This is a genomic window from Blattabacterium punctulatus (assembly GCF_003226695.1).
GTDB lineage: Bacteria > Bacteroidota > Bacteroidia > Flavobacteriales > Blattabacteriaceae > Blattabacterium > Blattabacterium punctulatus.
The window spans coordinates 115,344-173,014 of the sequence record NZ_CP029808.1; the positions used below are offsets into that span (position 1 = coordinate 115,344).

General features: G+C 24.1%; 53 protein-coding genes and 8 tRNA genes (2 of these 61 cut by a window edge). 36 read left to right on the forward strand and 25 right to left on the reverse strand.

All coding sequences use genetic code 11. The features are described from left to right. From asnS to leuS, 5 genes are all read right to left on the reverse strand, one after another. Window positions 1-115, reverse strand: the 5' end (the start) of a protein-coding gene (gene asnS, locus DM780_RS00560; protein ID WP_110548561.1) for an asparagine--tRNA ligase. Its footprint begins 1,301 nt before the window's first position; the window shows 115 of its 1,416 coding nt (coding positions 1-115); it begins with the start codon at window positions 113-115; its stop codon lies off the left edge, out of view. A gap of 15 nt (window positions 116-130) precedes the next feature. Next, window positions 131-685, reverse strand: coding sequence for a ribosome-recycling factor (locus DM780_RS00565; protein ID WP_110548562.1), 555 nt, complete (start codon window positions 683-685; stop codon window positions 131-133). 9 nt (window positions 686-694) lie between these two features. Next, window positions 695-1,405 carry a UMP kinase gene (gene pyrH, locus DM780_RS00570; RefSeq protein ID WP_014246065.1) on the reverse strand — a complete coding sequence of 237 codons (711 nt, stop codon included), beginning with the start codon at window positions 1,403-1,405 and terminating at the stop codon, window positions 695-697. Beyond that, window positions 1,402-2,835, reverse strand: coding sequence for a Glu/Leu/Phe/Val family dehydrogenase (locus DM780_RS00575; RefSeq protein ID WP_110548563.1), 1,434 nt, complete (start codon window positions 2,833-2,835; stop codon window positions 1,402-1,404). The genes pyrH and DM780_RS00575 overlap by 4 nt, the downstream gene beginning before the upstream one ends. Window positions 2,836-3,003: 168 nt before the next feature. Beyond that, window positions 3,004-5,835, reverse strand: coding sequence for a leucine--tRNA ligase (gene leuS / locus DM780_RS00580; protein WP_110548564.1), 2,832 nt, complete (start codon window positions 5,833-5,835; stop codon window positions 3,004-3,006). A 155-nt stretch (window positions 5,836-5,990) separates the two neighbouring features. On the opposite strand from leuS, the gene mgtE reads away from it, so the two are divergent. Next, complete coding sequence (gene mgtE, locus DM780_RS00585) at window positions 5,991-7,349, forward strand: magnesium transporter (RefSeq protein WP_110548565.1); 1,359 nt, start codon at window positions 5,991-5,993, stop codon at window positions 7,347-7,349. On the opposite strand, the gene DM780_RS00590 is transcribed toward mgtE, so the two are convergent. Both DM780_RS00590 and DM780_RS00595 read right to left on the reverse strand, forming a co-directional pair. Next, window positions 7,344-8,336, reverse strand: a complete 993-nt coding sequence (locus DM780_RS00590) for an RluA family pseudouridine synthase (RefSeq protein ID WP_110548566.1) — start codon at window positions 8,334-8,336, stop codon at window positions 7,344-7,346. The two genes, mgtE and DM780_RS00590, sit on opposite strands and share 6 nt — an antisense overlap. 16 nt (window positions 8,337-8,352) lie before the next feature. After that, window positions 8,353-9,240 carry a PASTA domain-containing protein gene (locus DM780_RS00595; protein WP_110548567.1) on the reverse strand — a complete coding sequence of 296 codons (888 nt, stop codon included), beginning with the start codon at window positions 9,238-9,240 and terminating at the stop codon, window positions 8,353-8,355. Window positions 9,241-9,270: 30 nt separating this feature from the next. On the opposite strand from DM780_RS00595, the gene DM780_RS00600 reads away from it, so the two are divergent. Then, window positions 9,271-10,263, forward strand: a complete 993-nt coding sequence (locus tag DM780_RS00600; protein WP_110548568.1) for a D-alanine--D-alanine ligase — start codon at window positions 9,271-9,273, stop codon at window positions 10,261-10,263. A gap of 124 nt (window positions 10,264-10,387) precedes the next feature. Here DM780_RS00600 and feoB read toward each other — a convergent pair whose 3' ends face one another. Together feoB and DM780_RS00610 are read right to left on the reverse strand one after the other, a co-directional pair. Further along, on the reverse strand, window positions 10,388-12,457 hold the full coding sequence (gene feoB, locus DM780_RS00605; protein ID WP_235611995.1) for a ferrous iron transport protein B: 2,070 nt from the start codon (window positions 12,455-12,457) through the stop codon (window positions 10,388-10,390). A gap of 4 nt (window positions 12,458-12,461) precedes the next feature. Then, window positions 12,462-12,683 (reverse strand): FeoA family protein, encoded by a 222-nt coding sequence (locus tag DM780_RS00610; RefSeq protein ID WP_014246073.1) that lies wholly within the window; start codon window positions 12,681-12,683, stop codon window positions 12,462-12,464. A 119-nt stretch (window positions 12,684-12,802) separates the two neighbouring features. Between DM780_RS00610 and rseP the strand changes: the two genes are divergently transcribed. Beyond that, window positions 12,803-14,140, forward strand: coding sequence for an RIP metalloprotease RseP (gene rseP / locus DM780_RS00615; RefSeq protein WP_110548570.1), 1,338 nt, complete (start codon window positions 12,803-12,805; stop codon window positions 14,138-14,140). Here rseP and DM780_RS03025 read toward each other — a convergent pair. Both DM780_RS03025 and DM780_RS00625 read right to left on the reverse strand, forming a co-directional pair. Further along, the gene (locus tag DM780_RS03025; protein ID WP_317045852.1) at window positions 14,087-14,494 is read right to left on the reverse strand and encodes a 5-formyltetrahydrofolate cyclo-ligase; all 408 of its coding nucleotides are present in this window, start codon (window positions 14,492-14,494) and stop codon (window positions 14,087-14,089) included. The genes rseP and DM780_RS03025 overlap by 54 nt on opposite strands. 234 nt (window positions 14,495-14,728) lie before the next feature. Further along, entirely contained in the window at window positions 14,729-15,523 is a 795-nt protein-coding gene (locus DM780_RS00625) for an alpha/beta fold hydrolase (RefSeq protein WP_110548571.1), read from the reverse strand. Window positions 15,524-15,622: 99 nt separating this feature from the next. Between DM780_RS00625 and DM780_RS00630 the strand changes: the two genes are divergently transcribed. Next, window positions 15,623-16,390 (forward strand): type III pantothenate kinase, encoded by a 768-nt coding sequence (locus DM780_RS00630; RefSeq protein ID WP_110548572.1) that lies wholly within the window; start codon window positions 15,623-15,625, stop codon window positions 16,388-16,390. Between the two features lie 12 nt (window positions 16,391-16,402). Here the strand turns inward: DM780_RS00630 and DM780_RS00635 are convergent, their stop codons facing one another. After that, window positions 16,403-16,813, reverse strand: coding sequence for an HIT family protein (locus DM780_RS00635; protein ID WP_110548573.1), 411 nt, complete (start codon window positions 16,811-16,813; stop codon window positions 16,403-16,405). Next, window positions 16,806-17,288 (reverse strand): transcription elongation factor GreA, encoded by a 483-nt coding sequence (gene greA, locus DM780_RS00640; protein ID WP_110548574.1) that lies wholly within the window; start codon window positions 17,286-17,288, stop codon window positions 16,806-16,808. The genes DM780_RS00635 and greA overlap by 8 nt, the downstream gene beginning before the upstream one ends. A gap of 241 nt (window positions 17,289-17,529) precedes the next feature. Here greA and DM780_RS03045 point away from each other — a divergent pair, with 241 nt between their 5' ends. Further along, window positions 17,530-17,658 (forward strand): hypothetical protein, encoded by a 129-nt coding sequence (locus tag DM780_RS03045; RefSeq protein ID WP_262494725.1) that lies wholly within the window; start codon window positions 17,530-17,532, stop codon window positions 17,656-17,658. Window positions 17,659-17,824: 166 nt separating this feature from the next. Here DM780_RS03045 and murA read toward each other — a convergent pair whose 3' ends face one another. From murA to recG, 5 genes are read right to left on the reverse strand one after another with little or no spacing between them, the layout of a single operon-like run. Further along, entirely contained in the window at window positions 17,825-19,132 is a 1,308-nt protein-coding gene (gene murA, locus DM780_RS00650) for a UDP-N-acetylglucosamine 1-carboxyvinyltransferase (RefSeq protein ID WP_110548575.1), read from the reverse strand. Window positions 19,133-19,144: 12 nt separating this feature from the next. Next, entirely contained in the window at window positions 19,145-19,738 is a 594-nt protein-coding gene (locus DM780_RS00655; protein WP_110548576.1) for a DUF4290 domain-containing protein, read from the reverse strand. Beyond that, the gene (locus tag DM780_RS00660) at window positions 19,728-20,762 is read right to left on the reverse strand and encodes a cation diffusion facilitator family transporter (protein WP_110548577.1); all 1,035 of its coding nucleotides are present in this window, start codon (window positions 20,760-20,762) and stop codon (window positions 19,728-19,730) included. Before DM780_RS00660 ends, DM780_RS00655 begins: the two co-directional genes overlap by 11 nt. A 28-nt stretch (window positions 20,763-20,790) precedes the next feature. Then, complete coding sequence (locus DM780_RS00665) at window positions 20,791-22,893, reverse strand: ATP-dependent helicase (protein ID WP_110548578.1); 2,103 nt, start codon at window positions 22,891-22,893, stop codon at window positions 20,791-20,793. A 46-nt stretch (window positions 22,894-22,939) separates the two neighbouring features. Next, entirely contained in the window at window positions 22,940-25,030 is a 2,091-nt protein-coding gene (gene recG / locus DM780_RS00670; RefSeq protein WP_110548942.1) for an ATP-dependent DNA helicase RecG, read from the reverse strand. Window positions 25,031-25,121: 91 nt separating this feature from the next. Here recG and DM780_RS00675 point away from each other — a divergent pair. The 5 genes from DM780_RS00675 to DM780_RS00695 all read left to right on the forward strand — a co-directional run bounded on the left by DM780_RS00675 (window position 25,122) and on the right by DM780_RS00695 (window position 27,812). Then, window positions 25,122-25,196, forward strand: a tRNA-Val gene (locus DM780_RS00675). A gap of 48 nt (window positions 25,197-25,244) precedes the next feature. Continuing rightward, complete coding sequence (gene rpsU / locus DM780_RS00680) at window positions 25,245-25,442, forward strand: 30S ribosomal protein S21 (protein ID WP_014246084.1); 198 nt, start codon at window positions 25,245-25,247, stop codon at window positions 25,440-25,442. Between the two features lie 4 nt (window positions 25,443-25,446). Then, a complete protein-coding gene (locus tag DM780_RS00685; protein WP_110548579.1) occupies window positions 25,447-26,220 on the forward strand; it encodes a shikimate dehydrogenase family protein in 774 nt (257 codons plus the stop codon). Between the two features lie 26 nt (window positions 26,221-26,246). Then, window positions 26,247-27,275, forward strand: a complete 1,029-nt coding sequence (gene ribD / locus DM780_RS00690) for a bifunctional diaminohydroxyphosphoribosylaminopyrimidine deaminase/5-amino-6-(5-phosphoribosylamino)uracil reductase RibD (RefSeq protein ID WP_110548580.1) — start codon at window positions 26,247-26,249, stop codon at window positions 27,273-27,275. Window positions 27,276-27,482: 207 nt separating this feature from the next. Continuing rightward, window positions 27,483-27,812: a 4Fe-4S dicluster domain-containing protein gene (locus tag DM780_RS00695; RefSeq protein WP_110548581.1), complete on the forward strand. Its 330-nt coding sequence runs from the start codon at window positions 27,483-27,485 to the stop codon at window positions 27,810-27,812. Window positions 27,813-28,273: 461 nt separating this feature from the next. Here the strand turns inward: DM780_RS00695 and lpdA are convergent, their stop codons facing one another. From lpdA to rny, 3 genes are all read right to left on the reverse strand, one after another. Continuing rightward, window positions 28,274-29,695: a dihydrolipoyl dehydrogenase gene (gene lpdA / locus DM780_RS00700; RefSeq protein WP_110548582.1), complete on the reverse strand. Its 1,422-nt coding sequence runs from the start codon at window positions 29,693-29,695 to the stop codon at window positions 28,274-28,276. Between the two features lie 63 nt (window positions 29,696-29,758). Beyond that, window positions 29,759-30,730, reverse strand: coding sequence for a deoxyhypusine synthase family protein (locus DM780_RS00705; RefSeq protein ID WP_110548583.1), 972 nt, complete (start codon window positions 30,728-30,730; stop codon window positions 29,759-29,761). 18 nt (window positions 30,731-30,748) lie between these two features. Next, complete coding sequence (gene rny / locus DM780_RS00710; protein ID WP_110548584.1) at window positions 30,749-32,320, reverse strand: ribonuclease Y; 1,572 nt, start codon at window positions 32,318-32,320, stop codon at window positions 30,749-30,751. 255 nt (window positions 32,321-32,575) lie between these two features. Here rny and DM780_RS00715 point away from each other — a divergent pair, with 255 nt between their 5' ends. From DM780_RS00715 to rplS, 9 genes are all read left to right on the forward strand, one after another. Further along, window positions 32,576-33,760 carry a cysteine desulfurase family protein gene (locus tag DM780_RS00715; protein WP_110548585.1) on the forward strand — a complete coding sequence of 395 codons (1,185 nt, stop codon included), beginning with the start codon at window positions 32,576-32,578 and terminating at the stop codon, window positions 33,758-33,760. Window positions 33,761-33,811: 51 nt separating this feature from the next. Continuing rightward, window positions 33,812-34,459 carry a succinate dehydrogenase cytochrome b subunit gene (locus DM780_RS00720; protein ID WP_110548586.1) on the forward strand — a complete coding sequence of 216 codons (648 nt, stop codon included), beginning with the start codon at window positions 33,812-33,814 and terminating at the stop codon, window positions 34,457-34,459. 9 nt (window positions 34,460-34,468) lie between these two features. Continuing rightward, the gene (locus DM780_RS00725) at window positions 34,469-36,505 is read left to right on the forward strand and encodes a fumarate reductase/succinate dehydrogenase flavoprotein subunit (protein ID WP_110548587.1); all 2,037 of its coding nucleotides are present in this window, start codon (window positions 34,469-34,471) and stop codon (window positions 36,503-36,505) included. 6 nt (window positions 36,506-36,511) lie between these two features. Further along, on the forward strand, window positions 36,512-37,267 hold the full coding sequence (locus DM780_RS00730; RefSeq protein ID WP_110548588.1) for a succinate dehydrogenase/fumarate reductase iron-sulfur subunit: 756 nt from the start codon (window positions 36,512-36,514) through the stop codon (window positions 37,265-37,267). A 12-nt stretch (window positions 37,268-37,279) separates the two neighbouring features. Then, window positions 37,280-38,236, forward strand: a complete 957-nt coding sequence (locus tag DM780_RS00735) for an acetyl-CoA carboxylase carboxyltransferase subunit alpha (RefSeq protein WP_110548589.1) — start codon at window positions 37,280-37,282, stop codon at window positions 38,234-38,236. 80 nt (window positions 38,237-38,316) lie between these two features. Beyond that, window positions 38,317-39,906 carry a replicative DNA helicase gene (gene dnaB, locus DM780_RS00740; RefSeq protein WP_110548590.1) on the forward strand — a complete coding sequence of 530 codons (1,590 nt, stop codon included), beginning with the start codon at window positions 38,317-38,319 and terminating at the stop codon, window positions 39,904-39,906. A 25-nt stretch (window positions 39,907-39,931) separates the two neighbouring features. Continuing rightward, on the forward strand, window positions 39,932-41,197 hold the full coding sequence (locus DM780_RS00745; RefSeq protein ID WP_110548591.1) for an ABC transporter permease: 1,266 nt from the start codon (window positions 39,932-39,934) through the stop codon (window positions 41,195-41,197). Between the two features lie 36 nt (window positions 41,198-41,233). Then, entirely contained in the window at window positions 41,234-42,631 is a 1,398-nt protein-coding gene (gene glmM, locus DM780_RS00750) for a phosphoglucosamine mutase (RefSeq protein ID WP_110548592.1), read from the forward strand. A 12-nt stretch (window positions 42,632-42,643) separates the two neighbouring features. Next, entirely contained in the window at window positions 42,644-42,982 is a 339-nt protein-coding gene (gene rplS, locus DM780_RS00755; RefSeq protein WP_110548593.1) for a 50S ribosomal protein L19, read from the forward strand. Window positions 42,983-43,073: 91 nt separating this feature from the next. Here the strand turns inward: rplS and DM780_RS00760 are convergent, their stop codons facing one another. Further along, window positions 43,074-43,355, reverse strand: a complete 282-nt coding sequence (locus tag DM780_RS00760; protein WP_110548594.1) for a hypothetical protein — start codon at window positions 43,353-43,355, stop codon at window positions 43,074-43,076. Between the two features lie 226 nt (window positions 43,356-43,581). Between DM780_RS00760 and guaB the strand changes: the two genes are divergently transcribed. Continuing rightward, window positions 43,582-45,075, forward strand: a complete 1,494-nt coding sequence (gene guaB, locus DM780_RS00765) for an IMP dehydrogenase (protein WP_110548595.1) — start codon at window positions 43,582-43,584, stop codon at window positions 45,073-45,075. On the opposite strand, the gene DM780_RS00770 is transcribed toward guaB, so the two are convergent. The 3 genes from DM780_RS00770 to mutS form a co-directional block, all read right to left on the reverse strand. Continuing rightward, window positions 45,057-45,141 (reverse strand) — tRNA-Leu (locus DM780_RS00770). The two genes, guaB and DM780_RS00770, sit on opposite strands and share 19 nt — an antisense overlap. A gap of 11 nt (window positions 45,142-45,152) precedes the next feature. Continuing rightward, a tRNA-Gly gene (locus tag DM780_RS00775) sits at window positions 45,153-45,225 on the reverse strand. Between the two features lie 61 nt (window positions 45,226-45,286). Further along, window positions 45,287-47,824: a DNA mismatch repair protein MutS gene (gene mutS / locus DM780_RS00780; protein ID WP_110548596.1), complete on the reverse strand. Its 2,538-nt coding sequence runs from the start codon at window positions 47,822-47,824 to the stop codon at window positions 45,287-45,289. A gap of 97 nt (window positions 47,825-47,921) precedes the next feature. On the opposite strand from mutS, the gene ileS reads away from it, so the two are divergent. The 16 genes from ileS to rpoB form a co-directional block, all read left to right on the forward strand. After that, window positions 47,922-51,368: an isoleucine--tRNA ligase gene (ileS, locus tag DM780_RS00785; RefSeq protein ID WP_110548597.1), complete on the forward strand. Its 3,447-nt coding sequence runs from the start codon at window positions 47,922-47,924 to the stop codon at window positions 51,366-51,368. Between the two features lie 2 nt (window positions 51,369-51,370). Continuing rightward, window positions 51,371-51,766 carry a TraR/DksA family transcriptional regulator gene (locus DM780_RS00790; RefSeq protein WP_110548598.1) on the forward strand — a complete coding sequence of 132 codons (396 nt, stop codon included), beginning with the start codon at window positions 51,371-51,373 and terminating at the stop codon, window positions 51,764-51,766. Between the two features lie 12 nt (window positions 51,767-51,778). Further along, complete coding sequence (locus DM780_RS00795) at window positions 51,779-52,417, forward strand: lipoprotein signal peptidase (protein ID WP_110548599.1); 639 nt, start codon at window positions 51,779-51,781, stop codon at window positions 52,415-52,417. 79 nt (window positions 52,418-52,496) lie between these two features. Continuing rightward, window positions 52,497-52,570, forward strand: a tRNA-Thr gene (locus DM780_RS00800). Window positions 52,571-52,584: 14 nt separating this feature from the next. Further along, a tRNA-Tyr gene (locus DM780_RS00805) sits at window positions 52,585-52,668 on the forward strand. A 30-nt stretch (window positions 52,669-52,698) separates the two neighbouring features. Next, window positions 52,699-52,775 (forward strand) — tRNA-Gly (locus tag DM780_RS00810). Window positions 52,776-52,790: 15 nt separating this feature from the next. Then, window positions 52,791-52,862: transfer RNA gene (locus DM780_RS00815), tRNA-Thr, on the forward strand. Between the two features lie 51 nt (window positions 52,863-52,913). Continuing rightward, entirely contained in the window at window positions 52,914-54,101 is a 1,188-nt protein-coding gene (gene tuf, locus DM780_RS00820) for an elongation factor Tu (protein ID WP_110548600.1), read from the forward strand. A gap of 23 nt (window positions 54,102-54,124) precedes the next feature. Further along, a tRNA-Trp gene (locus tag DM780_RS00825) sits at window positions 54,125-54,197 on the forward strand. A 33-nt stretch (window positions 54,198-54,230) separates the two neighbouring features. After that, on the forward strand, window positions 54,231-54,416 hold the full coding sequence (locus DM780_RS00830; protein ID WP_014246108.1) for a preprotein translocase subunit SecE: 186 nt from the start codon (window positions 54,231-54,233) through the stop codon (window positions 54,414-54,416). Between the two features lie 18 nt (window positions 54,417-54,434). Then, a complete protein-coding gene (gene nusG, locus DM780_RS00835) occupies window positions 54,435-54,983 on the forward strand; it encodes a transcription termination/antitermination protein NusG (RefSeq protein WP_110548601.1) in 549 nt (182 codons plus the stop codon). A gap of 12 nt (window positions 54,984-54,995) precedes the next feature. After that, window positions 54,996-55,427, forward strand: coding sequence for a 50S ribosomal protein L11 (gene rplK / locus DM780_RS00840; RefSeq protein WP_110548602.1), 432 nt, complete (start codon window positions 54,996-54,998; stop codon window positions 55,425-55,427). Window positions 55,428-55,447: 20 nt separating this feature from the next. After that, window positions 55,448-56,149 (forward strand): 50S ribosomal protein L1, encoded by a 702-nt coding sequence (gene rplA, locus DM780_RS00845; protein WP_110548603.1) that lies wholly within the window; start codon window positions 55,448-55,450, stop codon window positions 56,147-56,149. After that, window positions 56,146-56,667, forward strand: a complete 522-nt coding sequence (rplJ, locus tag DM780_RS00850; RefSeq protein WP_110548604.1) for a 50S ribosomal protein L10 — start codon at window positions 56,146-56,148, stop codon at window positions 56,665-56,667. The genes rplA and rplJ overlap by 4 nt, the downstream gene beginning before the upstream one ends. Window positions 56,668-56,725: 58 nt before the next feature. Beyond that, window positions 56,726-57,103 (forward strand): 50S ribosomal protein L7/L12, encoded by a 378-nt coding sequence (rplL, locus tag DM780_RS00855; protein ID WP_110548605.1) that lies wholly within the window; start codon window positions 56,726-56,728, stop codon window positions 57,101-57,103. Window positions 57,104-57,164: 61 nt separating this feature from the next. Further along, window positions 57,165-57,671, forward strand: the start of a protein-coding gene (gene rpoB, locus DM780_RS00860; RefSeq protein WP_110548943.1) for a DNA-directed RNA polymerase subunit beta. It continues 3,303 nt past the right edge of the window; 507 of the gene's 3,810 nt are visible here — the first part of the coding sequence; it begins with the start codon at window positions 57,165-57,167; its stop codon lies off the right edge, out of view.

Here is a 57,671-nt window from a genome sequence, read left to right on the forward strand (position 1 = left end):
ATGCAATAAAAATAGAATTACGAAAAAAACGTATCCATCCCTCAACTAAAACTTTTTTTTCTAAAAAAAAATTACCATTATTCAACAATTCTTTAATCGAATATTTTTTTATCATAAAATATCCATATTTTTATATTTTTAAAATTTCTTTTTCTTTATAAAGAAAAAGATTATCAATATTTTGAATATATTCAATCGTTATTTTTTGTATACGATTTTCTCCTGATTTAGATAAATCTTGGGTCAATTTTAATTTTTTTATGGATTGATTATTTTTTTTTCGTATTATTCTCACGGATATTTTTGCCTGTTCTATTTGTTTTTTTATTTTTTTGATCAAATTTTTTCTTCCTTCTTCTGTAATAATAGGAATATTAATTTGAATATAGTCTCCTTTATTAGTAGGCATAATTCCTAAATTAGTATCTATAATGGCTTTATCTATATATGAAATAAGAGATCGATCCCAAGGTTGAACTGTGAGAGTCATATTATCTACAATATTAATATTGGCTACTTCTATTAAAGGTAAAAAAGTACCATAACACTTTATTTTTATTTTTTCTAAAACGGAAAGAATGGATTTACTTCCTAAACGAATAGAATAAATTTCCTCTTGTAATTTTTTTAAAATTATTTTCATGTTTTTTTTACAAGAAGAAAAAATTTTATTTAATTCATCCATAATTTTTTATTATTTTTTAGAAACTAAGGTACCTATTTCTTCTCCGGAAATTACTTTTTTAAAATTACCTTTTCTATTGATATCAAAAATAATAATGGGTAAATTATTTTCATTTCCTAAAATAAAAGCGGTTTGATCCATCACTTTTATTCCCATTTGATAAGCCATATCAAAGGATATTTTTTTTAATTTTTTAGCATATTTATCTTTTTCTGGATCTTTAGTATAGACTCCATCAACTCTAGTTCCTTTCAATAAAACATCGGCCTTTATTTCTATAGCACGTAATACAGCTGCTGTATCTGTAGTAAAATAAGGATTCCCTAATCCTGCTACAAATATAACTACTCTTCCTTTTTCTAAATGATGAATAGCTTTATCCTTGACAAAAGGTTCCGCAATTTGATCCATTCTAATAGCTGTTTGTATAGAGGTACATATTCCAATATTTTCTAAGTAAGATTGTAGTGCAATTCCATTTATAACAGTAGCCAGCATTCCCATATAATCTCCACCTATACGATCTATTGTACTATTTAACCTAGAATAACCTCTAAATATATTTCCTCCACCAATAACTATAGCTACTTGTCCACCCATATCTACAACTTTTTTTACTTCTTCCGCATGTTGTTGAAGACGAGTAGAATGAAGTCCAAAATTCTTATTTCCCATAAGAGATTCTCCACTTAATTTCAATAATGATCTTTTGTACTTCATGGAAAAATTCCTAACTTCTCATAAGAATCTATGATTTTATTTATGGAAAGGACAAAAGCAGATGTCCGCATAGTTTCTATTTTTAATGTTTTTTTTAAATCATGAATTTTATGAAATCCACTAATCATTGTATCTTCTAACCCACTACGTACTAAATCTATTTCTCTTGGTCCTCTCAAAATATTTTTTTTTTCTTCTTTTGGAATTTTTTTATGAGAAATAGTTTCAATAACCTGTAAAAGGTCAAAATTCATATTTTCATTAAATCTTTTTTCCATACGACCATAACGTACATGACTTAAGTTTTTTAACCATTCAAAATAAGAAACTGTCACTCCTCCAGCATTTAAATAAATATCTGGAACTATAATTACCCCCATTTTTCCTAATATTTCATCCGCTTCAGGAGTTACCGGGCCATTTGCCGCTTCTCCAATAATTTTTGCTTTAATACGATTAGCATTATTCTTATGTATAACATTTTCTAATGCAGCAGGTATAAGGATATCACATTCTAATTCTAATGCTTTTTCTGTATTTTCAATATTTTTTGATTCTGGAAAATTTAATATGGATCCAGTATTTTTTAAATGTAGTATTACTTTAGATACATTTAATCCTTTTTTATTGTAAATAGCTCCCTCTCTTTCTGCTAAAGCAACAATAATAGCACCTGATTCATGAAAAAAATTAGCGGCATGATAACCTACATTTCCTAGACCTTGTATTATAACTTTTTTTCCATCTAATCCTAAATCCAGACCAATAGAAAACATATATTCTTTCATACAACATAATTCTCTAATTCCGTAAAAAACTCCTAATCCAGTTGCTTCTTTTCTACCTCTAACACCTCCTTGAGAAATAGGTTTTCCAGTTACACAGGCTAAGGCATCTACTTCTCCAGGAAGTATAGATAGAAAAGTGTCAAAAATCCAGCTCATTTCTCTTTCTCCAGTTCCATAATCAGGAGCTGGAACATCAATTCCTGGACCTATAAAATTTTTTTTAATTAATTCAGAAGTATAACGACGTGTAATTTTTTCTATATTTTCTACAGAAATATTTTGTGGATCTATTTTAATTCCACCTTTAGATCCACCAAAAGGTACATCTACAATAGCACATTTATATGTCATAAGTGCAGCTAAAGTCATAATTTCATCTTGATTTACTTTTATACTATATCTGATCCCTCCTTTACAGGGTAATTTATGATGAGAGTGTTGGACTCTATAGGCTTCAATAACTTTGATTTTTTTTCCTATTTTTACAGGAAAGTGCATACGATATACAGCATTACAATATTTAATTTGTTCTAAAAGTCCTTTTTCAATAGAAATAAATCGTGCTGCTTTATCAAAATTTTTTTCTATACAACTAAAAAAACTATTATATGTAACAGCTTTATTTTTATTTTTTTTTGACATAAAAAAAATTTTTACACATTTTTAAATCTAAAATGAAAAAATTCAAAAAAAAATGCTGTATTTATTAAATACAAATCTACGTATTATGTTGAAATATTTTTTAAATATACAAAATATCTATATTGAATAGATATTATTTTAATTTTTAATTAAAAAACTGATATTTAATTAAATAAATAAAATATTTATTATTTTGTATTGAATAATAATTACTCGTTGTAATACTTTTTCTTTTAAAAAAAATATAGTTTTAGGATGATTTAAAATTTTTTGTTTTATTTTTTCTATTGTTAGATTTGAATCAAAAATCTCTTTAAATTTTAATTTTCCATTAAACATAATTGGATATGTAATTTTTTTTTCTATAAGATATTTTGGATTGAAAATAGGTATAGGTGAAAATAAAATAGATTTTTTACTTCCTAATTTTTTCCAAATTTCTTCAGATATATGAGGAGAAAATGGAGCCATTAATTTCACTAAAGGTTCCAATATTTTTCTTTTATTACATTTTAAAATAGTTAATTTATTAACAATCATCATTAAATAACTAATAGATGTATTAAAAGAGAAAGATTCTATTCTTTCTTTTAATTTTTTAATTGTGTAATGTAAAATTTTCAATTCCTTAAATGTTGGAGATAAATCACTAATTTGAAATACTCCATTATTATGGAATAAACGCCAAAATTTATTTATAAATTTTTTTATTCCAATAATTTTTTGATCATTCCAAGGTTTAGATAATGTAATTGGTCCTAAAAACATTTCATAAATACGAAAAATATCTGATCCATATTTATCAGAAATATGATCTGGATTGATAATATTATATTTAGATTTAGACATTTTTTCTAATTTTCTTTTACAATAAAAAATTCCTTTTTCTAAAAGAAATTTGGAATTGGAAAATTCAGGATTCCATTGTTTTAATTTATTTATATTTAATTCGTTATTATGATTTATTAGAGAAATATCTACATATATTTCTTGAAATGATAGACTATTTTTATTTTTTAATAAACCATAGGAAACAAATATATTTTTTCCAATAATTTTTAATATTATAGCAGAGTGAATAAGGATCATTCCTTGATTTAATATTTTATTAAAAGGTTCTTCGGTTTTTATCCATCCTCTATCTTTCAGAAATTTATGCCAAAATCTTGCATAAATTAAGTGACCTGTAGAATGCTCAGATCCACCAATATATAGATCTATATTTTTCCAATAATTTTCTTTTTTATTGTCCAGAAAAAAATTTTGATTATGTCCATCCATATAACGAAGAAAATACCAACTAGATCCTGCCCAACATGGCATGGTACTAGTTTCTATTGGAAATACATATTTATTATCAATAAGAGTATTTGAAACAATTTTCATATTTTTTTCGTCCCAAGCCCAATTTTTTACTCTCATTAATGGAGATTTTCCGTTTTTTGGATGATAATTTTCTATTCTTGGTAAAAGAAGAGGAAGTTTTTCTATGGGAATAGTTTTAGGAATTTTATTTTTAAAATAAATTGGAATAGGTTCACCCCAGTACCTCTGTCTGGAAAAAACGGCATCTCGTAACCGATAACTATTTTTTTTTATTCCAATGTTTTTATTTTTAAAAATTTGGATTATTTTTTCCCTGGCTTCTTTGGCATTTAGTCCATTTAAAAAATCAGAGTTAATACAAATTCCATTTTTTCCTTCATAAAGTTCATTTTTATTATTTTTATTTTTTTCAAAAAAAACTGGTAAAATTTCTAATCCAAATTTTTTTGCAAATTTTAGGCTATATTTTTCGTGACTAGGTATCCCTACTATAGATTTTACTTGAGGATCTACAGAAAAATAATTACTAACATAAATAGGAATTTTTTTTCCATTAATAAATGGATGTATCACATAGTTCCCTGTAAAAAACCCTGAAATATTTTTTTCTTTTTCTGATTTTTCTACAGAATTTTCTTGCATATTATTAATATATGCAAGAAGACTTTTTTTATAATGAGGAATAGTAATTGTTTGTAATAATGGATGATCTATAGATATAATAATAAATGTTATTCCAAATACAATTTCTGGACGAAAAATAAAAGATTCTATTTTTTTATCGTTTTTTTTAGAAAAAAAAAGTTCTAAAAATATGGTAGTTCCGGTTTTTTTACCTATCCAATTATATTGAAGTTTTTTAAGAGAATTAGAACATTCAATCAAATCTAGACCTTTTAAAAGTCTTTCTACATAAGCGGTAATTCTTATATGCCATTGAAGCATTTTTTTCTTATAAATTGGATATCCACCTCTTTGACTTTTTCCATTTTTTATTTCATCATTTGCTAAAACGGTACCTAGATCTGGACACCAATTAACTGTATTTTTACATAAAAATGCTAATCGGTAATTTAAAAGTATCGAATCTTTTTTTAAAGAACTAAATTTTTTCCATTTTTTGGAATCAAATTGATAATTAAAGGAAGTACTAGCATTAACAGATAAATTTCCGTTTTTATTAAATTCTTTAATTAAAAAGTTGATAGGCCTAGCTATTTCACTATCCTTATCGTACCAAGAATTAAAAATTTGGATAAACATCCATTGAGTCCATCGATAATAATCAGGGTTGCTGGTATATAATTTTCGACTCCAATCAAAAGATAGACCTATTTTATCCATCTGTTTTTGATATTGTTGTATATTTTTTTTAGTAGTTTCGTAAGGATGCTGTCCAGTTTGAATAGCATATTGTTCTGCAGGTAGCCCAAAGGAATCAAATCCTATAGGATTTAATACATTGTAACCTTCTGCACGTTTATATCTCGCATAAATATCGGAAGCTATATATCCTAAACAATGTCCTATATGAAGACCAGATCCGGAAGGATAAGGAAACATATTTAAAATATAGTATTTTTTTTTAGTTTTGTTTTCTTTTATATGAAAAATATTGTTTTTTTTCCAATATATTTGCCAACGTTTTTCTAATTTTCGAAAATTATATTCCATGTTTATTTTATTTTAAATTCTATATAAAAAATTCAATAATTTTGTTACGTAATTTTATTGAGTGATTTCTGTGAAAAACAATATTTCATTTAAAAATATAATTATCCATAATTATTTGATGATAATAAAAAAAGTTTTTCTAAAAAAGAAAATAAATGTTTAATAACCATCAAGATTGTTTTAAAAATAATTTTAATCAAAAATTTTTTAATAATCAAACTATTAGTTATTTGGTAACATTAATTCAAGATGATCCGGATAATTCTATAGAAATATTTTATTTATTAAAAATAAATAAAGCTACTTCCGTTTTTAAATTTTTAGATTTTCCTATAAAAAAAAAAATTATTGAAGGTCTTCCATCTATTAAAATAATGGAGTTCATGAATAAATTATCTGTGGATGATCGTGTATCATTTTTGGAAAATCTCCCAAAAGATTCTTTAAAAGATTTGATAAAATATTTAAATCCGGAAGAAAAACGTAGAACTTTAATTTCTTTAGGATATCCTGAAAATAGTGTAGGACGTCTTATGATTCCATATTATCTTGCTGTACAAGATACTTGGAAGGTGAAAGAAGTATTAGAATATATACGAAAAGAAGGTAAAAATAGTGATATAATAGAAATTATCTATATAGTAAATAAAAAAGGAAAATTAGTAGATGACATCAAAATAAGAGAATTTTTATTAGTAGATATAGATACTAAAGTAGAAGAATTAATGGATAGAAAATATACTGCTGCTTTAAATGTTACCGATACAGAAGAAGAAGCAAATAAAATATTTTCTATGAATAATAGAATTTCACTTCCAGTAATAGATGATAAAAAAAATTTTCTGGGAATAGTAACTATAGATGATATATTATGGGTTTTAAATAAAAATTATAGAGAAGATATTCAAAAAATAGGTGGGATGGAAGCTTTGAATCAATCTTATTTAAATATTCCTTTATCTAAATTAATTAAGAAAAGAGCTGGATGGTTAATTTTATTATTTATAGGTGAAATGTTAACGACAACTGTTATGCAGAATTTTTCAAGTGTGATAGAAAAAGCCGTAGTTTTGGCTTTATTTATTCCCTTAGTTGTTTCCAGTGGTGGAAATAGTGGATCCCAAGCATCTAGCTTGATTATTCAAGCAATGGCTTTAGGAGAAGTTAAAATAAAAGATTGGTGGATAGTAATGCGAAGAGAAATAATATGTGGTTTTTTTTTAGGAAGTATCTTAGGATTAACTGGATTTATCCGTGTTTTGGCATGGCATAATATAAATTTTTTCAATTATGGACCTCATTTTATATTAGTTGGATTAACAGTTTTTTTATCTTTGATTTTCGTTGTTTTATGGGGGACATTTAGTGGATCTATGTTACCTTTTTTAATTAAAAAATTTAGAGGAGATCCAGCTAGTTCTTCTGCTCCTTTTGTGGCTACATTAGTAGATGTTATTGGATTAATAATATATTTTTCTATGTCTTATATTATTCTTCATGGTACTTTATTATAAAAATGAAAATTTTTCTCTAAATTTTTGAATAACTTTTTTCCAATCTTCAGGAATTGGACTAGTAAAATTATATTTTCCATTGTTTGGATGAATTAAGGAAAGTGAAATGGCATGTAATGCTTGACTTTTTAAAATATTTAAACATATTTTTAAAAATTTAAATTTTTTTTTTGAAAAACTTTTTAAAATGGTATTTCCACCATAAATAACATCATTAAATAATGGATGCCCTAAATATTTAAAATGAGCTCTTATTTGATGTGTTTTTCCGGTTTCCAAATTACAGGAAATATATGTTATATATTTAAATCTTTCTAAAACTTTATAATGAGTGATTGAATATTTTCCTCTATAAAAATCTTTTTTAAAAAGAGTCATTCTTTTTCTATTTTTTGGGTCTCTTCCTATAAATCCAGTTATAGTACCTTCTTCATTTTTCAAATCTCCCCATACTAAAGCTATATATTTTCTTTTAATAGTTTTAGAAATAAATTGTTGAAATAAAAATTTTTGTGCATATTCATTTTTAGCTAAAACAAGTAAACCTGAAGTATCTTTATCTATTCTGTGAACTAAACCTAACCTATATAATAATTTATTATTATTTTTTAAATGATATTTAATTCCATGAATTAAAGTCCCATTTTCATTTCCAATTCCTGGATGTACTACCATGCCTGGTTTTTTATTAACTACAATAATATCCTCATCTTCATGAATAATATCAAGAGGTATTTTTTCTGCAATAATATTTTTATATTCTAAATCTAGAATAGGTAGATAAGATATTTCTATTTCTATAAAATCAAAAGGTTTTATTTGGTAATTTTTTTTTACAAAACGTTTATTTACCAAAATTTTTCCTAAATTTGCAGCCTTTTGGATTTGATTTCTACTAATATTTTGGATTGATTTCATTAAAAATTTATCAATTCGAATAGATTTTTGATTTTTTTTTAATAAAAAACTAAATTTTTTGATGTGCATTTATTCTTTTCTATTCCTATTTTTTTTCTTCTTTATATATATCTATTTTTTTTATAAATTTTTCTTGAATTTTAGACTCTTTTTTATTTATATTTTTCGAAGGATTAAATTCATATGTTGGAATTAAACTATCGAATAATTCTTTTGAATTATTCGATTTTAACCAAAGATATATCGGACTATTTTTATCCTTTATTTTTCCAGGATAAGGTTCTTGATGGTAAACTTTTGCATTATTTATAGAATCATCATCCAATGACGGTTCATCATAAAAATTAATAATGTTAAATGATTGTTTTTTTAAAGTATAAGTAGCAGAAGATAAAGACATTCCAATAACATTGGGAACTATAAAATAATTTTTTTCATATCCTTTTCCAACTATTAAGGTAATTTTATCTTTATTTGGTAAAATATATCCAGATGGAATGGATTTTCCTTTATAAAAAACTTTTATAACAATATCTTTAGATAGATTATTCATATATTTTATATTTTTTACTAGTAGATGATTAGCATGAATCAATTTAATTGCTATATGTTTATGCATATTTATTATATTTGGTAATATAGTAGATTGAAAATTTTTTGGATTAGCTTTGATATAGATAGATCTTCCTTTTTTAACATAATCTCCAGCTTCTGGAAAAAAGGAAATAACTTGAAAAGGATTAAAATAGGGATCATAAAATGATGTATCTACATCGTATTTCAATCCTAATTTATTTAAAATAGATAAGGATTTATTTAAAGATAAATAATGAAGATCCGGAACTCTTACATAAGAACCATGTTTTGTATAAAAATCTACCCATTTTAATGAAAAATTAATTATTTTATATAAAATAAATATAGATATTAATAAATTTAAAATTAAAATTAAACAGTATTTCAAATATATCATACTGAATAAATATAAAATAAATAAAGAATAATGAAAAAGATTGCTATTATTATGGGAGGGTATACAGAAGAATCTATCATTTCATTAAAAAGTGGAAAAGTAGTTTACGAAAATTTAAATAGAGAAGAATTTGATCCTTATCAAATTTATATATTCAGAGATAAATGGTTTTTAATAGGAGAAAAAAAAAAGGAATATTCTATTAATAAACAAGATTTTACAATTTTTCTTAAAAAAAGTAATCAAATTTTAAAATTTGATTGTGTATTTAATGCTATTCATGGAACTCCAGGAGAAGATGGAATTTTACCAGCTTATTTTCATTTATTGAAAATACCTTATACAGGATGTAATTTTCATCAGGCAAATGTTACTTTTAATAAAAAGTATTGTTTAACCTTATTAAAGGAATTTGGAATCAATACAGCAGTTTCCTTTTTTTTGAATAAAAATCAACCTTTTTGTGAAAAAAAAATGATAAAAAAAATTGGATTACCATGTTTTGTAAAACCTAATAGATCCGGATCTAGTTTAGGTATATCAAAAGTGTATAAAAAAGAAGAACTATTTCCTGCTATAAAAAAGGCTTTTAAAAAAGATGACGAAATAATTATTGAATCTTTTCTAAAAGGAATTGAAATTTCAGTAGGAGTTATTTCGTTTAATCATGAAATTACAGTATTACCAATTACAGAAATAATTAGTAAAAATGATTTTTTCGATTTTGAATCAAAATATTACGAAGGATCTCAAGAAATTACACCAGCTCGATTACTTCCAAATATTGAAAATAAAATTCAAAAATTAGTAAAAAAAATATGTAAAATTTTAAATTTATCTGGAATATCTAGATCGGAATTTATTCTTGTAAATGGAGAACCCTTTTTTCTAGAAATTAATACGGTGCCTGGTCTTTCTAAAAAAAGCATTTTTCCAAAACAATTAAATGTTGCTGGTATTCCTCTCTCTAATTTATTTAAAAAATTAATAGATTTTTCTATTAAAAATTCAAAAAATTTATAATTTACAATTGCATTTTTTTTTACAAAAATTCCTTTTTTTTGAAAAAAAATTTAAAAATTTTTTGATTAAAAAAAGAATAGAATACGAAAAAAATAGACCAATCATAATATATTGCCACATTTTTTTATTTTTTTAATATTTGATAAATGAAGAAAGAAGAAAAATAAGCTAATATTGTCATAAAACAAAATTGTATAATAGGCCATTTCCAAGATTTTGTTTCTTTTTTTACTGTATATAAAGTACTCATACATTGCATAGAAAATGCATAAAAAAATAGTAAAGAAAATCCTGTTGCTATATTGTAAATCGGTTTTTTTGTATTATAAAATTGGTCTTTTTTCATTTTTTTTTTTAATAAAAAATTTCCTTTTTCTATATTATAGACTGTTCCCATTGTACTAACAAAAACTTCTCTTGCTATAAAAGAAGAAATCAAACCAATTCCTATTTCCCAATTATATCCTAATGGCTGAATAAATGGTTCTATTTTTTTTCCTATTAAACCTAAATAAGAATTAGGAAGTTCTTTTTTTTTTATTATTTTTTCCAAAAAAATAGAATTTTTATTTGATAATTCTTTTGAAGGACCGAAAGATCCTAATCCCCATATTAATACATTTACTAACAAAATCATTTTTCCTGTATTAAAAATAAAAGATTTTATATTTATCCATAGTGGAATCCATATATTTATGAATATGGGATATTTATAAGTAGGCATTTCCATAATAAGATAATTTTTATAATCTTTTTTTAGAATAAAATAATGAATAATCATGGAAATAATTAAAGCAGAGAAAAGACCTACAAGGTACATTACCATGAGTACTAATCCTCTTAATTGGATTAAATACCATTTCTTATCCGGAATAATTAAAGAAATGATTAAGGTGTAGATAGGTAATCTAGCTGAACATGTCATAAAAGGAGTTACTAAAATAGTGATTAATCGATCTCTAGAATTTTCTATATGTCTAGAAGCCATTATTGCTGGAATAGAACAAGAAAAGCTAGAAATAAGAGGAACTACACTTTTTCCATTTAATCCAAATGGACGCATAATCCTATCCATTAAAAATATTACTCTACTCATATAACCACTTTCTTCCATAATAATAATAAAAAATAATAAAATAAAAATTTGTGGGATAAAAGTAATAATAGTACTAATTCCAGGTAAAATACCTTGTATAAAAAAATGATTTAAAGGACCTGGATAAAATGTTACCAATTTTTTTTGAAAAAAAGAAAAAAAAAATTCTATAAATCTTTTAGGATTTTCTGATAAAAAAAAAACACTTTGAAATATAATGAATAATAAAAAAAAGAAAATTAAATAACCCCATAAAGGATGGACCAATAAATATTGATCTATTTTTTTTTGAAAATTTAAATAATTTTTTTCTTTATCCGAAAGAAATTCAGAAACCGTTTGAGAAAAAATATAACTTATTTCCTTATATCTATACAGTATTTCTTTAATTTGTAATCTTTTAGAAATAATATTATGTTTTTTTTTAATTTTATTTAAAATTTTATCTTTTTTTTTAAAAAAAATTCTATTATTAGCTAAATAATACCAAGCTTTATAAGAATTAATTGGATAATAACTTTTTACATTTTTAATAGCAGTTATATAATCCAATTTTGGATTAAAAAAAAAGTAATTATATTTTTTTTGATAATTTATTTTATTTATTTTATTTTTAACTTTTTCTATTCCTATTCCTTTTCTTGCATTTATTGATATAATTTCTGTTATAAGAAATTTTTTTAATTTTTTTATATTAATAAAAATTCCCTTATTTTTTGCTTCATCAATCATATTTAATATGAATAGAACCGGAAAACCTAAATCTTGTATTTGTCTAAGTAAAAAAATACTTTTTTTTATATTAGAGGAATCCGCTACAACAATAATTCTATCTGGATAATCATTCACGTTTTTTGTATCATTTAATAATCTACAAACTATTTCTTCATCTTCAGATGATGGATATATGCTATAAGTTCCAGGAAGATCCATGATTTGATAATATATTTTTTTGTAAAAAAAATATCCTATTTTTTTATCAATTGTTACACCTAAGTAATTTCCTACTTTTTGATTAAGTCCAGTTAATTTGTTAAATAAAGAAGTTTTTCCAACATTTGGATTTCCAATAAGAGCCAATTTAATTATTTTTTTCATTATTTTAAATAGGTTCTATTAGAATATTTTCTGCTTCTTTTTTTCGTAATATGACACAAGATTGATCATAACTAATACAAAGTGGATCATAAAAAATTGAAACGAAAAGTATTTCAAATTTAACACCAGGTAAAAGACCTAATTCTAATAATTTTATAGGAAAATCTTCATTTTTATATCCCTTAATAATTCCTTTTTCTCCTTTTTTAAGATTAGATAAGTTCAAATTTATGTGTATTTAAAAAAATTAAATAATTAAATATACTTTTAAGTATATATGTATGGTAAAAAAAGAAAATAAAGGTTTAAATTTATCTACTTTTTGAAATAAATATGTTATAATTTATGACTTCTATTATCGTTAGATCCATACAGTTATTGTTTAGTGTTTCTATATTGATAGTAATTCATGAATTAGGGCACTTTTTATTAGCTAAAGCATTTCAAGTACATGTAGAAAGATTTTTTTTATTTTTTGATCCTTGGTTTTCAATTTTCAAAAAAAAAATAGGAAAGACTATTTATGGAATAGGGTGGATCCCTTTGGGAGGATATGTAAAAATATCTGGAATGATGACAGAAGAAAATCAAAGTTATTCTAAAGAAAAAAAAAGTACAAAAGATTGGGAATTTCGTTCAAAATCTTCATTAAAACAATTATTAATTGTTTTAGGAGGAATTATTTCCAATGTATTGTTATCTATTATTATTTTTTCTTTTTTATTATTTAAATATGGAGATATTTTACTTCCTACAAAAAATGTAAAATATGGAATTGAAGTAGATTCTTTAGGGAAAAAAATTGGATTACAAAACGGAGATAAAATTTTATTTGTCAATGGAAAATTTATCCCCTATTTTAATGATCTTCCTAAAGCAATTATTTTAGGTAATTCCATTACTATAGATCGTATGGGAAAAATTATTCATTTATCATTGACTGACGATAAAAAAAGATATTTTTTTGATAGAAAAGAATTTAATTTTTTTATTAAACCTCGTATTCCTCCTATTATAAATTACGTAATGAAAAATTCAGTAGCATATAAATCTGGATTGAAAAATAATGATGAAATTTTAGCAATTAATTCGGAATTTATTTTATTTTCCGATCAATTAAAAGATATTTTATCGAAATATAAAAATCAACCTATATTAGTTTCTATTAATAGAAATGGAACCCTTTTTCAAAAGGAAGTTTTTTTAAATCAAAAAGGTATATTAGGAATAAATTTGAAAAATTTTATAAATATGGATCAAATTTTTTCATTCGAAAAAAAAAATTATTCTATAATTGAAAGTTTACCTTATGGTGTAAAAAAATCATGGGAAGTTTTAAAAAATCAAATATTTTTTTTAAAAAATGTTTTTCATCTAGAGACTAGAGCTTACAAACATATAGGTAGTTTTTTTTCTATGGCTAAGGAGTTTCCTGATCAATGGAATTGGGAAATATTTTGGACATTAACAGGGACTTTATCTATATGGTTGGCCTTTTTGAATTTATTTCCTATTCCATCCTTAGATGGAGGTTATGTATTATTTATTATCATAGAAATGATAACCAAAAAAAAAATAAACGAAAAAATTTTTGAACGTTTTACGATTATTGGATTTCTAATTATTAGTTTAATTATGGTTATGGTCATTATTTGGGATATTTTTAAAGTATTTTTTTCTTGAATTTTTAAAGAAAAAAGTATGATTCATAGTAATTCCTATATCTATTATAAGATCGTTTATATGTATTGGTTTAATACAATTTATGGGATCAAATAAACTTAATCCTATTTTCAGAATATTTTTTTTACATAGTATAATAAATCTATCATAAAATCCTTTTCCGTAACCAATACGATATCCTTTTAAATCGAAAACTAATAATGGAATAAATATAACTTCAATAAAATAAGGTGGAATAATATTTTTATTTATAGGTTCCGGAATTCCATATTTATTTATTTTTATCAATGTTTTTCTATCAAAAAAACAATTATCTATAGATAATTTATGAAAATTTGAAGAAGGAATTGTTATATATTTTTTTTTTTTAAAAGAAAATTAATAATGAAAAACGTATTTATTTCATTATTTTTATCTATTGGTAAAAAAATATGATAATATTTTTTATTCCAGATGAATAGTTTTTTTACTTGAACAAATATGTCATAACTTTTTTTGAGTACTTCATTTTTTGAAAAAGATTTTCTGTAAAAAAGATATTTTTTTCGTAATTTATTTTTATTCATTATTATAAATAGTAATTATTTATTATTTTATGATATTTATAAATTTTTCTAATATTTTACTTATTTCTTTAGGTTTTTCTATAGGTCCCATATGACCTGAATTTATTTCCATAAAATGGCAATTATATCCTAATTTTGCTTCTTCACGTATTTTTTTTTCATGAATAATTAAATCATGTAAACCAATTATATACAATTTTGGAAATTTAGTTTTTTTTAATAAAAATGTTCTATCTTTTCGAATTGACATCCCTCGTAAAAAAGAAATTGCACTTTTAACGGAAATAGATAAAGTAATTTTTTTTAAAAAATGAATTTCTTTTTGTAATAAATCTAATTTTTTAGGATTGAACAGTTTCTGGATACTATAAGAGATAAATAAAGGATAATTATTTATTGCAAATTGTATAGAACGAATCCTATTTTTCTTTTTTTCTTTTGTATCTGATTTTGCGGTAGAATTAAGTAAACATAAACCTAAAAATATTTTTGAATATTTTTCTGCAAGTGCAAGAGCAATATATCCCCCCATAGAATGACCAACAAATATCGATTTTTCTATATTTTCTTTTTCTAAAATAATTTTTACTATATCAGCTACCTCTTCCATAGTAAAAATAGTTTTTTCTTCATAGGAAGAACTTTTTCCATGACCAGGAAAGTCAATTAAAAGAATTTTATATTTTTCAGAAAACATATCATAAAAAAAATTCCAAATTTCTGAACTTTCCATAAATCCATGCAAAAAAACAATAGATTTTCCACTACCTTTTATTTTATAATAAATCTTTTTTTTATTATTAAAATATATAAACATATTTTTATATTGATAACAAATAATTGAAAAACAGTATTATAATATGAAATTTTATTCAAATTTAATTACATTTTTTATTATTTAAAAATGAATTTAATAATGTTGTTAACTATAAATATTGGAAATTCTAGTATTCGTTTTGGATTATTTAATAATAATTATAATTTAAAATGTAATTGTTCATGGATTATTAATAGTAATCCCCACAGATCATTAGATGAATATATTTTATTGTTTAGGAATATATATCAACAATATGGAATTTTTTCAAAATTAATAAAAAATATTGTTATTGGATCTGTAGTACCCCCCCTTACGAATATTGTAGAACAATCTTTATATAAAATACATAAAATAAAACCAATAATAGTAGATAGATATTCTTCTTCTCCAATAAGACATTATTCTCATCAATTAGGAACAGATTTGTATGCTAATGCTATAGCTGCATATACATTATACAATAAAGAAAATATTTTAGTAATAGATTTTGGAACTGCATTAAGTTTTACCTGTATAGATAAATATGGAAATATTAAAGGAGTTATTATTGCACCAGGAGTTAATAGTTCCTTATCCGCATTGATTGGTAATACTGCTCAACTTTCACAAATAGAATTAAAAAAGCCTCTCCATATATTAGGAGAATATACTGAAACATGTATACAAAGTGGAATTATTTATGGATATTTAAGTATGGTAGAAGGTCTTATTAATCGTATTAATCAAGAATTAAAAAAAAATTGTTTTGTAATTGCTACTGGAGGACTTTCGCATATCTATACTCCTTTAACTAAAGAAATTCATTTTAAAGATAAATTACATACAATAAAAGGATTAAAAATTCTATTTCATTGGAATAAATAGAATCAATAATTATTATTTTTCAATTTCAATAGATTTTCTAATTTTTTTTGATAAAATTTTAAAATATTTTTCCGATAGATCTATTCTTTTTTTAGAAAAATCTCCATCACTTTCTTTATCCATAGGAATTAAGTGAATATGAGCATGAGGAATTTCAAATCCAAGAACAAATATACCTATACGATTACAAGGTATTATTTTCTCAATTCCTATAGCTACTTTTCGAGTAAAAGACATAATAGAGAGAAATTCATTTTTTGTAAGAGAAAATATTTTTTCTATATTTTCTTTTTTTGGTATCACTAAAGTATGTCCTATTTTTAATGGATAAATATCTAAAAAAGCTAAATGATTGTAAGTTTCTGCTATTTTATAAGCGGAAATTTCATTTTTAATTATTTTTGTAAAAATATTTTTATTCACTAAATCCTATTTCTAAAATTTCATAATCAAGTATCATCTTATTAGGTAAATTAATATGGGCCATTTCTCCTACTTTTTTTCCAAGTAATCCTGTAGATATAGGAGTATTTATAGAAATTTTTCCTGATTTTAAATCGGCTTCTCCTTCTGGAACTAAGGTATATATTTGTTCTCCACCATAAGTTAGATTTTTAACTCTTACTGTAGATAGAATAGAGACCCTAGTTCTATTGATTTGTGATTCATCTATAATCCTTGCATTGGATAATTTTTTTTTAAACTTAGCTATATTCATTTCTAAAAATCCTTGTGCTTCTTTGATTGCATCATATTCTGCATTTTCTGAAATATCTCCTTTATCTCTTGCTTCAGCTATTTGCATTGATATTTTTGGACGTTCAATGTTTTCTAATCTTTCTATTTTTTGTTGTAATTTTTTTAATCCTTTTTTAGTTATATATTCGAATTTTTCCATAATTTTTCATTATTATTGTATTTTTTCATTTATTTATTTTTATTATATATAAAGTTAATTGATTTTGTGAATTTTGTGAATAATAATAAACTGTATAAAATATATAAAAAATTATTTTTCATTCAATATATTGGTTTATAGATAAAAATTTGAAAAATATTTTTTTTAAAAAAAAAATAATAAAATATGGCTTTTTTTTATTCGGTTATTTTTCATTATTTCATTATCGATAATATCGAAAATGACAGGAAAAGTAATTAAAATTTATGATGGAGATACTTTTAAAATTTTGGATATAGATTATACAATTAAAAATATAAAAATAGATAGATATAATTGTTTTTGGATTAGTATTATAGGAAAAAAATAAAGATTTAGGAAAAGAGTTCATAAAATAATAAGGGGTTAGCTTGGGGATGGAAATTTTCTAAAAATATTCAATATAAAAAAATAGAAAATATAGCGAAAAAAATAAAATTGGATTATGAAAAAAAAAGTCATCTATTAATCCATATTACTGGAAAAAAAATAAAAAATTATACTATTCTGGAAATTTTTGCTCCTAAAATACGTAATCGTTGATCAATATTTTCATATCCTCTATCTATTTGTTCTATATTTTTTATTATACTAGTTCCTTTAGCAGAAAGTGCTGCTATTAAAAGTGCAATTCCTGCTCTTATATCCGGAGAATTTAATATCGAACCTCGCAAATAAGATTGATGATTTAATCCAATAATAGTTGCTCTATGAGGATCACATAATATTATTTGTGCACCCATTTCAATTAGTTTATCTACAAAAAATAATCTACTTTCGAACATTTTTTGATGAATTAAAACACTTCCTTTTGCTTGAGTTGCTACAACTGTTAAAATACTTAATAAATCTGGAGTTAATCCTGGCCATGGTGCATCAGAAATTGTTAATATAGCGTTATTTAATAATTTTTTTATTTTATAATATTTTTGAGATGGAATATAAATATCATCATTTTTTTTTTCTAATTTTATCCCCATTTTTTTAAATGTATTTGGAATAATTCCTAAATTTTTCCAACTAACATTTCTAATTTTTATTTCGGAATTAGTAATTGCTGCTAATCCTATCCAACTTCCAATTTCTACCATATCAGGTAAAATAGTATGTGTACATCCACTTAATTCTGTAACTCCGATAATATGAATTAAATTAGAGCCTATTCCTTTTATTTTTGATCCCATTCTATTTAATAATCTACATAATTGTTGAATATACGGTTCACAAGCTGCGTTATAAATAGTTGTTTTTCCTTTTGCTAAGGTAGCTGCCATGATAATATTAGCTGTTCCTGTTACAGAAGCTTCTTCTAAAAGAAGATATTTTCCTGTTAAATATTTGGAATAAATATAAAAATATTGATTTTCTTTATAAACTATCTGACTACCTAAGGATTCAAATCCTCTTAAATGAATATCTAAGCGTCTACGACCAATCCTATCCCCTCCAGGAATTGGCATACATACTTTTCCAAATCGAGCTAACAAAGGACCTGCAATCATGAGAGATCCTCTAATAGATTGTCCATATTCAATAATAAATTTGTTTGTATTTAAATATTCAATATAAATTTCTTTTGCTTGAAAAGTATAATCTCCAACATTATTTTTTTTTATTATAACTCCTAAATTTTTAAGAATTTGTATCAAACATTGAACATCTCCTATTTCTGGAATGTTTTTTATTCTTATTTTTTCTGATGTCAATAAAACTGCACATAAAACTTGTAAAGCTTCATTTTTTGCACCTTGTGGTTTTATTTCCCCTTTTAAAAAATTTCCACCTTCTATTTTAAAAGAAGCCATTACTTTTCATATTTATATTTTTTTTATCATATAATTTTTTTTTCTTTTGGGATTTAAAAGATAGGAAGATTGTAATAATGGATTAGTTTTATTCATTAAACAAATTTTTCCTTTTGAAAGGTCTTTTAAATCTTTAAATATGATATCATCTTCTACAATATTTTTATTCCATCTTAAATAATTTTTCTTCATTGTATTTGCTATAGCATAAAATAATCCTTCTTTTTTTTTACTATTTTTACAATTTATTGCTACATATATCATATTTCTTATAATTTTTCCATAATATCTAAAATTAGTTAAATAATTAGGGTAGATTACTTTTTTATAATGATAAATTTTTCTTTTTTCTGGATTTGGTTTTGGAAAAGGTGTATCAATATCTAATTGATATTTAGACATAATAAATAATTGATTCCATAATTTATGCTGAAAATAAGGAATTTTAAATCTCGGATTGGAATACGTCATTAATTTAATGATACTCCATGCACAACGATTACGTTCTTTTCTATTTTTTATTTTTATTGCATAATCGATCATTTTATGAATATTTCTTCCATATTCTGGTATAACTAATTTGAAACGATTAGTATTATATTCCATATTGATTTTTATTTATAAAAATAAGATCTTTTCTTTTATTATTGTTGTAATATGAAGTTTTATCTAACGTCCAAAGAATTTTTTTTTGAAAAATATTTTTTCTAACTTTACATAAGTTATTGGAACATATATAACAATGATTTGATTTACAAGCATCTACATGAACAGATAATTCTACTTTATTTCCAAATTTATCTTTTGTTAGTTTTGTTAATATTTGTACTTCTTTATTAGCATCTTTTATATTAAAAAACCATGGAACTGTTAAATGACAATCAACATGTAAAGCACTTCCATATTTAATAATTTTTAAATGATGAAGATCAATCCAATGACTATTTCTTTTTTCATTGATATAAAAAGATAACTTTTTTAAAAGTTTTTTATCATATTCATCCATAATTCCAGCTGCAGCCGATCTTAATAATTTTAATCCTGTATATAAAATTACAGAGGAAAAAATAACAGAAATAATAGAATCTATCCATATCCATTGAGTTATATTTAATAATATTAATCCTATCACAATTCCAAAAGTAGAATAGGTATCTATTTGAAGATGTTTTCCACTAGCTATTAATGTTAAAGCACCATTTTTATTTCCTATTTTACAGGCAAAAATACCTAAAAAGTAATTAATAATTGCGGTAAAAGACATTAGATAGATTCCATAATCTAATCTTAATAAAAAAATAGTTTCATGATTTTTTACACGTATAAAAATTTTTATAAAAATGATAATTCCTACGAAAAAAATTAAAAAACCTTCTATTGCAGTGGATATAAATTCTATTTTTCCATGACCATATGGATGATTTTGATCTTTGGGCAAAGAAGAAACATAAAGACTATATAAACCTATAAATCCACTAATTATATTTGTGATGCTTTCTAGAGCATCACTAAATATAGAAATAGAAGAAGTAATATACCAAGTAATTAATTTAATTAAAAATAAAATTACTGCTACGAAACAAATCAGTTTTTGGAGACTAAAATTTATTTTTATTTTTTTATCTTCCATAATAAAATAAAAATGGATGGGAAAAAGTTTATGAATAAATAATGAGTTTAGCTAATTTTAGTAAAATTTTCTTTTCTCCTGATTGTTGAAATTTAATTATGGCTATTTCATTTTGTCTTTGTATATCTATAATTGTTCCTATTCCAAAATTTTTGTGAAATACTTTTATTCCTTTTTTTATTAATGTTTTTTCATAATCAGTTGTTTTTAATTTGTATGAATAATTAGAAATTGATATTTTTTTTTCAATAAATTTTTCATTGATTTCATGAATAAAACGACTAGGGATATTCATAATTTTTTTTCCCCATAAAAAACGATATTTTGTATAAGTTAATATAGCTTTTTTTTGAGCTCTAGTTAAAGCAACATAGAATAAACGACGTTCTTCCTCAAGTTTTAATTGGTTTTCTAAACTAGATTTTGAAGGAAATAAATTTTCTTCTAATCCTGTAATAAAAATAACTGGAAATTCTAACCCTTTAGATAAATGAATTGTCATTAACGAAACTTTATTTTCTTCTTTATTTTCATTTATTTCTTCTCTTAAAGAAAAATATTGTAAAAACCCAGATAAACTTATATCTCCATTTTTTTTTAATTTTTTTTGATCATTAATATAATAAGATATATTATCTAATATAAGTTGAAAATTATCATAATTATAATTGTTTTTTGTTTCTTTTTTTAATAAAAATTTTACTATATATTGAGCTATTTTATATATATTTTGATCTTTTAATTTTAAACGAAAATTTTCTATTGTATAAATTAAATTTTCTAAGTTATCTTTTGTTTTTTTATATATTTTTAGATGATATCTATTAATATTTTTTAAAATATTATATATAGTTTCATTTTTTTTTTGAGAAAATATTAATAATAATTTAACAGTTTTTTTATTGTTTATTTTTTTTTTTATGATTCTTAATAAAGATTCCTCATCTTTTGGATTATTGATAATTCTAAAATAAGCTAATAAATCTTGAATTTCTTTACGTTTATAAAACGATATAGATCCACCTATTTTATAGGGTATATTATTTTCTTTCATTGCATATTCTAAAATATGAGATTGTGAATTTATTCTATAAAGAATAGCAAAGTCTTTGTTTTGAAATTTTTTAATTTTTTTCAGAAAAAGAATATAATTAGCAATATATTGTGCTTCTTCTTTTTCGGAAAAAGCTCCATATATTTTTATTTCATCTCCTTTTTCGTTTTTAGTCCAAATTTTTTTAAAAAGTTGATTTTTATTAAAAGAAATAATTTTATTCGATGCTTCTACTATGTGATTAGTGGAACGATAATTTTGTTCAAGTCGAAAAATTTTTGCTTCATTGTAGTCTTTATGAAAATTTAAAATATTTGAAATATTTGCTCCACGAAAAGCATAAATACTTTGCGCATCATCGCCAACTGCAAAAACATTTCTATATTTATAGGAAAGATTTTTAATGATAGTGTTTTGAGAAAAATTGGTATCTTGATATTCATCAATCAATATATATTGAAATTTTTCTTGGTATTTATGCAGGATTTTTGGAAAACGAAAAAATAAATAATTTGTGTGTAGTAATATATCATCAAAATCTAAAGCTTCTGCATTTGAGCATTTTTTGACATAAATTTCATAAATTTTTTTTATATCCTTATAATAGAATTCTTTTTTTTTTCTTAATTTATCGAATAAATTATTTTTATATTCAGATATTTTTTTTATAATATTTTTAGGACTAAAAGATGTTTTAAAATTTGTATCTTCTAATATTTTTTTTATAACATTTTCTGAATCTCTTTGATCATAAATAGTATAATTAGATTTATAACCAAGCCAATGAGATTCTTTTCGTAAAATTCCAGAAAATATAGAATGAAAAGTCCCTAATGAGATTAAACTAAAATTAGTTTCATTCATCATATTTGAAATACGATTTTTCATTTCTTTAGCCGCTTTATTAGTAAAAGTTAAAGCCAATATATTAGATGGATTTATTCCTATATTATTAATCATATGAACAATTCTATGTGTTAGAATACGTGTTTTTCCAGATCCAGCCCCAGCAATAACAAGAATTGGTCCATTAATAGTTTTGATAATTTTACGTTGCAAACTATTCAATCTATACATACATATATATAATTCATATTTTTATACTTTTTTAAAATAAACTAACTTATTTTTTCCATAAATATTTATTATAGTATTTATAAACTCTATGATTTAAAAAAAAATTGGGTTTTTTGTGAAAAAAATTTTGAGCAATTGGAATAACTTCTTTCATTAATTTATAATCTTGGATAAGATTTGCAATTCGTAAACAACTTTTCCCACTTTGTTTTGTCCCTTTTATTAAATCTCCACTTCCTCGTAATTTAAGATCTTTTTTAGATATTTCTAATCCATCATTAGTCTGGCACATTACTTGTATTCTAAAACGACTTTCAATGCTAATTTTTTCATTTGTCATAAGAAAACAATAACTTTGATATGGTCCTCTACCTACTCTTCCTCTTAATTGATGTAATTGAGATAATCCAAAATAATCTGCATTTTCTATTAAAATAACTGAAGCATTAGGTACATCTACTCCTACTTCTATAACAGTAGTGGATACCATTATTTTATTTTTTCCACTTAAAAATCGATCCATTTGAATATTTTTTTCTTGATAGTTCATTCTACCATGTAGAATTCCTATTTTATTTTCTAAATTTGGGAATTCTTTTTTTAATATTTTATAGCCACTTATCAAATTTTTATATTCATTTTTTTTAGATTTTTCTATAGTAGGATATATGATGTATATTTGTCTTCCTTTTAAAATTTGATTTTTTATAATTTCAAATACTTTAGGTTTATTTTTATTCCAAAAATGAATGGTTTTTATTGGTTTTCTATCTAAAGGTAATTCTTTAATAATGGAAATATTTAAATCCTGATAAAGTGTCATTGATAACGTTCTAGGAATTGGAGTAGCAGTCATAATCAAAATATGAGGTGGTATTTTATTTTTTTCCAAAATTTTAGCTCTTTGTTCTACACCAAAACGTTGTTGTTCATCAATTATTGCTAATCCAAGATTTTTAAAATGAACGGATTTCTGAATTAAGGCATGTGTACCTATAAGAATAGATATTCTTCCTGTAAGAAGATCACGATATATAAATTTTCGTTTTTTAATAGATATTGAACTTGTTAATAAAGCAGTTCTAATTCCAATTAAAGAAACCATTTTATGAATAGAAAAATAATGTTGTATAGCTAAAACTTCAGTAGGTACCATTAAACAAGATTGATATCCATTATCCAATGCAATTATCATAGATAATACAGCAATGATAGTTTTTCCACATCCTACATCTCCTTGTAATAATCGATTCATTTGAATGGATTTTTTTAAATCATTTCGGATTTCCTTTAAAACTTTTTTTTGATCTTCTGTTAAAGAAAATGGTAAAAAATGTTTGTAAAATTTATAAAAATTTTTTCCTAATTTTAAAAAAGGATAACTATATAAAAGTTTTGTATTTCTATTTTTTTTAAATAGTAGAGATAGTTTAAAGAAAAATAATTCTTCAAATTTTAAACGATATTGTGCTTGGAATAGTTTTTCTAAAGATTTTGGAAAATGGATTTGAATCAATGCTTCTTTTCTATGCATTAAATTTTTTTTTATAAAATCTTGAAAAAAAACTTCTTCTATATTATTTTTTGATTCTTCTATTAGATTTTTCAATAAATTTATTATAAAAAAATTATTGATTCCATTTTTTTTTAGTTTTTTAGATATAGAGTATACAGGAAATATGGAAATTTTTTTTTTAAATAATTGAAATTTTTGAATATTGGGATGAATAATTTGAATTTTTTTTTGAAAAAATTTAAGATTTCCATAAACTATTATAGGAATATCTTTTTTTAAATTTTTTTTGAAAAAATTTATTTTATGGTACCATACTAATTCAATAAATCCCGTTTTATTTTCTAAACGTGCTATTAATATTTTTCCTTTTTTATTTTTATAGTTAATTTCTTCAATTTTTGTAATTTTACCCGTTATTTGTATGATATTTTTGGAAGTTTTTTCTTTAAATTTTAATTTAGATATATCCTCTAATATAGGACAATTGACATATTTTTTGGGATAAAAAAAAAGAAAATCTTCATATGTATGAATATTTAATTCTACATTGAATAAATGGGCTTTTTTTAAACTTAATCCTTTTAAATTTTCTATAGATTTTTCTAATATATTATGTAACATTTTTTTTAAATTTATATAGTCCATTGTTAATTAAGTAAAATAATCTATTCTATTTTTATTACATAAATAAAAAATACTTAATTTTGTAAAAGGACATTTAGCTCAGTTGGTTGAGAGCACTACTTTGACAGAGTAGAGGTCGTCGGTTCAAATCCGATAGTGTCCACTTAGTATTTTTTTTATTTCAATTATTTTATTTTATAATTTTTTTTATATGGTATTAATTACGACAGTTAGAGAAGGTGAATCTATTGATAAAGCCCTAAAAAAATGCAAAAAAAAATTTGATAAAACTCGTATTTTAAAGGAATTTAGAGAAAAACAACAATATATAAAACCTTCTGAAGGTAGAAGAAATGAAATATTACGAGCTATATATAGAGAGAGAATGAGATTAAAAGGAGAAGAATAAAAATATGATAAAAGATAGCTTTTATAAAAAAAACTATAAATATATTTTTGGATTGATTGGAAAAAAAATTAGTTATTCTTTTTCAAAAAAATTTTTTTTAAAAAAATTTCAAAAGGAATCTATTATTCAGACAACTTATGAAATATTTGATATTCCAAAGATAGAGGAAGTTTTATCTATTTTTAATAATCCTTATTTAAAAGGATGCAATATTACTATTCCATATAAACAAAGCATCATTTCTTTTATTACTGAATTAATGCCAGAAGCAAAAACTATTGGATCTGTCAATGTTATAAAAATTGATGAAAAAAAAAATCGTATTGGATATAATACAGATATTTTAGGTTTTGAATTATCCTTTAAAAAGGATATGAATAAATTTTCATATAAAAATCCCAAGGCGTTAATTTTGGGAACTGGTGGAGTTTCTAATTCTATTTCATTTATTTTAAATAAATTAGGAATTGATTATCAATATGTTTCTAGGAAAAAGGATAAAAATTTTTTGGTTTATGAAGAAATTAATCAAGATTTATTAGAAAATTATCAAATTATTATTAATTGTACTCCTTTAGGAACCTATCCAAAAATAAATTTATGTCCTTCTTTACCCTATGAATGGATATCTTCTAATCATTATCTCTACGATTTAGTTTATAATCCACCTAAAACTTTATTTCTAAAAAAAGGAGAAGAAAAAGGAGCAATGATTCGAAATGGATTAGAAATGTTTCGTATTCAAGCTGAAGAATCTTGGAAAATATGGAATTCTTGACAACCCCCTATATTAAACTTTGATAAGTGGAATATAAAAAAAAATTTATGTATAGAGCTATTCAACTAGCTAAAAATGGATTAGGAACAACATCTCCTAATCCTATGGTAGGATGTGTTATAGAAAAAAATGGACGGATCCTTTCAGAAGGATGGCATTATAAAGTTGGCATGTATCATGCAGAAATAAATGCTATTAATTTTGTTAAAGATTTATCCTTATTGGTAGATTCTACACTTTATGTAACATTAGAACCATGTATTCATTTTGGGAAAACACCACCTTGTGTTGATTTAATTATTAAAAATAGAATTCCTAGAGTTGTAATAGGATCACAAGATCCTTGTGATAAGGTAAATGGATTAGGAATAAAAAAATTAAGGGAATCTGGAATAGAGATAATAGAAAATGTATTAAAAAATGAATGTCGTTATTTAAATAAACGATTTTTTACTTTTTATGAAAAAAATAGACCTTATGTTATATTGAAATGGGCACAAAGTTATGACGGATTTATGGATAATTCAATAAAAAAAAATTCATGGATTAGTGGAATTTATTCTAGACAATTGAGTCATAAATGGAGATCTGAAGAGGATAGTATTTTAGTTGGAAGAAAAACAGTAATCAATGATAATCCAAAATTAAATGTTAGAAAATGGTTTGGAAATAATCCTATTAGAATTGTACTTGATCGAAATTTAAGTATATCCGATACTTATTTTGTTTTAGATAAAACAAAATATACAATTATTTTTACAGAAAAAAAAAAAGAAAACCGTAAAAATACGGAATTTGTTCAGATTTCTTTTGATAAAAAAATAATCAAAAATATTTTGAATTATTTATATAAAAAAAAGATTATTTCTTTAATTGTAGAGGGGGGTAAAATGACTTTAGAAAGTTTTATAAAAGAAAAAATTTGGGATGAATCTAGAATCTTTATCTGTAATATTTTTTTAAAAAATGGATTAAAATCACCTATAATAAGTGGAAAAATTTTTCAAAAAAAATATATAGAAAAAGATAAATTAGTTATTAAAATTCCATTTTAATTATATGCCATTCTATAAAATAAATTATGATTGATATTATATTGTTATAATATAATCATTATAAAAAATTTTTATTTTTATGAAAAACAATTTGAAAAGAATAAATCAAATTTTTTAAATTTTCGAATAAAATAAACTAATTTTTCAAAAAAATAGAATCATATTTTATGATTCTATTAATTTTATTAATGAAATTATTTAATTTAAATGTCTATAAAAATAACAGATGAATGTATAAATTGTGGAGCTTGCGAATTGGAATGCCCCAATCATGCAATATATGAAGGAGGAAAAAAGTGGAGAATATCAGATGGAACATCTAAAAAAATAACAAAATATAAAAATCCTATAAAAAAAGATATTTATTTTATTGTATCAGAAAAATGTACAGAATGTGTTGGTTTTTATGAAGAACCTCAATGTGTAATTATTTGTCCAGTGAATTGTTGTATAGTAGATAAAAATCATTTAGAATCTAAGGATAGTCTTCTTAAAAAGAAAAAATTTTTACATGATGGAATCCCTATAAAATTTTAATGTATAATTTATTGATCATTTTTGATTCTATTTACTTTATAATCCATAATAATAGAAAAAAATTGTAAAAAGTAAGAATCGATATATATTATCTAGGATCAATTAGCATCAATAATTCATTTATTTACAGAAAAAAATAAAATAATACAAATATTATATTTTATATAATAAAGTTAATTTTTTAGGAATTTTGAAATATTTTAAATATAAATTTTAGGATAAAAATAATAATAAGTAAATGATAAGTTTTAGATATTATTATAAAAAAAAAGAAATAGAATAAATTTTATTTTAAATAATTATTAAATTTATTTTTAAAGTAGAATATAGAGATCATATTTATTTTTTTTTTTGATTATTTCCCTTTTCAAAAAGTTAAAGTAGTTATCTTAGACCAAGAGACAGATTATAAAACAAAATTTATCTTGAGTAAAAAAGGAAAAAAAAATATAATATGGAAATTACATATGTATTGAATTATTTTCAAAACTCAATAATGCTGCTTCTTTTATAGATTCACTAAAAGTTGGATGAGGATGACATATTCTATAAATATCCTCTGAAGAAGCATGGAATTCCATTGCAACAGTCGCTTCCATAATCATATCTGTAACATGTTCACCAATCATATGAACTCCTAGTATTTCATCCGTTTTTTTATGGGATAAAATTTTTATAAATCCTGATGTACAACCACTTGCACGTGAAATACCTAATGATTTCATTGGAAAAATTCCTATATTATATTCTATTGATTCTTCTTTTATTTCTTTTTCTGTTTTTCCAACACTGGAAACTTCAGGATAAGTATAAATGACGGAAGGTACCAAATTATAGTTTATTTTATTTGGTTTTTGTCCAGATATGAGTTCTGAAACATATAATCCTTCTTCCTCGGCTTTATGTGCTAACATTTTTCCTCCTATTACATCTCCTATAGCATAAATATTATTTATAGAACTTTGTAAAAAATCATTAACAAGGATAAATCCATTTTTATCTTTTTTTATACCTATATTATCTAATCCAAGATATTTAGTATTGGGATATCTTCCGATTGATAGAAGACAATAATCTCCTATATATTTCATCTCTTTTCCATTATTTTTTTTAACATGAACCGAGATTTCTTTAGTATCTTCTAATATTTCTATATTATTTATTAATAAGGAATTTTCTATTTGAATAGAAGATTTCTCCAATATTTTTTGAATTTCTTTACTTAAAGAATGATCCATATTTGATATAATTTTATCCATAGTTTCAATAATAGTAACTCGACTTCCTAATCTATGATAAATAGAACCTAATTCTAATCCAATAATCCCTCCTCCTATTACTATTAATCTTTTTGGTATTTCCTTTAGAGAAAGAGCTTCTGTAGAGGAAATAATTCTTTTTTGTATATCAAAATTTAATGAAGGTAGACAGATTGGTTTTGATCCTGTTGCTATAATACAATATTGAAATTTTATTTTTGTTATTTCTTTTAAATATTTTTTATCTATGATAGATAAACTATGATTTGTTTTAAACGATGCTATTCCTTGATATAAATCAATTTTATTTTTTTTTATTAAATATTTAACTCCTTCATTTATTTTTTTTACTATATTGTTTTTTCTTTTCATCATTTTTTCGAAATCTAAGGATAATTTTTCGTAAAAAATTCCATGTAGATAATGTTCTTTTTTTGCAAAAAGAAAATATTTAGAAGAATATAAAAGAGATTTAGAAGGAATGCAACCTACATTTAAACATGTTCCACCTAATTCTTGATGTTTTTCTATAATAGCTGTACGAAGACCAAGTTGACTTGAACGAATAGCAGATACATAACCTCCGGGGCCAGATCCTATAACAATAACATCGTAATTATTCATTATTAACTTTTTTATTTATGTAACTAAGTTACATAAATAAAAAAGTTAACATGTTAAGATAAATTACATATTTAATATATATGCAAAAATTAATGGAGCAACAATAGTTGCGTCGGATTCAATAATAAATTGAGGAGTATCTTTATCTAATTTTCCCCAAGTTATTTTTTCATTAGGAATGGCACCTGAATAGGATCCATAACTAGTGGTAGAATCAGAAATTTGACAAAAATAGGACCAAAAAGGAGTATGTTGTAATCCTATATCTTGTGATAGCATAGGAACAACACAAATAGGAAAATCTCCAGAAATTCCTCCTCCTATTTGAAAAAATCCTATTTTATTTTTTATAGATTCTTTTTGATACCATTTTGCTAAATAAATCATGTATTCGATTCCATTTTTTACGATAAATGGAGAAAATAATTTTTTAATACAATATGAAGAGAAAAGATTACCTATTGTACTATCTTCCCATCCTGGAACTACTATAGGTAAGTTTTTTTTAGCTGCAGCTAAGACCCAACTATCTTGGGAATTAATATTGTAATAGGGTTCTAAAATATTTTCTAGTAATAATTGATAAATATATTCATGGGGGAAATAGCGTTCGGACTTTTCTTGAGCTCTTTTCCAAATACTGAAAATAGGTTTTTGTAATCTTTTAAAAGCTTGTTCTTCTGGAATACAAGTATCCGTAATACGGTTGAATCCTTTTTTTAAAAAAGATTTTTCTTCATCAGGAGTTAAATCCCTATAATTAAAAATTTTTTTATAATGTGTATGAGCTATTAAATTCATTATATCTTCCTCTAAATTAGCACCAGTACAAGAAATAATATGAACTTTATCTTTTCGTATCATTTCAGATAGAATTTTTCCTAATTCTGCAGTACTCATAGCCCCCGCTAATGTTATCATCATTTTACCATTATTTTTAATATGATATTTGTAGGCTTTTGCTGCTTCTGATAAAGATAGTGCATTAAAATGAAGAAAATATTTTTCAATAAATGAAGTAATAGTCTCTTTCATGATTTTTATTATATTTTATTATCTGGCTATTTGTACCGCTCTAGTTTCTCTGATTACTGTTACTTTTATTTGACCAGGATAAGTCATTTCTTTTTTTATTTTTTCTGTTATATCATAAGATAATTGAAAAGCTTTTTTATCATCTATTTTTTTACTTTCTACTAAAACACGTAGTTCTCTACCTGCTTGTAAAGCGAAAGCTTTATTAACTCCATCAAAACTGAAAGCAATATTTTCCAAGTTTTTTAATCTTTTTGAATAAGATTCAAAAGAATTTTTCCTTACTCCAGGACGTGCTCCACTAATAGAATCGGATACTTGTACGATGGTAGAAATGAGGAATTTCATTTCTATTTCATCATGATGAGATCCTATAGCGTTACAAATTTCTACATTTTCTCCATACTTTTCAGCCCATTGCATTCCTAAAATAGCATGAGGAAGTTCAGATTCAGTTTCAGGAACTTTTCCAATATCGTGTAATAATCCTGCACGTTTTGCTAATTTTGCATTTAATCCTAATTCAGAAGCTAATATTCCTGATAGATGAGAAACTTCTCGAGAATGTTGTAAAAGATTTTGTCCATAAGAAGAACGGTATTTCATTCTTCCTATTATTCTAATTAATTCTGGATGTATAGAATGAATTCCTAAATCAATGATATTTTTTTTTCCTATTTCTATGATTTCTTCTTCAATTTGTTTTTCTGTTTTTGATACAATTTCTTCAATTCTTGCAGGATGAATACGGCCATCTATTACTAATTTATGAAGAGCTAATCTAGCTACTTCTCTTCGTATAGGATTAAAACAGGATAAAAGTATAGCTTCTGGAGTATCATCTACAATAATTTCTACACCTGTTGCTTTTTCTAAAGATCTTATATTTCTTCCTTCTCGTCCAATAATACGTCCTTTTATATCATCTGATTCTATATTGAAAATAGATACAGAATTTTCAACTGCTGGTTCTGTTCCAATTCTTTGGATAGCTTGAATTATAATTTTTCTTGCTTTCATTTTAGCAGTTAGTTGTGATTCTTCTATAATGTTTTGTATATGTGATTGTGCTTTTACTTTTGCATCTTCTTTAAAAATATCAATTAATTCATTTTTAGCTTCTTCAGAAGAATATTTGGATATTTTTTCAAGTAATTCTACTTTTTTTATATGAATATTGTTAAATTCTTCCTGTTTTTTTTGAATAATTTGAATTTTTTTTTCATAATCAAAAATTTTGGATTCTAGACGATTATTTCTTTTAAAATAAATTTCAATTTCTTTTGAAAGTCTATTTTCTTTTTCTTTTGTTTGATTTTCTATATCAATTATTTTTTTTTCTCTAAAATGAATATTTTTTTCATATTTAGATTGAAGTTCTATAAATTTTTCTCTTGCTTGAATAATTTTATTTTTTTTTATAGAATTTCCTTCTTTTTCTGCATTTTTTAGAATTTTTTTTGCTTTAATATTAGCTTTTTCTAATAATTGAATATATTTTTTTAATATTGTTTTTTTTCCAAAAAAAAAACATGTAATAATTCCAATCATGAACCCCATTAAAAACGAAAACCCAACATTTATTTTCATATTTATTTAATTTAAATAAAAATAAAATAGATATTTTAATAACATTTTTTTAAAAAAAAAGGAATAAATAATAAGTATAATCTATAAAATTTTATACTAAATACTTTAATTTGAATGAATCATAAATATACAAATGAAGTATTTTTTTTTTAAAATGTTTTTACGTAGTTATTCTCATAGAATCAACTAAATAAATTATATAGTTTGATAATCTTATATTTGTAACTAACTATCTATACTAAAGAAAAAGAATTAATGCAACGAGCATATTTGGATAATGCAGCCACAACACCTGTAAGAAACGAAGTTATAAAAGTTATGGTAAATGCTTTAAAATATTCATTTGGAAATCCCTCTTCTACACAACACAGTTATGGAAGAGCTGCTCGTGCTATAATAGAAGAATCAAGAATTCGTATAGCAAAAAATATAAAATCTTCTCCATATGAAATCATTTTTACTTCTGGTGGAACGGAGGCTAATAACATAATTTTGAGATCTGCTGTCATAGATTTAAAAGTTCAATATATATTGACTTCACCATTGGAACATCATTCCGTATTGAAAACTGTTTTAGATCTATGTTGTAAATATAAAGTTTTTGTAGACTTTGTTAAAGTTAAAGATAGAGGAGTTATAGATTTAAATCATTTGGAAATTTTATTAAAAAAGAATCATTCTAAAAAAATTCTTGTTAGTTTAATGTATGCTAATAACGAAATAGGAAATTTATTAGAAATAGATAAAGTTGGTACTCTTTGTAAAGAAAATAATGCTTATTTTCATTCCGATACAATTCAAATTATTGGTAATTTTCCAATAAATATGAATCAATTACCTTTTGATTTTGCCACTGCTAGTGCACATAAATTTTATGGACCAAAAGGAATAGGTTTTATTTTTATTAGGGAAAAATTAATAAAAAAAATAAAATCATTAATTACAGGGGGTAATCAAGAATATGGAATTCGTTCAGGAACAGAAAATGTTTATGGAATTATTGGATTATCGGAAGCTTTACATTTATCTTATTGTAATTTTATGAATCATATAGAAAAAATTAAAAATTTAAAATTTTATTGTATTTCAGAATTGAAAAAAATAATTCCTAATATTATTTTTAATGGTTTATCAGATTCTTTTGATAAAAGTATTCCTACTATATTGAATTTTTTTTATCCAAAAAAAGATCATTTATTATATTTTCATTTAGATTTAATGGGTATTGCTATTTCTAAAGGTAGTTCTTGTAGTTCTATAACCTTAAAAAAGGTATCTCATGTTATTCAATCAATTTCAAATAAATATTTATTAAAAAATATGACTCCTATAAGGATTTCTTTTGGAATTTTTAATGAAAAAAAAGATATTGATTTGTTAATTGAAGCTTTCAATAAAATAAAAAATATAGAAAAAAAAAATTTTATTAAAAAAAGGTAAAAAAGAAATATCTATCTTTGTTTTAATATTATATATATATTCCCTATTTTAGTGAATCAGTATAATTTTATTCAATCTTCTATTGGTCAAAAAGTAGTGATGGCTACTACTGGAATCTTTCTTATGTCTTTTCTTTTGATTCATTTAAGTGTAAACCTTTTTCTTTTTTATGGAGAAGAGGCATTTAATAATGCAGTTTTTTTTATGAGAAAAAATATTTTTATACGAATATTAGAATATGTTCTTGCATTGGGTTTTATAGTCCATATTTTATTTGGAATAAAATTACATTTGAAAAATGAAAAATCAAAAGGTAAAGTAGATTATTCCTTAAAAAAATCTTTTATTACATTTAGTAGTAGAACAATGATTTATACTGGATTTCTCATATTATGTTTTTTAATTTTGCATTTAATGAATTTTACAATTCCCATGAAATATAATAATAGTAGTGCTAATTCAGATTATATTATAGTAATTACTTTATTTAAAAATCCACTATATACATTAATATATGTTTTTTCATTTTTAGTTTTAGGTATTCATTTAAATCATGGATTTCAGTCTTCTTTTCAATCATTGGGTTTTTATAAAAAAAATAAATTTTTTTGGATAAAAAAATTAGGTTTTTTTTATTTTTTGTTTGTTTGTTCTGGATTTTCTATTATCGCTATTTGGTTTTTTTTTAATAGTAATTAATAATTTTCAATGATCATTAAAAATTATTTTAAATTAGATTCAAAAATTCCGATTGGTCCATTAAATCATAAATGGATTAATCACAAATCTTCTTTAAAATTAGTTTCACCTAGTAATCGATCTAATATAGAGATTATTGTTGTTGGAACAGGTCTTTCTGGTGGTTCTGTATCGGCAACTTTAGCTGAATTAGGATATCAAGTAAAAGTTTTTTGTTATCAAGATTCTCCTAGAAGAGCACACTCTGTTGCCGCTCAGGGTGGTATTAATGCTGCTAAAAATTATAAAGGGGATAATGATTCTGTTTATCAACTTTTTTATGATACTATTAAGGGAGGAGATTATAGATCTCGTGAAGCAAATGTTTATCGTTTAGCGGAAATATCTTCTAATATCATTGATCAATGTGTAGCTCAAGGAGTTCCATTTGCTCGAGATTATGCTGGGTATCTTGAAAATAGATCTTTTGGGGGTACAAAAGTTTCTAGAACTTTTTATGCGAAAGGACAAACAGGACAACAACTTTTACTAGCTTGTTATTCAGCTATGTCTAGACAAATTGGAAAAGGTAGAATAAAAATGTATAACCGTTATGAAATGTTGGAATTAGTAGTAATTGATGGTATAGCTAGAGGTATTATTTCTAGAAATTTGGTATCTGGAAAAATTGAACGTTACGCAGCTCATGCAGTGATAATTGCATCAGGAGGATATGGAAATGTATTTTTTTTATCCACTAATGCAATGGGATCTAATTCCAGTGCAATATGGAAAGTTCATAAAAAAGGTGGATTTTTTGCAAATCCTTGTTTTACTCAAATCCATCCAACTTGTATTCCGGCACATGCAAATTATCAATCTAAATTAACATTAATGTCCGAATCATTGAGAAATGATGGACGTATATGGGTTCCGAAAAATATAGAAGATGCTATATCTATACGAAATGGGGAAAAAAATTCTGAAGATATTTTAGAAGAAAAAAGGGATTATTATCTTGAAAGGCGTTATCCATCATTTGGAAATCTTGTTCCAAGAGATGTAGCATCTCGTGCAGCTAAAGAACGTTGTGATAAAGGATTTGGAATAGAAAATAATGAAAATAGAGAAGGTGTTTTTTTGGATTTTTTTTCTTCTATAAAACGATATGGAATAGAAAAAGCAAATGAACTTGGAATAAAAAATCCTAGTTTAATGGAAATTAAAAAATTTGGAGAAGAAATAATAGAATCTAAATATGGAAATTTATTTCATATGTATGAAAAAATAACAGATCAAAATCCTTATAAAAATCCCATGAAGATTTATCCAGCTGTTCATTATACAATGGGGGGCTTATGGGTTGATTATAATTTAATGTCTTCTATACCTGGATGTTATGTTATAGGAGAGGCCAATTTTTCTGATCATGGATCTAATCGTCTTGGAGCTTCTGCTTTAATGCAAGGTTTAGCTGATGGTTATTTTATTTTACCATATACTATAGCTGACTATATATCTAGATATATACATAATAAAAAAGAGCTATCTACAAAGCATATAGAATTTGATAAATCAGAAAAAAAGGTCAAACAACGAATTTTACAATTAATTTCTAATAATGGAGATTTATCTGTTGATTATTTTCATAGAAAACTAGGAAATATTATGTGGAAATATGTTGGAATGAGTAGAGATCATAATGGTTTATCTAAGGCTATAAAAAAAATACAAAAACTTCGTGATAAATTTTGGAAAAATATTTTTGTTCCTGGAAATATTGAAGATGGATTGAATTCAGAATTAGAAAAAGCGGGTCGTGTGGCAGATTTTTTAGAATTAGGAGAATTAATAGCAATGGATGCTCTCTATAGAAAAGAGTCTTGTGGTAGTCATTTTCGTATAGAAAATCAAACAAAAGAAGGAGAATCTCTTCGTGATGATTTTCATTATAAACATGTTTCTATATGGAAATATCAAGAAAATAAATCAATTTCTGAAGAAATTATGTATAAAGAAAACTTAACTTTTAGTTTTGTGAAATTGCAATCACGCTCTTATAAATAAAAAATTATGAAAAAATTACTAAATTTTATATTAAAAATATGGAGACAAAAAAATAATGAAGAAAAGGGAAAATTTGAAACTTATAGAATTAGTGATATTTCTCCTGATAGTTCCTTTTTAGAGATGTTAGATCTATTAAATAATAAAATTTTATATAGAAAAGTTGGAGAACCTATTTCCTTTGATCATGATTGTCGTGAAGGTATTTGTGGAATGTGTTCATTGTATATAAATGGACGTGCTCATGGTCCAGAAAGTTTGATTACAACTTGTCAACTTCACATGCGTCATTTTTATAATGGAGAAACTATATATATTGAGCCTTGGAGGGCAAAATCGTTTCCTATAATTAAGGATCTTGTTGTCGATAGATCTTCTTTTGATAGAATTATTATATCCGGAGGTTATATTTCTGTAAATACATTTGGAAAAACTATAGATGGAAATCTGATTCCTATTCCAAAAGAAGATGCAGATAAAGCTTTTGATGCCGGAACATGTATTGGTTGTGGGGCTTGTGTTGCAGCATGTAAAAATAGATCTGCAATGTTATTTGTTTCAGCAAAAGTTTCTCAATTTTCTTTATTACCTCAAGGAAAAATAGAAAGAAAAAAACGTGTATTAAATATGGTCAAGAAAATGGATGAAGAAGGATTTGGAAATTGTACTAATACTAAGGCATGTGAAATTGATTGTCCAAAAGGTATATCTACAGAATATATTTCTTTTATGAATAAGGAATATATTCAATCTTTTATTTGATTTTAATTTTATATGGAATATTTAGATTTTGAAAAACCTATAAAAGAAATTAAGGATCAATATATTAATTGTATTCTTATAGAAAAAAAAAGTGGTGTAGATATGAAGGAGGTTTGTAATCAATTACAATCTAAATTAGAAAAAACTATAAAAAAATTGTACAGTAAATTAACTCCTTGGCAGAGAGTACAATTATCTAGACATCCAAATAGACCTTATACATTGGATTATATATTATCTATTACAAATAATAAGTCTTTTATTGAATTACATGGAGATCGTAATTTTGGAGATGATAAAGCTATGATTGGTGGATTTGGTAAGATAGAAGATATAACTTTTATGTTTATAGGTACTCAAAAAGGAAAAAACACTAAAGATAGACAATATAGGAGGTTTGGAATGCCTAATCCAGAAGGATATAGAAAAGCTTTACGTCTTATGAAATTAGCAGAAAAATTTCGTAAACCTATTGTTAGTTTTATAGATACTCCAGGAGCTTTTCCTGGAATAGAAGCAGAAAAAAGAGGTCAAGGTGAAGCTATTGGAAGAAATATTTATGAAATGATGTGTATGAAAGTTCCTATAATTATTTTAATTATAGGAGAAGGGGCAAGTGGTGGTGCTTTAGGAATTGGAATAGGTGATAAAATATCTATGATGGAAAATTCTTGGTATTCCGTAATTTCTCCTGAAAGTTGTTCTACAATACTTTGGGGAGATTGGAAAAAAAAAGAAAAATCAGCAGAGGCATTGAAATTAACGGCAGAGGATATGCAAAAATTAAATTTTATAGATGATATTATTAAAGAACCTTTAGGAGGTGCACATTTTAATCCAGAACTAGCCTATAAAATAGTTAAAAAGAAAATAATAAAATATTATAAAGAATTATCTTCTATTGATATAGAAAAACTCATTAGTGATAGGAAAAATAAGTATATTGCTATAGGTTGTTTTAATGATTAAAGAATTTTTTATAGTCCATTTTTTTCTTGTATTACTCTTCAAATCATTATATAGAAAATCGTATAACATTTTTTACCATCATGAAAAAAATGAATTCTTTAATTCAAAAGAAAGATAAAAAGTTTCGTCCTGATTTCATTAAAAATGTAAAAATTCCTCCTCAAGCTTTGGATTTAGAAGAGGCCATAATAGGTTCTATTATGATCGATAAAAAAGGTTTAGATGAAATTATTGATATCCTATTTCCTGAAATTTTTTATAAAAAAGAACATCAAGAAATATTTCGTTCTATACAAAAGTTATACCATAATTCTAAACCCATAGATATTTATACAGTTTCTAATCAACTTAAAGAAGATAGAAATCTTGAATTAATTGGTAACGAATCTTATCTTATAGAATTAACACAAAAAGTTATTTCTTCTGCACATATAGAATATCATAGTCGTATTGTACAACAAAAATTTATTCTAAGAAGATTAATCCAAATTTCTTCAGATATCATAGAAAATTGTTATGATGATAGTACGGATGTTTTTGAACTTTTGGATAAAGCAGAATCAAAATTATTTGAAATAAATCAAAAATATTTAAGAGAAAAAACATATGAGAATACTCAAATTCTTATAATGAAGGCGATTGAAAAGATAAAGAAAGTTGAAAGTAATAAAGAAGGATTAAGTGGGATTTCTTCTGGTTTTTATAAAATGGATCAAATTACTTCTGGATGGCAAAATTCAGATTTAATTATAGTTGCTTCTAGACCTGGAATGGGAAAAACTTCTTTTATGTTATCTATGGTTAGAAATATTGTTATACAACAAGGAATTCCAGTTATTATTTTTTCATTAGAAATGTCTTCTATTCAATTAATTACAAGATTAATTTCATCAGAGACTGGAATTTCTTCAGAAAAACTTAAAAAAGCTTGTCTATCTAATTTAGATTGGAAATCTATTTTACAAAAAACTGATAAATTAAAAAAATCTCCTATTTTTATAGATGATACTCCATCTTTATCCGTATTCAGTTTGAGAGCTAAATGTCGTCGTTTAATATCACAGCATGGAATAAAATTAGTAATGATAGATTATATGCAATTGATGGGTATTAGTGATTCCGGTTCTAAATTAAGAAATAGAGAACAAGAAATATCTATAATTTCTCGTAATTTAAAATCTATAGCTAAGGAATTAGATATTCCTATTATTGCTTTATCACAATTATCTAGGGCCGTAGAAACAAGAGGTGGAAGTAAACGTCCTTTATTATCTGATTTACGTGAATCAGGAGCTATTGAACAAGATGCAGATATTGTTTTATTTATTTATCGACCTGAATATTATGGATTTAATACTTGGGACTCTGATGAAAAAGATTCTTGTATTGGTCAAGCAGAAATAATCATTGCTAAACATAGAAATGGAGGATTGAATAAGTTTCGTTTAAAGTTTATCAGTGATCAAGTAAAATTTATAGATTTTGAAGAAAAAGGCATCTCTTCTTCTTTAGTTTGGGAAGAAGATTATAAAAAAATTGATAAAGAAAGTTTTTTTATTGAAACTATTAATGAAAATAATAATTTTTTTTCAGAAGAATATTCTCAAGATGAGGATGATTTGAATTATCATAAGAATTATTTAAAAGATGAAGATAATTTTTCTTTTTAAAAAGTATATTATAATTTATTATTAATTGAATTTTGAATGGTTTTTTTCAAAAAAAACAATTTGGAAAGATTGTAGAAAAAGTAAAATATTACGTACAATAGTTTTGGTAACACAAAATACAATATGTTTTGGTATAATTGTATCCATTATCACTTTTTCTATAGGATTTGGATTTAAAGAAATTATAAAAAAAAAATTATTAAATATTCAAGGGCAAATTACTATTACGAATAGAAAGATAAATAATTCTATTATAAATAAATCTTTAAAAAAAGATTTATTTCTTTTTAAATTTATTCGTCGTATTAATACTTTTTATGAAAAAGATGTAATTATTTGTGATAATAAATCTCAAAATGTTGAAAAATTTATATTCAAAGGAATATCTAAAGATTATAATCCTATTTTTTTTCAAAATTTTTTGGTTATAGGTTATTTGGAAAAAGTAAAAAAAAAATTATTTTCTGATTATGGAATTCTTCTATCAAAAAAAGTATCTATTTCTTTAGGATTAAATATTGGATCATCTATTATAGTAAACTTTTTTTTTTATAAAAAAAATGGAAATCCTTTTTTTATTTCTAAAAAATTTTATGTTTGCGGTTTATATGATACGAGTATTCCAGAATTTGATGATGTTTATATCATTGGAAATATAAAACATATACAATATTTTCATAATAATAGTAATGTTAATAATAATCGAAATGAAGATTTTTTAGAAGGAGTTGAAATTTTTGTATCTGATATAAGTTTTGATAAAATAATATCTATTAAAAAAAAAGTTGATCAAAAATATTCTGATAATTTTTTAGTAAAAACTATTTATGACCAATCTTATGAAAAAATTATAGAATGGATAAAAATTTTTGATATTAATATTTTTGTTATTAATCTTATTGTCATTATAACTGTTTTTTTCAATGTGATTGTATTTTTTTTAATTATTATTATAGAAAGAATTAAAACTATAGGAATTTTAAAGACTTTAGGAGCTAGAAATAAAGTTATACATAAAATATTTTTATATTACATTATACAAATTTTAGTTCCTCCATTAATAATTGGGAATAGTATAGGGATTATTTTTTTATTTTTACAAAATAAATTTCGATTTTTATCGTTAAATAAAATACAATATTATGTGGATTTTATTCCTGTTTATTTGAATATAAATTATATTTTATTTATTAATTTATTTATTTTTTTGATATGTTTTTCTACCGTGTTTTTTTCTTCTTGGTTTATTATTAATAAAATCCCTCCTATTAATTCTATAGAATTTGAGTAAATATTGTATTTTTACAATAAAAAATTAAATCAATTTTTGATACTCGTAAAATCTTCATCTGGAATAAGAGGTACATTGGGAGAAAAAGTAGGAAAAGGTTTTTCTCCTATAGAAATTATTAAATTTTCTGCAGGATATGTTTCCTGGATGAAAAAAAAATATAAGAATAAAGATAAATACCTAATAGTATTAGGTAGGGATGGTCGTACTACTTCTTCTATATTTCAACAATTTTTAGTGATTACTTTTCAAAGTCTTGGGGTGAATGTTATTGATATTGGATTATCTACAACTCCTACTGTTGGTATTGCTATTATAAACGAAAAAGCAGATGGAGGAGTTATGTTAACTGCAAGTCATAATCCCAAAAATTGGAATGGATTAAAAATGTTTAATTCTCAAGGAGAATTTTTATCTGAAAAAGATATTGAAAAATTATTCTATATAGTAGAAAAAGAATATTTTAGATTTGCATCTTTTGATCAATTAGGTAATTATTTTTATAGAAAAAATTATATCCATAAACATATAGAAATTATTCTTTCTTTACCATTGGTAGATAAAGAGATCATTAAAAAATCTAGATTTAAAATAGTAGTAGATGGAATTAATTCTACAGGAGGAATAGCTGTTCCTATTCTATTAGAAGAATATTTTGGATCTAAAGTTATTAAAATGCATTGTATTCCTCATGGAGATTTTATTCATAATCCTGAACCTATTGAAAAAAATTTAAAATCAATTTGTAAAAAAGTTTCAGAAGTAAAAGCAGATTTAGGAATTTCTGTAGATCCAGATGTAGATAGAGTTGTATTTATTTGTGAAAATGGAGATTTTTTTGGAGAGGAATATACTTTAGTATCTATTTCGGATTATATATTAGATAATAAAATCGGATCTGTAGTTTCTACTTTGTCCTCTTCACAGGCATTAAAAGATTTATCTATCAATAAAGGAGTTACTTATTATGCCACTTCGGTTGGAGAAATACATGTTGTTAAAAAAATGAAAGAAGTGAAAGCCGTTATTGGAGGAGAAGGTAATGGAGGGATTATTTATCCAGATTTACGTTATGGAAGAGATGCATTAGTAGGTATTGCTTTATTTTTAACTTCTATAGCAAAACTTTCTAAAATACCGTTAACAAAATTAAAAAAAAGGTATTCTAATTATTTTATGTCAAAAAAAAAAATTCGATTATCTCCTAATCAAAAAATTGGAAAAATATTAAAAAATATAAAAAAAATATATCAAGGAGAAAAAATGGATTTTAAAGATGGAATTAAAATTTATTTTCTAAATAAAGAATGGATTCATATAAGGAAATCTAATACTGAAAATATTATTCGAATATACATAGAAAGTCCTTCAAGAAAAAGAATGAATTTTTTAGAAAAAAAAATTCTATATGAAGTAAAAAAAAATTATGATTAATTCAAACAATATATGTCAAATAATTTTATAGAAAATATAGAAGATAAATGGATCAAAAAAAATGATTTACCATTATTTAATTCTGGAGATACTATCAGTGTTTTTTTTGAAATTAAAGAAGGAGAAAAAAAAAGAATTCAATCCTTTAAAGGAATTGTTATTAAAAAACAAGGAAAAGGATTGACGAAAACCTTTACGGTTCGTAAAATGAGTGGGGAAATAGGAATTGAACGTATATTTATTTTTAATCAACCAAGTATAAAAAAAATAGAAGTTAATAAAAAAGGAAAAGTACGTAGATCCAAAATCTATTATTTTAGATCTCTTAGAGGTAAAAAAGCTAGAGTTTAAGAAATAAAAAAGCGAAAAAAAGAGAATCATAAATTAATTAAAATATAATTTATGATTCTCTTTCGCTTTTTTATCACTATCACTATTTATTTTATTTTTTTTCGTTTTCCTCTGTATTTACCTTATCTTTTTCTTTATTATTGTTGTTATTCGAAGTAGATTCCTCATTTTTGGAGGATTCTTCTTCATTAGATGGTGTAGAAGGAGGAGTTGTAGTCGTATTTGTTTGATTTTCATTATTAGTATTAGCTGTTTTTTCTTCTTCTGTTGTTGGAGAAGGATTATCGTTCTTAGACTTGTTATTACAACTACATGTAAATAAAAATATAGCTAAAAAAATTGTGGTAATGGTAATTCTTAATTTTTTCATCATAATCAATAGTATTTCAGTTATAACATATTCTGGACAAATTTATATAAAAATTTGGAATGAAAAAATATATCATTATTTGTATTTTTTTTATAAAAATGAATAATTGAATATCAAAATTTATCATATTATTTCTTTTTTTATTTGAATATAAGAATATTAGAAATTATATTATTCCTAATAAATCAAAGTAAAAATATATATATTTTGAAAAAAAAATTAAAAAATTATGTCTTTAAATAAAAAAATTTTAAAGGAAGCATTGACTTTTGATGATGTATTATTAGTTCCATCATATTCTTCAATTCTTCCATCCCAAGTATCTCTTAAGACTACTTTAACCTTGGATATTACACTCAATATTCCTATATTAAGTGCTGCTATGGATACAGTTACAGAATCTTCTTTGGCAATATCGATAGCTAGAGAAGGAGGAATAGGTATTATTCATAAAAATATGAATATAAAAAATCAATCAGAGGAGGTTTATAGAGTAAAAAGAAGTGAAAGTGGAATGATCGATGATCCAATTACTCTTTCTAGAAATTCAACACTTCGTGATGCACAAAATCTCATGAATAAATATCATATTTCTGGATTACCAGTGATTGAAAAAGATTTTACTTTAGTTGGTATTATAACTAGTAGAGATATCAAATATCGTCTAGATTTAGATTCTTTAGTAGAAGATGTAATGACAAAAGAAAATTTGATTACTTCTAAAAAAAATATCAATCTAGAAGAAGCAAAAAATATTCTTTTAAAAGAAAGAATAGAAAAACTTCCTATTATAGATGATTTAAAAAAATTAGTCGGGTTAATTACAATTAGAGATATAGATAATTTAATAGAATATCCAAATGCTTGTAAAGACTCTAAAGGACGTTTACGTGTAGGGGCATCTGTTGGAATAGATAAAAATACTTTAGAAAGAGTGGAATCCTTAATAAAGTTTGATGTAGATCTTATATCTATAGATTCTGCTCATGGTCATTCTATTAGTGTATTAAAAACGATAAAATCTATTCGAAAATATTTTCCCAATATTCCATTAATTGCTGGAAATGTGGTCACTATGAAAGCAGCACAAGATTTAATAGATGCTGGATCTACTATTTTAAAAGTAGGAATAGGGTCCGGTTCTATTTGTACTACAAGGGTCGTAGCTGGTGTAGGGATGCCTCAAATTACTGCTATAAATGATGTCTATGAATACGCTAAAACAAGAAATGTAAATGTTATATCTGATGGGGGAATTAGATATTCAGGAGATGTAGTAAAAGCTATTGCAGCTGGCGCAAGTTCGGTAATGATTGGTAGTTTATTTGCAGGTACAGATGAAGCCCCAGGAGAGGAAATTATTTTTCAAGGTAGAAAGTTTAAAACATATGTAGGAATGGGTTCTTTAGTAGCTATGAAAAAAGGGAGCCGAGATCGTTATTTTCAGTTTGAAGAAAAGTATGTTCCAGAAGGAATAGAAGCAAAAGTTCCCTATAAAGGAAAAATTAAAGATGTTATTTTTCAAATATGTGGAGGATTACGTTCTGGAATGGGTTATTGTGGAGTATCGACAATTAAAGAATTAATTAAAATGGGAAAATTTGTAAGAATTACCAATTCTGGATTAAAAGAAAATCATCCACATAGCGTAAGTATAACGAAAGAATCCCCTAATTATTGGAAATATAGTGGAGTTTATAATAATACCCGGGACGGGATTTGAACCCGTACGATCATAATGATCACAGGATTTTAAGTCCTGTGTGTCTACCAATTCCACCACCCAGGTGTATAAAAAAAAGCGAGAAACGGGACTCGAACCCGCGACTCCGACCTTGGCAAGGTCGTACTCTACCAACTGAGCTATTCTCGCGAATTCGAAAATAATGTTTAAATAAAAAAAAATGTAATATAATATATGTTTAAATTTTTATTTATCCAATAAATTTTTTAAAAAAATTCATTATTTTTCTTAACCTAAGAAAGGATTTTTTTTTATATAAAAAATTATTTTTCATTTTTTTTTTTTCTAAAAATTTTTTTTTATCCAAAATTTTTAATATTTCCTTTGCTCTATGAATAATTTCTATAGGAATTCCTGAAATTTTTGCTACGTGAATACCGTAACTGTGTTCACTTCCCCCCTTAATCATTTTTCGCATAAAAATAATATTTTCATAAATTTTTTTTACAGATATATGATAATTTTGAATTCTTTGAAAAAAAGAACTTATTTTATTTAATTCATGATAATGAGTTGCAAATAAGGTAAGAGGTCTAAAAGGACTTTTATGTAAAAATTCAACAATAGACCAAGCTATAGATATTCCATCATAAGTACTTGTCCCTCGTCCAATTTCATCTAAAATTAAAAAACTTCTTTTAGAAAAATTGTTTAATATATTTGCCATTTCATTCATTTCTACCATAAAAGTAGATTCTCCTAAAGAAATATTATCGGATGCACCTACTCTACTAAATATTTTATCTACTAATCCGATTTCTGCATATTTAGCAGGAACAAAACTACCTATATGGGCCATTAATATAATAATAGCAGTTTGACGAAGAATGGCAGATTTTCCTGACATATTTGGCCCAGTTATTATAATAATTTGTTGATTTTTTTTATTTAAAATTACATCATTAGGGATATATGATGTTGTTGAAATAAACTGCCTTTCAATAACTGGATGCCTTCCTTTTTTTATACATAATCTAAACGAATGATTTATTTCTGGTTTTACATAATAATTTTCTAATGCAGAAAGTGAAAAGGAACATAATACATCCAATTCCGCAATTATTTTTGCATTTTTTTGTAAAGGAATTATATATTTTAAAATTTTATTAATTAGATCATAAAAAATTTTTTTTTCGAGAGAAAGTATTTTTTGTTCGGAATTTAAAATTTGTAACTCATAATTTTTTAATTCTTCAGTTGTGTATCTTTCGGAATTAGTTAATGTTTGTTTTTGTATCCAATGAGATGGTATATTGTATTTTTTTGTTTTTTTAACTTCTAAAAAATATCCAAAAATATTGTTATATCCAATTTTTAAATTATGAATTCCAGTATTTAATTTTTCACTATTACATAGTTTTTCCAAGTATTCTTTTTTAGAAAAATATAAATTACGAATTTTATCCAATTCTTTAGAAAAACCTTTTGCTATTACATTTCCTTTTTCTATATGATATGGTGTATTGGGATCTATTGTATCCAGAATTTTTTGGGATATTATATTGCAATTTTGAAATGAATTTCCAATTTCTAAAAAAGTTTTATATTTTTTCTTTGAAAAAATTTTCTTTTGGATTTGAACTATAGCTGTTAAAGATTGATGTAATCTAATTATTTCATGTGGAGAAATTTTTCCAATAGTCATTTTAGAAATTATTCGTTCTATATCATAAATTTCTTTAAGTTTTTTTTGAATAAATGAACGAATAGAAATATTTGAAAAAAAAAATTCTACTATTTCATAACGTTTTTGTATATGAATAATATTTGTTAAAGGAAAATGTATCCAATGTTTTAATAATCTACCTCCCATAGGAGTTATAGTTTTATCTATAATATCAATTAAGGATACCCCTTTTTTATCCAAACAACGAAATATTTCCAAATTTTTAAATGTAAAATCATCAATCCACATATGTTCTTCTTTTTTTATTCTTTTTATATTAGAAATATGTTTTATTTTATAATGTTGGGTATCGTATAAATAGTTTAATATAACACCGGAAGCAGTAATCCCCAGTTTTAAATTATCTATTCCAAAACCTTTTAAAGAGTTTGTTTGAAAATGAGATATCAATTTTTCATATGAAAATGAATAATTAAACATCCAATCTTCTATTAAAAAAGTATAATATTTGTCTTTTAGAAATTTTTCAAAAAAAATTTTTTCTTTTTTCTGAAAAAGAACTTCACTTGGATTAAAATGTTCTAAATATTGTAATATACTTTCTTGATTATCTTCCGCTATAAAAAAATCTCCTGTAGAAACATCTAAAAAACTTATACCCAATTTTTTTTTTTCTATATGGATAGAAGCTAAAAAATTATTTGATTTGGTTTTTAATATATTTTCGTCTATCGATATTCCTGGTGTAACTAATTCTATAACTCCTCTTTTTACAATATTTTTTCCTTTTTTTGGTATTTCTAGTTGATCACAAATAGCTACACGATGTCCTGATCGTATTAATTTTGGTAAATAAACATTTAAAGAGTGATAAGGAAACCCAGCTAAATGAATAATAGAATGTTTTTTTTTACTAGATCTATTAGTTAAAACAATATTTAATATTTTAGAACATTTTATAGCATCTTCTCCGAAAGTTTCATAGAAATCTCCTACTTGAAATAGTAATATTGCATCTGGATATTTAGATTTTATATCATTATATTGCTTAATTAATGGAGTTTTTTCTTGCTTTATTAAAGTATTTTGGTCTTTATTCATACCTAATAGTATTTAAAAATAAAGTAGGGGATTTTTTTATAATATAAAAAGTTTAATTAAGGAAATAAAAACCTTTTTTTTTGAATATGAATTTATTATGTTAAAAAAATTTAAAGAATATAAAAAATTAAATCTCAAAAGTATTTCTAAAGAAATAACTCAATATTGGGAAAAAAATAAAATTATTCAAAAAAGTTTTCAATTTAGAAAAAATATTAATAAAAAGGATAGATCTTCTTATCATATTTTATATGAAGGTCCTCCTTCTTTAAATGGAAGTCCTGGGATCCATCATACAGTATCTAGAACTATAAAGGATATATTTTGTAGATATCATACTCTTAAAGGGAAGATAGTAATTAGAAAAGCTGGATGGGATACTCATGGATTACCTATAGAACTTAATGTAGAAAAAAAAATAGGAATTACTAAAAATGATATCGGAAAAAATATAAGTATAGAAAAGTATAATAATATTTGTAAATATTTTGTAAAAAAATCAATGAAAAAATGGATAGAATTTACAAATAAAATAGGATATTGGATAGATCTTAAAAATTCATTTATAACATATAAAACCAAATATATAGAAAGCGTATGGTGGTTGATAAAAAAATTATATAAAAAAAAAATTATTTATAAAGGTTATACTATACAACCTTATTCTCCAGCAGCAGGTACCGGATTAAGTTATCATGAATTAAATATGCCAGGGACCTATAAAAAAGTAAAACAAATAACTCCTACTTTAAAATTCAAAGCGATAAAAAGTACTTTACCAAAAGAAATTCAAAAATTTTTAGGAGATATATATTTAATATCTTGGACTACTACTCCTTGGACACTCCCATCAAATACTGCATTAGCTATTGGATCGAATATAGATTATGTTTTAGTAAAAACTTATTGTCCTTATAATTTTTTAAAAGAGAACATTATTTTAGCTGAAAAATTAATTTATAAAATATTATTACCAAATAGATTTTATTCCGTATCAAATAATTATGAATTTGATCGATCAAAAATTGAAAATAAAAATAAAATTCCTTATTTTATAGCATATAAATTCAAAGGTAAAGATCTTTTTAAAAGTAGATATGAACAATTATTACCTTGGTTTAAACCTTATCAAGAAGAAAAAAATGCTTTTCAAATAATAGATGGGGATGGTTATGTTAATGAAAATGAAGGTACTGGAATTATTCATATAGCTCCTACATTTGGAATAGATGATTTAAAAATAGCTAAAAAAAATAACATTCCATCTATGTTAATTTTAAATGAAAAAAATATTCCTATTCCTTTAGTAGATATGCAAGGAAAATTTTTAAATAGTTATCCTCATGGATTTAGTGGAAAATATGTTAAAAATGATTTTAATACTAATATAAATACAAAATCAGTTTCTGTAGATCATGAAATAGTTTCCTTTCTTGAAAAAGAAAAAAAACTTTTCAAAGTAGAAATGTATACACATTTTTATCCACATTGTTGGAGAACTGAAAAACCTATTCTTTATTATCCTTTATATTCATGGTTCATAAAAACAACAAAAATAAGAGAAAAATTAATTTCTTTAAATAAAGAAATTAATTGGATTCCTAAATTTATAGGAAAAAAACGTTTTGATACTTGGTTGAAAAATATAAGAGATTGGAATTTATCACGTTCTAGATATTGGGGGACCCCTTTACCAATTTGGAGAACAAAAGATGGAAAGGAAGAATTAGTTATAGGATCTATTAAAGAATTATTTTTAGAAATTCAAAAATCTATTAAATATAAGTTCATGTCATACAATATATTAGAAAATTTTATTCCGGATGATATGAGAGATGAAAATTATGAAAAAATAGATTTGCATAAACATTTTTTAGATAAAATTATATTGGTTTCTCGTAAAGGAGCCCCAATGAAAAGAGAATCGGATTTAATAGATGTATGGTTCGATTCTGGAGCTATGCCATATGCTCAATTTCATTATCCTTTTGAAAATAAAAAATATATTGATGAATATCAATTTTTTCCTTCAGATTTTATTGCGGAAGGGATTGACCAAACAAGAGGATGGTTTTTCACATTACATACTATTAGTTCCTTATTATTTAATTCTATAGCATATAAAAATGTTCTATCTACTGGTTTAGTATTAGATAAAAAAGGAAATAAAATGTCTAAAAGTAAAGGAAATACTATCAATCCTTTTGAATTAATAGAAAATTATGGGGCTGATGCAATACGTTGGTATATTATATTTAATTCTGAACCTTGGGATAATTTAAAATTTGATATAAAAGGAATTGATATAGGAATTAATAAATTTTTTAGAACACTTTATAATGTTTATTCTTTTTTTGTTTTATATGCTAATATAGATGGATTTTCCTATAAAGAAAAAGACTGTTCTTTAAAAAGTTATACTGAATTAGATCTTTGGTTACTTTCCGAATTAAATACAATGATTCAAAAAGTAGATGAATCTTATAAAGATTATAATCCTACTAAAGTTTCTCGTATTATTTCATTTTTTGTATTAGACCAATTAAGTAATTGGTATATAAGACTATGTCGTAGAAGATTTTGGAAAGAAGAATATACCAATAATAAAATTGTAGCATATCAATTACTTTATAAATGTTTAGTTACAATTTCTAAATTATTATCTCCTATTGCTCCATTTTTTTCGGAAAAATTATATTTTGACCTAAACTCAATCACAAAAAGAGAAACTTTTGAAAGTATTCATTTTACTAATTTTCCGATCTATGATTTATCATTTGTAAATAAAGAATTAGAAAAAAGAATGCTTTTAGTTCAAAGGATTACTACTATGAGTTTTTCTATAAGAAAAAAAAATGGAATAAAAATTCGTCAACCTTTGAAAAAATTACTCATTTTAATTCGAGATGAAAAAATACGTTTTGAATTGAAAAAAATATCTGAAATTCTTAAACAAGAAATAAATGTAAAAAATATTGAATTTATGGAATCTTATAATGATTTAGAATCAGTTAAATATATTCAACCAAACTATAAATCCATCGGTTCTAGATTTGGAAATAAAACTCCGATCATATCGGAAATAATTAAAAAATTTACTCAGGATAAAATTAAAGAAATCGAATATAAAAAAAAATATATTTTTTTTATTCAAGGAGAAAAATTTATATTATTCTTAAAAGATGTCAAAATTACTACCGAATTTATTAAAAATTGGTCTGTCATATTTGATAATGAACTTACAATAGCTTTAGATTTACATATTACGAATTCTCTTTGGGAAGAAGGTGTTATAAGAGAGTTAATTAGATATATACAAGAATTAAGAAAAAAGTGTAACTATCAGGTTATTGAAAAAATATTTATATATATAAATGCTATTCAAAGAATACAATCTATTATACATAAAAATAAAAAATTTCTTTGTAAAGAGACTCTTGCAGTAGATATTTTTTTAGAAAAAAATATAGAAAAAAAAGGCGTAAGAATCGATTTTGAAAAAAATCCAATATATATACTAATTCGAAAAATCGAAAATACATAAAAATGAAAGAGCAAGAAAAACAAAGATATTCGATGGAAGAAAGAAAAGAATTTCGTAAAATTATACTTAAAAAATTAGAAAAGGTAAAAAAAGATTTGTCAATTCTTAAAGAAAATTTGGATAATGATCAAAATAATGGTACAGACGATACTTATCCTACATTTAAAGCTTTTGAAGAAGGATCTGAAACACTTAGTAAAGAACAAAATGCTCAAATTTTGGAACATTTGAAAAACTTTATACAAAGTTTAAATTCTGCTTTGATTAGAGTTGAAAATAAAGATTACGGAATTTGTCGTATTACAAAAAAACTGATACCTAAAGCACGTCTTATGGCAGTTCCACATACTACTTTAAGTATTGAAGGAAAGAGACAGGTAGAAAATCAAAGAAAGTAAATTTTTAATTTTTTGAAAAAAATATTTTTAAGTATTTTTCCTATTCTTCTAATAGATCAGATTTTAAAAATTTATATAAAAACTCACTTTGAACTAGGAAAAGGAGTTCCAATATTTTCATTTTTTTGGATTTTTTTTGTGGAAAATCCTGGAATGGCTTATGGTATTTCTATTGCGCCTGGATATTTTGGAAAAATTCTTTTAAGTTTTTTTCGTTTTATTGTAGTTTTATTCATATTTTTTTTTCTTTATAAAAATATAAAGAAGAAATCTTCAAATTATTTAATTATTCCAACTATTTTTATCCTTTCAGGAGCTATCGGTAATCTTTTAGATAGTTTTTTATATGGATTATTATTTGATACAGGAACCATTTATAATCAAGAATCTCATAAATGGATTTCTTATTCTGGAATTTCAAATATATTCCCTTGGAATGGTGGGTATGCTTCCTTGATGAAAGGATGTGTAGTTGACATGTTTTATTTTCCTATTTTTGATATTTATATTCCTTATTGGACTCCATTTTTTGGAGGATATAATTTTCAATTTTTTAAACCCGTTTTTAATTTTTCTGATTTTATAATATCTATTGGAATTATTTTATTGTTAATTTTTAAAAAAAAAATTAAACATGTAAAGATTTTTTGATAATTATAAAAATCTCCATAGATTTGTACCTACCTGATTTTCATTATTGGTAGAAAATTGTTTTAAACGAAACCAAACAGCCGGTGTAGCTCAGATGGTCAGAGCACGTGATTTGTAATCTCGGTGTCGTGGGTTCGAATCCCTCCTCCGGCTTTTTTTTTTTTTTTGGGGAGATACTCAAGTTTGGTTAACGAGGACAGACTGTAAATCTGTTGGCTCAGCCTTCGCAGGTTCGAATCCTGCTCTCCCCATTTTTTATATAGTAATCGTATAAAAAAAAAGCGGAAGTAGCTCAGTTGGTTAGAGCATCATCCTTCCAAGTTGAATGTCACGGGTTCGAATCCCGTCTTCCGCTCCAATTATGATTATTATGGCCAATGTAGCTCAGAGGTAGAGCACTTCCTTGGTAAGGAAGAGGTCACGGGTTCAAATCCCGCCATTGGCTTTTTTTAAATTTTTTGAAAATTATTAAAATTGTTAGAAATTATTATTTATCATGGCAAAAGAAAAATTTAAACGTGACAAACCACATTTAAATATAGGGACTACAGGTCACGTAGATCATGGAAAAACCACTTTAACAGCAGCCATTACAAAAGTATTATCAAAAATGGGACTTGCAGAAGAAAAAAGTTTTGATGCAATTGATAATGCTCCAGAAGAGAAAGCTAGAGGAATTACTATCAATACTTCTCATGTAGAATATGAAACAAAAAATCGACATTATGCTCATGTAGATTGTCCTGGACATGCAGATTATGTTAAAAATATGATTACGGGAGCTGCTCAAATGGATGGTGCAATTTTAGTGGTTGCTGCAACGGATGGACCAATGCCTCAAACAAGAGAACATATTTTATTGGCACGTCAAGTTGGTGTTCCTAAGATAATTGTTTTCATGAACAAAGTCGATCAAGTAGATGATCCAGAATTATTAGAATTAGTAGAAATGGAGATCCGTGAATTACTCTCCAAATATGAGTATGATGGTGAAAATATTCCTATTGTACAAGGATCAGCTTTAGGAGCTTTAAATGGAAAAGAAAAATGGATTAAAAAAATTCAAGAACTTATGAATATTTTGGATGAATATATTCCAGAACCAGTTCGTGAAATGGATAAACCATTTTTAATGCCTATAGAAGATGTATTTACTATAACGGGAAGAGGTACCGTAGCTACAGGTCGTATTGAAACTGGAATTATAAATACAGGAGATTTAGTAGATATTATAGGATTTTGGGAAAAACAATTATCATCTACAGTAACAGGAGTGGAAATGTTTCGTAAAATATTAGATCGTGGACAAGCTGGAGATAATGTAGGTTTATTATTGCGTGGAATAGAAAAAAAAGATATCAAACGTGGAATGGTCATTGGAAAACCCGGCTCTATCAAACCTCATAAAAAATTTAAAGCCGAAGTTTATATTCTGACGAAAGAAGAAGGAGGTAGGCATACTCCTTTTCATGAAAAATATCGTCCTCAATTTTATTTAAGAACAACTGATGTAACGGGAGAAATACATTTATTAGGAGGTATAGAAATGGTAATGCCGGGAGATAATATTTCTATGGAAGTTAGTTTACATCAACCGGTTGCTTTAAGTGAAAACTTGCGTTTTGCTATTCGTGAAGGTGGTAAAACAGTTGGTGCTGGTAAAGTTATTCAACTTATGGATTAATCATTTTTTTTTAAAAAAATAAAACGGATGTAGCTTAGCTGGTAGAGCATCGGTCTCCAAAACCGAAGGTCGTAAGTTCGAACCTTACCATCCGTGCATAATCGTATAGAGATATTATCGTATATAATTATGAAAAAAAAAAATTATTTTTGGGGAATTTACGATGAATTTTTTTATTGTATTACATGGCCTAAGTGGATAAATTTACAAATTACTACATTAATAGTATCGTTTTTTTCTATATTTTTATCCATATTTTTATATGGTGTAGATGGTCTATTTATTTTTTTTATTAAAAAATTGTTTTCCTTATAAATAAAATATAAAAGTTAGATGAGTAATTTAGAAAGAAAATGGTATGTTTTAAAAACTATTAGTGGGCAAGAAAATAAGGTAAAATTGTATATTGAAAATGAAATAATAAATAATGGATTTCAAGAATGTATAGGTCAGGTTTTAGTTCCTATTGAAAAAGTTATACAAATGAGAAGAGGGAAAAAAATTCATAGGGAAAAAGTTTATTATCCAGGATATGTCATGATAGAAACAAATCTTGAAGTAGAAACTGTTCACGCAATTAAGAATGTTCCAGGTGTTATTAATTTTTTAAGTGATGGAAAAGGAGGATCTGCTATTCCTATGCGAAAAGAAGAGGTAAATAAAATGTTGGGAAAAATGGATCAATTATCCGAAAATTATGAAAATATTAGTATTTCATTTATAATTGGTGAAACTATAAAAGTCATAGATGGTCCTTTTAGTGGTTTTAATGGAACTATTGAAAAAATTAATGAAGAAAAACGAAAATTAGAATTAGCAGTTTTAATTTTTGGAAGAAAAACTCCTTTAGAATTAAATTTTACACAAATAGAAAAAATTTAGTTAAAAGTAAAAATGGGTAAAAAAATAGTTAAAAAAATAAAAATACAAAAAATCAATGGTGGAAATGCAAATCCATCACCACCTATTGGTCCTATTTTAGGAAGTTCTGGGGTAAATATAATGGAATTTTGTAAAAAATATAATTTAAAAACTAAGGAAAAAAAGGGGGAAATATGCCCAGTAATTATTACTATTTATGAGGATAAATCTTTTTCTTTTATAATTAAAAAACCTCCAATATCTATTCAGTTACTCAATATAATTAAAGTAGAAAAAGGGTCTAAGGAACCAAATCGTTCTAAAATTGGAAAAATAAGTTTAAATCAAATCAAAATGATTGCAAAAAATAAAATGGAAGATTTGAATTGTTATTCAATTGAATCAGCTATATCCATGGTATGTGGAACTGCACGTTCTATGGGAATCGAAATTTATAAAAAATAAAAGTATATTCTTATTTTTTTATGTCAAAAAAATTAACTAAAAATAGAAAAATAATTTTAGGAAAAATAGATAAGAATAATAAATATTCTTTAGAAGAAGCTTTTACTCTTATTAAAAAAATTTCTTTTTCTAAATTTGATGAATCGATAGATATTTCTATTCGTCTAGGGTTAGATTCACGTTTATCAAATCAAATAGTACGAGGAACTGTACTATTACCACATGGTATAGGAAAAAATGTATGTGTTTTAGCTTTAGTAACTAAAGATAAAGAATTGGAATCTAAAGAAGCTGGAGCAGATTATGTAGGATTAGAATATATAGAAAAAATTAAGTCTGGATGGATTGATGATATAGATGTAATAGTAGCTATTCCATCTGTTATGAATCAATTAGGAACTTTAGGAAAAATATTAGGTCCAAGAGGGTTAATGCCAAATCCTAAACTAAATACAGTATCTACAAATCCAGGAAAATCTATTAAAGAAATTAAATCTGGAAAGATCATATTTAAAGCAGATCGTTATGGTATTATTCATTCTTCTATTGGAAGAGTCTCTTTTTCAACTAAATATTTATTGAATAATTTTAAAATTTTTATAAACGAGGTTATCCGAAATAAACCATCTTCTTCTAAAGTATTTTATATAAAAAAAATTTATTTATCTACGACCATGAGTCCTAGTATATTATTAGATTCAAAAAGTTTTTTAAAAAAATGAATAAAGAAAAAAAAAGAAAAGAATTATTAAAATTAATTTCTATATTATCTGATAATGAAACGATATATTTAATTGATATTTCCGATTTAAATTCTAATCAAATTTCTATTCTTAGAAAGAATTTTAATAAATTTTTTATTCAAATGAGAGTAGTAAAAAATACTTTATTGAAAAAAGCTTTAGAAAAAATTAAAAATAAAAAATTAGATTCTTTTTTCCCTATTTTAAATGGTAATACCTCGATTTTATCATCTAATTTAGTAGGATTACCATCAAAAATTATAAAAAAATTTCATTTTAAAGAAAAAATTGAAAAACCTTATTTAAAAGCTGCATATGTAGAAAAATCTTTTTATTTTGGAAATAAAGATTTAGATATATTAATGAATATTAAATCTAAAAAAGATCTTATAATTGATATTTTAAATCTTCTTCAATGTCCAATTGAAAAAATCCTTTTTTCTTTAAAATTAGGTGAATATAAAATATTTAAAATTATAGAATCATTATCATTATGATATGATGATAATGATTCTATAATAATTTATTTCTATAAAAAAAAATAAAAATAATACAATGATAGAAAAGCTAGCAGAAAAATTAGTTAATCTTACTGTAAAAGAAGTTAATGAATTAGCAACTTTTTTAAAAAAAAAATATGGTATCGAACCGTCTAATCCTTTTTTAGGAACATCTATGGATATTCCTAAAAATAAAGAAAAAGATTCAGAAAAAGAAGAAAAAAATATTTTCAATTTAATATTAAAATCCCCAGGTAATTCTAAATTATCTGTAGTAAAATTAGTTAAAGAAATTACTGGTAAAGGACTTAAAGAATCCAAAGAATTAGTAGATAATGTTCCAAATATTCTTCAAGAGTCTATTGATAAGAAAGAAGCAGAAAATTTAAAGAAAAGACTTGAAGATATAGGAGCTGAAGTAGAATTAAAATGATAGGTTATTTTTTTTTTTAGAAAAGTTTAAATTACTTTAAAATTTGGTAAATATAGAAAAAATTTCAGAAAAATCAGCAGAAAGGATTACTTTTGCATCAGTAAAAAAACAAGTAGAATATCCTGATTTATTGGATATTCAAATAAAATCATTTAAAGATTTTTTTCAACTTGATACAAAACCAGAAAATAGAAAAAATGAAGGTTTATTTAAAGCTTTTACCGAAAATTTTCCAATTTCAGATGCAAGAAATTCCTTTGTTTTAGAATTTAAAGGCTATTCCATAGATTCTCCTAGATATTCTATAGAAGAGTGTATAGAAAGAGGATTAACTTATAGTGTTCCTTTAAAAGCTAAATTAAAATTATATTGTACAGATCCTGAACATGAGGATTTTGAAACTGTATATCAAGATGTATATTTAGGTACTTATCCATATATGACTCCTTCTGGATCTTTTATTTTTAATGGATCAGAACGGGTTATTGTATCTCAATTACATCGTTCACCAGGAGTTTTTTTTGGTCAGTCACATCATGCAAATGGGACTAAATTATATTCTGCAAGA

Excerpts from the sequence above, each read along its gene's own strand:
- DM780_RS00730 (WP_110548588.1), top strand. The coding sequence starts at position 36,512 with ATGAAAAAATTACTAAATTTTATATTAAAAATATGGAGACAAAAAAAT.
- DM780_RS00790 (WP_110548598.1), top strand. The coding sequence starts at position 51,371 with ATGAAAGAGCAAGAAAAACAAAGATATTCGATGGAAGAAAGAAAAGAA.
- rny (WP_110548584.1), bottom strand. The coding sequence starts at position 32,320 with ATGAAAATAAATGTTGGGTTTTCGTTTTTAATGGGGTTCATGATTGGA.
- DM780_RS00715 (WP_110548585.1), top strand. The coding sequence starts at position 32,576 with ATGCAACGAGCATATTTGGATAATGCAGCCACAACACCTGTAAGAAAC.
- DM780_RS00760 (WP_110548594.1), bottom strand. The coding sequence starts at position 43,355 with ATGATGAAAAAATTAAGAATTACCATTACCACAATTTTTTTAGCTATA.
- DM780_RS00625 (WP_110548571.1), bottom strand. The coding sequence starts at position 15,523 with ATGTTTATATATTTTAATAATAAAAAAAAGATTTATTATAAAATAAAA.
- DM780_RS00655 (WP_110548576.1), bottom strand. The coding sequence starts at position 19,738 with ATGGAATATAATACTAATCGTTTCAAATTAGTTATACCAGAATATGGA.
- pyrH (WP_014246065.1), bottom strand. The coding sequence starts at position 1,405 with ATGAAGTACAAAAGATCATTATTGAAATTAAGTGGAGAATCTCTTATG.
- rseP (WP_110548570.1), top strand. The coding sequence starts at position 12,803 with ATGACTTCTATTATCGTTAGATCCATACAGTTATTGTTTAGTGTTTCT.
- rplA (WP_110548603.1), top strand. The coding sequence starts at position 55,448 with ATGTCAAAAAAATTAACTAAAAATAGAAAAATAATTTTAGGAAAAATA.
- lpdA (WP_110548582.1), bottom strand. The coding sequence starts at position 29,695 with ATGAATAATTACGATGTTATTGTTATAGGATCTGGCCCCGGAGGTTAT.
- DM780_RS00735 (WP_110548589.1), top strand. The coding sequence starts at position 37,280 with ATGGAATATTTAGATTTTGAAAAACCTATAAAAGAAATTAAGGATCAA.
- feoB (WP_235611995.1), bottom strand. The coding sequence starts at position 12,457 with ATGAAAAAAATAATTAAATTGGCTCTTATTGGAAATCCAAATGTTGGA.
- rplS (WP_110548593.1), top strand. The coding sequence starts at position 42,644 with ATGTCAAATAATTTTATAGAAAATATAGAAGATAAATGGATCAAAAAA.
- DM780_RS00590 (WP_110548566.1), bottom strand. The coding sequence starts at position 8,336 with ATGCACATCAAAAAATTTAGTTTTTTATTAAAAAAAAATCAAAAATCT.
- DM780_RS00600 (WP_110548568.1), top strand. The coding sequence starts at position 9,271 with ATGAAAAAGATTGCTATTATTATGGGAGGGTATACAGAAGAATCTATC.
- guaB (WP_110548595.1), top strand. The coding sequence starts at position 43,582 with ATGTCTTTAAATAAAAAAATTTTAAAGGAAGCATTGACTTTTGATGAT.
- DM780_RS00685 (WP_110548579.1), top strand. The coding sequence starts at position 25,447 with ATGATAAAAGATAGCTTTTATAAAAAAAACTATAAATATATTTTTGGA.
- ileS (WP_110548597.1), top strand. The coding sequence starts at position 47,922 with ATGTTAAAAAAATTTAAAGAATATAAAAAATTAAATCTCAAAAGTATT.
- DM780_RS00630 (WP_110548572.1), top strand. The coding sequence starts at position 15,623 with ATGTTGTTAACTATAAATATTGGAAATTCTAGTATTCGTTTTGGATTA.
- mgtE (WP_110548565.1), top strand. The coding sequence starts at position 5,991 with ATGTTTAATAACCATCAAGATTGTTTTAAAAATAATTTTAATCAAAAA.
- greA (WP_110548574.1), bottom strand. The coding sequence starts at position 17,288 with ATGGAAAAATTCGAATATATAACTAAAAAAGGATTAAAAAAATTACAA.
- leuS (WP_110548564.1), bottom strand. The coding sequence starts at position 5,835 with ATGGAATATAATTTTCGAAAATTAGAAAAACGTTGGCAAATATATTGG.
- DM780_RS00660 (WP_110548577.1), bottom strand. The coding sequence starts at position 20,762 with ATGGAAGATAAAAAAATAAAAATAAATTTTAGTCTCCAAAAACTGATT.
- DM780_RS00705 (WP_110548583.1), bottom strand. The coding sequence starts at position 30,730 with ATGAAAGAGACTATTACTTCATTTATTGAAAAATATTTTCTTCATTTT.
- nusG (WP_110548601.1), top strand. The coding sequence starts at position 54,435 with ATGAGTAATTTAGAAAGAAAATGGTATGTTTTAAAAACTATTAGTGGG.
- recG (WP_110548942.1), bottom strand. The coding sequence starts at position 25,030 with ATGTTACATAATATATTAGAAAAATCTATAGAAAATTTAAAAGGATTA.
- DM780_RS00575 (WP_110548563.1), bottom strand. The coding sequence starts at position 2,835 with ATGTCAAAAAAAAATAAAAATAAAGCTGTTACATATAATAGTTTTTTT.
- DM780_RS00595 (WP_110548567.1), bottom strand. The coding sequence starts at position 9,240 with ATGATATATTTGAAATACTGTTTAATTTTAATTTTAAATTTATTAATA.
- dnaB (WP_110548590.1), top strand. The coding sequence starts at position 38,317 with ATGAAAAAAATGAATTCTTTAATTCAAAAGAAAGATAAAAAGTTTCGT.
- DM780_RS00565 (WP_110548562.1), bottom strand. The coding sequence starts at position 685 with ATGGATGAATTAAATAAAATTTTTTCTTCTTGTAAAAAAAACATGAAA.
- DM780_RS00695 (WP_110548581.1), top strand. The coding sequence starts at position 27,483 with ATGTCTATAAAAATAACAGATGAATGTATAAATTGTGGAGCTTGCGAA.
- DM780_RS00830 (WP_014246108.1), top strand. The coding sequence starts at position 54,231 with ATGAAAAAAAAAAATTATTTTTGGGGAATTTACGATGAATTTTTTTAT.
- tuf (WP_110548600.1), top strand. The coding sequence starts at position 52,914 with ATGGCAAAAGAAAAATTTAAACGTGACAAACCACATTTAAATATAGGG.
- DM780_RS00665 (WP_110548578.1), bottom strand. The coding sequence starts at position 22,893 with ATGTATAGATTGAATAGTTTGCAACGTAAAATTATCAAAACTATTAAT.
- rplK (WP_110548602.1), top strand. The coding sequence starts at position 54,996 with ATGGGTAAAAAAATAGTTAAAAAAATAAAAATACAAAAAATCAATGGT.
- DM780_RS00725 (WP_110548587.1), top strand. The coding sequence starts at position 34,469 with ATGATCATTAAAAATTATTTTAAATTAGATTCAAAAATTCCGATTGGT.
- mutS (WP_110548596.1), bottom strand. The coding sequence starts at position 47,824 with ATGAATAAAGACCAAAATACTTTAATAAAGCAAGAAAAAACTCCATTA.
- DM780_RS03045 (WP_262494725.1), top strand. The coding sequence starts at position 17,530 with ATGACAGGAAAAGTAATTAAAATTTATGATGGAGATACTTTTAAAATT.
- rplL (WP_110548605.1), top strand. The coding sequence starts at position 56,726 with ATGATAGAAAAGCTAGCAGAAAAATTAGTTAATCTTACTGTAAAAGAA.
- rplJ (WP_110548604.1), top strand. The coding sequence starts at position 56,146 with ATGAATAAAGAAAAAAAAAGAAAAGAATTATTAAAATTAATTTCTATA.
- murA (WP_110548575.1), bottom strand. The coding sequence starts at position 19,132 with ATGGCTTCTTTTAAAATAGAAGGTGGAAATTTTTTAAAAGGGGAAATA.
- rpsU (WP_014246084.1), top strand. The coding sequence starts at position 25,245 with ATGGTATTAATTACGACAGTTAGAGAAGGTGAATCTATTGATAAAGCC.